At 56.6% G+C, this 48,630-nt stretch carries 46 protein-coding genes; 16 read left to right on the top strand and 30 right to left on the bottom strand.

Features of this window, described 5'->3' with window-relative positions; translation table 11 throughout:
* Nucleotides 1-57: 57 nt before the first annotated feature.
* From DSM3645_RS18450 to DSM3645_RS18440, 3 genes are all read right to left on the bottom strand, one after another.
* Complete coding sequence (locus DSM3645_RS18450) at nucleotides 58-399, bottom strand: hypothetical protein (protein ID WP_237564854.1); 342 nt, start codon at nucleotides 397-399, stop codon at nucleotides 58-60.
* Between the two features lie 116 nt (nucleotides 400-515).
* Nucleotides 516-1,622, bottom strand: a complete 1,107-nt coding sequence (locus DSM3645_RS18445) for a choloylglycine hydrolase family protein (RefSeq protein ID WP_202594960.1) — start codon at nucleotides 1,620-1,622, stop codon at nucleotides 516-518.
* Nucleotides 1,623-1,976: 354 nt separating this feature from the next.
* On the bottom strand, nucleotides 1,977-3,347 hold the full coding sequence (locus DSM3645_RS18440; protein ID WP_040351964.1) for a Gfo/Idh/MocA family protein: 1,371 nt from the start codon (nucleotides 3,345-3,347) through the stop codon (nucleotides 1,977-1,979).
* A 473-nt stretch (nucleotides 3,348-3,820) separates the two neighbouring features.
* Between DSM3645_RS18440 and DSM3645_RS18435 the strand changes: the two genes are divergently transcribed.
* Together DSM3645_RS18435 and DSM3645_RS18430 are read left to right on the top strand one after the other, a co-directional pair.
* Nucleotides 3,821-4,414, top strand: a complete 594-nt coding sequence (locus DSM3645_RS18435; RefSeq protein ID WP_002653793.1) for a DUF6940 family protein — start codon at nucleotides 3,821-3,823, stop codon at nucleotides 4,412-4,414.
* A 158-nt stretch (nucleotides 4,415-4,572) separates the two neighbouring features.
* Complete coding sequence (locus DSM3645_RS18430) at nucleotides 4,573-5,475, top strand: fructose bisphosphate aldolase (RefSeq protein ID WP_002653792.1); 903 nt, start codon at nucleotides 4,573-4,575, stop codon at nucleotides 5,473-5,475.
* 195 nt (nucleotides 5,476-5,670) lie between these two features.
* Here DSM3645_RS18430 and DSM3645_RS18425 read toward each other — a convergent pair whose 3' ends face one another.
* The 5 genes from DSM3645_RS18425 to DSM3645_RS18405 all read right to left on the bottom strand — a co-directional run bounded on the left by DSM3645_RS18425 (nucleotide 5,671) and on the right by DSM3645_RS18405 (nucleotide 9,980).
* Nucleotides 5,671-6,966 (bottom strand): NRAMP family divalent metal transporter, encoded by a 1,296-nt coding sequence (locus DSM3645_RS18425; protein WP_002653791.1) that lies wholly within the window; start codon nucleotides 6,964-6,966, stop codon nucleotides 5,671-5,673.
* Between the two features lie 106 nt (nucleotides 6,967-7,072).
* A complete protein-coding gene (locus tag DSM3645_RS18420) occupies nucleotides 7,073-7,477 on the bottom strand; it encodes a hypothetical protein (protein WP_237564853.1) in 405 nt (134 codons plus the stop codon).
* Nucleotides 7,478-7,575: 98 nt separating this feature from the next.
* Nucleotides 7,576-8,505, bottom strand: a complete 930-nt coding sequence (locus tag DSM3645_RS18415; RefSeq protein ID WP_002653789.1) for a DUF1559 domain-containing protein — start codon at nucleotides 8,503-8,505, stop codon at nucleotides 7,576-7,578.
* A gap of 54 nt (nucleotides 8,506-8,559) precedes the next feature.
* Nucleotides 8,560-8,970 (bottom strand): hypothetical protein, encoded by a 411-nt coding sequence (locus tag DSM3645_RS18410; RefSeq protein WP_040351963.1) that lies wholly within the window; start codon nucleotides 8,968-8,970, stop codon nucleotides 8,560-8,562.
* Between the two features lie 68 nt (nucleotides 8,971-9,038).
* Nucleotides 9,039-9,980, bottom strand: coding sequence for a DUF1559 domain-containing protein (locus DSM3645_RS18405; protein ID WP_002653787.1), 942 nt, complete (start codon nucleotides 9,978-9,980; stop codon nucleotides 9,039-9,041).
* A 49-nt stretch (nucleotides 9,981-10,029) separates the two neighbouring features.
* On the opposite strand from DSM3645_RS18405, the gene DSM3645_RS30275 reads away from it, so the two are divergent.
* From DSM3645_RS30275 to DSM3645_RS18385, 3 genes are all read left to right on the top strand, one after another.
* Complete coding sequence (locus DSM3645_RS30275) at nucleotides 10,030-10,491, top strand: hypothetical protein (protein WP_131282700.1); 462 nt, start codon at nucleotides 10,030-10,032, stop codon at nucleotides 10,489-10,491.
* A gap of 309 nt (nucleotides 10,492-10,800) precedes the next feature.
* Nucleotides 10,801-11,550: a glucosamine-6-phosphate deaminase gene (locus DSM3645_RS18390; RefSeq protein WP_002653784.1), complete on the top strand. Its 750-nt coding sequence runs from the start codon at nucleotides 10,801-10,803 to the stop codon at nucleotides 11,548-11,550.
* A gap of 17 nt (nucleotides 11,551-11,567) precedes the next feature.
* Nucleotides 11,568-12,560 (top strand): N-acetylglucosamine-6-phosphate deacetylase, encoded by a 993-nt coding sequence (locus tag DSM3645_RS18385; RefSeq protein WP_002653783.1) that lies wholly within the window; start codon nucleotides 11,568-11,570, stop codon nucleotides 12,558-12,560.
* 257 nt (nucleotides 12,561-12,817) lie between these two features.
* Here the strand turns inward: DSM3645_RS18385 and DSM3645_RS18380 are convergent, their stop codons facing one another.
* The 4 genes from DSM3645_RS18380 to DSM3645_RS18365 all read right to left on the bottom strand — a co-directional run bounded on the left by DSM3645_RS18380 (nucleotide 12,818) and on the right by DSM3645_RS18365 (nucleotide 17,724).
* Complete coding sequence (locus DSM3645_RS18380; RefSeq protein ID WP_002653782.1) at nucleotides 12,818-13,354, bottom strand: hypothetical protein; 537 nt, start codon at nucleotides 13,352-13,354, stop codon at nucleotides 12,818-12,820.
* Between the two features lie 684 nt (nucleotides 13,355-14,038).
* The gene (locus DSM3645_RS18375; protein ID WP_002653781.1) at nucleotides 14,039-15,076 is read right to left on the bottom strand and encodes a LacI family DNA-binding transcriptional regulator; all 1,038 of its coding nucleotides are present in this window, start codon (nucleotides 15,074-15,076) and stop codon (nucleotides 14,039-14,041) included.
* A 161-nt stretch (nucleotides 15,077-15,237) separates the two neighbouring features.
* On the bottom strand, nucleotides 15,238-16,686 hold the full coding sequence (locus DSM3645_RS18370; RefSeq protein WP_002653780.1) for a Gfo/Idh/MocA family protein: 1,449 nt from the start codon (nucleotides 16,684-16,686) through the stop codon (nucleotides 15,238-15,240).
* Nucleotides 16,687-16,740: 54 nt separating this feature from the next.
* A complete protein-coding gene (locus DSM3645_RS18365; protein WP_002653779.1) occupies nucleotides 16,741-17,724 on the bottom strand; it encodes a Gfo/Idh/MocA family protein in 984 nt (327 codons plus the stop codon).
* Between the two features lie 185 nt (nucleotides 17,725-17,909).
* On the opposite strand from DSM3645_RS18365, the gene DSM3645_RS18360 reads away from it, so the two are divergent.
* Complete coding sequence (locus DSM3645_RS18360) at nucleotides 17,910-19,028, top strand: alpha/beta hydrolase family protein (protein WP_002653778.1); 1,119 nt, start codon at nucleotides 17,910-17,912, stop codon at nucleotides 19,026-19,028.
* Here DSM3645_RS18360 and treZ read toward each other — a convergent pair.
* On the bottom strand, nucleotides 19,025-20,905 hold the full coding sequence (treZ, locus tag DSM3645_RS18355; RefSeq protein WP_002653777.1) for a malto-oligosyltrehalose trehalohydrolase: 1,881 nt from the start codon (nucleotides 20,903-20,905) through the stop codon (nucleotides 19,025-19,027). The genes DSM3645_RS18360 and treZ overlap by 4 nt on opposite strands.
* A gap of 326 nt (nucleotides 20,906-21,231) precedes the next feature.
* Here treZ and DSM3645_RS18350 point away from each other — a divergent pair, with 326 nt between their 5' ends.
* From DSM3645_RS18350 to DSM3645_RS18330, 5 genes are all read left to right on the top strand, one after another.
* Nucleotides 21,232-22,221 (top strand): DUF1559 family PulG-like putative transporter, encoded by a 990-nt coding sequence (locus DSM3645_RS18350; RefSeq protein WP_040351962.1) that lies wholly within the window; start codon nucleotides 21,232-21,234, stop codon nucleotides 22,219-22,221.
* Between the two features lie 44 nt (nucleotides 22,222-22,265).
* Complete coding sequence (locus DSM3645_RS18345; RefSeq protein ID WP_002653775.1) at nucleotides 22,266-23,780, top strand: outer membrane protein assembly factor BamB family protein; 1,515 nt, start codon at nucleotides 22,266-22,268, stop codon at nucleotides 23,778-23,780.
* The gene (locus DSM3645_RS18340; RefSeq protein ID WP_002653774.1) at nucleotides 23,777-24,178 is read left to right on the top strand and encodes a hypothetical protein; all 402 of its coding nucleotides are present in this window, start codon (nucleotides 23,777-23,779) and stop codon (nucleotides 24,176-24,178) included. The genes DSM3645_RS18345 and DSM3645_RS18340 overlap by 4 nt, the downstream gene beginning before the upstream one ends.
* A gap of 55 nt (nucleotides 24,179-24,233) precedes the next feature.
* Nucleotides 24,234-25,607 (top strand): YncE family protein, encoded by a 1,374-nt coding sequence (locus DSM3645_RS18335; protein WP_002653773.1) that lies wholly within the window; start codon nucleotides 24,234-24,236, stop codon nucleotides 25,605-25,607.
* Nucleotides 25,608-25,777: 170 nt separating this feature from the next.
* A complete protein-coding gene (locus DSM3645_RS18330; RefSeq protein WP_002653772.1) occupies nucleotides 25,778-26,209 on the top strand; it encodes an OsmC family protein in 432 nt (143 codons plus the stop codon).
* A gap of 35 nt (nucleotides 26,210-26,244) precedes the next feature.
* Here DSM3645_RS18330 and DSM3645_RS18325 read toward each other — a convergent pair whose 3' ends face one another.
* The 5 genes from DSM3645_RS18325 to DSM3645_RS18305 all read right to left on the bottom strand — a co-directional run bounded on the left by DSM3645_RS18325 (nucleotide 26,245) and on the right by DSM3645_RS18305 (nucleotide 30,905).
* Nucleotides 26,245-27,195 carry a hypothetical protein gene (locus DSM3645_RS18325; RefSeq protein WP_002653771.1) on the bottom strand — a complete coding sequence of 317 codons (951 nt, stop codon included), beginning with the start codon at nucleotides 27,193-27,195 and terminating at the stop codon, nucleotides 26,245-26,247.
* Between the two features lie 131 nt (nucleotides 27,196-27,326).
* Nucleotides 27,327-27,932 (bottom strand): LutC/YkgG family protein, encoded by a 606-nt coding sequence (locus DSM3645_RS18320; protein WP_002653770.1) that lies wholly within the window; start codon nucleotides 27,930-27,932, stop codon nucleotides 27,327-27,329.
* Nucleotides 27,925-29,313 (bottom strand): lactate utilization protein B, encoded by a 1,389-nt coding sequence (locus DSM3645_RS18315; protein ID WP_002653769.1) that lies wholly within the window; start codon nucleotides 29,311-29,313, stop codon nucleotides 27,925-27,927. Before DSM3645_RS18315 ends, DSM3645_RS18320 begins: the two co-directional genes overlap by 8 nt.
* Complete coding sequence (locus DSM3645_RS18310) at nucleotides 29,310-30,059, bottom strand: (Fe-S)-binding protein (protein ID WP_002653768.1); 750 nt, start codon at nucleotides 30,057-30,059, stop codon at nucleotides 29,310-29,312. The genes DSM3645_RS18315 and DSM3645_RS18310 overlap by 4 nt, the downstream gene beginning before the upstream one ends.
* 69 nt (nucleotides 30,060-30,128) lie before the next feature.
* Nucleotides 30,129-30,905: a sensor histidine kinase gene (locus tag DSM3645_RS18305; RefSeq protein ID WP_131282698.1), complete on the bottom strand. Its 777-nt coding sequence runs from the start codon at nucleotides 30,903-30,905 to the stop codon at nucleotides 30,129-30,131.
* A gap of 370 nt (nucleotides 30,906-31,275) precedes the next feature.
* Here DSM3645_RS18305 and DSM3645_RS18300 point away from each other — a divergent pair, with 370 nt between their 5' ends.
* Nucleotides 31,276-32,679 carry a hypothetical protein gene (locus DSM3645_RS18300; protein WP_002653766.1) on the top strand — a complete coding sequence of 468 codons (1,404 nt, stop codon included), beginning with the start codon at nucleotides 31,276-31,278 and terminating at the stop codon, nucleotides 32,677-32,679.
* An 81-nt stretch (nucleotides 32,680-32,760) separates the two neighbouring features.
* Here the strand turns inward: DSM3645_RS18300 and DSM3645_RS18295 are convergent, their stop codons facing one another.
* Both DSM3645_RS18295 and DSM3645_RS30515 read right to left on the bottom strand, forming a co-directional pair.
* Entirely contained in the window at nucleotides 32,761-33,729 is a 969-nt protein-coding gene (locus tag DSM3645_RS18295) for an HNH endonuclease (RefSeq protein ID WP_002653765.1), read from the bottom strand.
* Between the two features lie 58 nt (nucleotides 33,730-33,787).
* Nucleotides 33,788-33,925 (bottom strand): hypothetical protein, encoded by a 138-nt coding sequence (locus DSM3645_RS30515; RefSeq protein WP_002653764.1) that lies wholly within the window; start codon nucleotides 33,923-33,925, stop codon nucleotides 33,788-33,790.
* A 112-nt stretch (nucleotides 33,926-34,037) separates the two neighbouring features.
* Here DSM3645_RS30515 and DSM3645_RS18290 point away from each other — a divergent pair, with 112 nt between their 5' ends.
* The 4 genes from DSM3645_RS18290 to DSM3645_RS28605 all read left to right on the top strand — a co-directional run bounded on the left by DSM3645_RS18290 (nucleotide 34,038) and on the right by DSM3645_RS28605 (nucleotide 39,125).
* Nucleotides 34,038-35,453, top strand: a complete 1,416-nt coding sequence (locus DSM3645_RS18290; protein WP_002653763.1) for a YeiH family protein — start codon at nucleotides 34,038-34,040, stop codon at nucleotides 35,451-35,453.
* A complete protein-coding gene (locus DSM3645_RS28610) occupies nucleotides 35,440-35,682 on the top strand; it encodes a hypothetical protein (RefSeq protein ID WP_002653762.1) in 243 nt (80 codons plus the stop codon). The genes DSM3645_RS18290 and DSM3645_RS28610 overlap by 14 nt, the downstream gene beginning before the upstream one ends.
* A 754-nt stretch (nucleotides 35,683-36,436) precedes the next feature.
* The gene (locus DSM3645_RS18275; RefSeq protein ID WP_002653760.1) at nucleotides 36,437-37,708 is read left to right on the top strand and encodes a lactate racemase domain-containing protein; all 1,272 of its coding nucleotides are present in this window, start codon (nucleotides 36,437-36,439) and stop codon (nucleotides 37,706-37,708) included.
* A 289-nt stretch (nucleotides 37,709-37,997) separates the two neighbouring features.
* Nucleotides 37,998-39,125 carry a redoxin family protein gene (locus DSM3645_RS28605; protein ID WP_002653759.1) on the top strand — a complete coding sequence of 376 codons (1,128 nt, stop codon included), beginning with the start codon at nucleotides 37,998-38,000 and terminating at the stop codon, nucleotides 39,123-39,125.
* A gap of 79 nt (nucleotides 39,126-39,204) precedes the next feature.
* On the opposite strand, the gene DSM3645_RS18265 is transcribed toward DSM3645_RS28605, so the two are convergent.
* From DSM3645_RS18265 to DSM3645_RS18220, 10 genes are all read right to left on the bottom strand, one after another.
* On the bottom strand, nucleotides 39,205-40,182 hold the full coding sequence (locus DSM3645_RS18265; protein ID WP_002653758.1) for a bestrophin family protein: 978 nt from the start codon (nucleotides 40,180-40,182) through the stop codon (nucleotides 39,205-39,207).
* 58 nt (nucleotides 40,183-40,240) lie between these two features.
* Nucleotides 40,241-41,059, bottom strand: coding sequence for a universal stress protein (locus DSM3645_RS18260; RefSeq protein WP_002653757.1), 819 nt, complete (start codon nucleotides 41,057-41,059; stop codon nucleotides 40,241-40,243).
* Nucleotides 41,060-41,128: 69 nt separating this feature from the next.
* Nucleotides 41,129-42,769 (bottom strand): SulP family inorganic anion transporter, encoded by a 1,641-nt coding sequence (locus DSM3645_RS18255; RefSeq protein ID WP_002653756.1) that lies wholly within the window; start codon nucleotides 42,767-42,769, stop codon nucleotides 41,129-41,131.
* A gap of 57 nt (nucleotides 42,770-42,826) precedes the next feature.
* Nucleotides 42,827-43,483: a carbonic anhydrase gene (locus DSM3645_RS18250; RefSeq protein WP_040352774.1), complete on the bottom strand. Its 657-nt coding sequence runs from the start codon at nucleotides 43,481-43,483 to the stop codon at nucleotides 42,827-42,829.
* Between the two features lie 202 nt (nucleotides 43,484-43,685).
* Nucleotides 43,686-43,997 (bottom strand): hypothetical protein, encoded by a 312-nt coding sequence (locus tag DSM3645_RS18245; RefSeq protein ID WP_002653754.1) that lies wholly within the window; start codon nucleotides 43,995-43,997, stop codon nucleotides 43,686-43,688.
* A 296-nt stretch (nucleotides 43,998-44,293) separates the two neighbouring features.
* On the bottom strand, nucleotides 44,294-44,836 hold the full coding sequence (locus tag DSM3645_RS30980) for a hypothetical protein (protein WP_131282694.1): 543 nt from the start codon (nucleotides 44,834-44,836) through the stop codon (nucleotides 44,294-44,296).
* A 52-nt stretch (nucleotides 44,837-44,888) separates the two neighbouring features.
* On the bottom strand, nucleotides 44,889-46,469 hold the full coding sequence (locus DSM3645_RS18235) for an OprO/OprP family phosphate-selective porin (protein WP_161603384.1): 1,581 nt from the start codon (nucleotides 46,467-46,469) through the stop codon (nucleotides 44,889-44,891).
* 122 nt (nucleotides 46,470-46,591) lie between these two features.
* On the bottom strand, nucleotides 46,592-47,410 hold the full coding sequence (locus DSM3645_RS18230; protein ID WP_081444885.1) for an SDR family NAD(P)-dependent oxidoreductase: 819 nt from the start codon (nucleotides 47,408-47,410) through the stop codon (nucleotides 46,592-46,594).
* A gap of 15 nt (nucleotides 47,411-47,425) precedes the next feature.
* Nucleotides 47,426-47,830, bottom strand: a complete 405-nt coding sequence (locus tag DSM3645_RS18225) for a Dabb family protein (RefSeq protein WP_002653749.1) — start codon at nucleotides 47,828-47,830, stop codon at nucleotides 47,426-47,428.
* A gap of 100 nt (nucleotides 47,831-47,930) precedes the next feature.
* The coding region (locus DSM3645_RS18220; RefSeq protein ID WP_202594958.1) for an SLC13 family permease at nucleotides 47,931-48,630 on the bottom strand (700 nt) is incomplete at its 5' end.

Below are 48,630 nucleotides of genomic sequence, written 5' to 3'. Positions count from 1 at the left end.
TGAATTATCAGAAGTCGCAGGAGTATAGAACTCGTGGCGGTGTTTCGCCGCAGCGACCTAGTTTCGCTTATGGTACTGCACCGCCGTGAGCGACGCTCTCGGTTTTGAATCCATCGTCAATTCGTAGAACTCAACTTCTTCACTGACTTCGACAATCAACGGGGTTGTATTTTGCGACTGGTAAATCGCGGGGATGCTGGGTTTGCCTTTGCTTCGGCGGGTAGGTTCGGCAATCGCGACTGCGGCGGCGGGCCCTTCGCCGTCGACGACTTCTCCTTGGATGTTGGCTTCCGAGGAAGTATCGCCGATTGGTAACAGCGGCTCACCGACGATCACGCAATAGCGCCCAGGCTGGCAACCACGATAGTCCCTCAAAGCGCCAGGGACGACGGTATGCAAGTTGAACTTCCCTTCTCCATCGGTGCAACCGCCGGCGCCTTGACCGACCGTTCCGTCAATCGGCCAAAAGTAACGCCCCCTTGCATAGCTGCGAGCTGTGTTAAGAATCGTTCTGCTTAGTGGAAGTCGGTTGAGACGTCGGTGATCGGCTGCGGTCCAGTCATTTCGATGACTTGCAACTTCCCCTTCGCGGCGTCGAGCGCTGCACGCACGTCGATGCTGCGGATCGATTGGTCCTCGTAGGTGCGGAACATCCAGCGGATGTCCTTCAGATCCGAAACGGTCGTCCATAGCGTATAGTCTTCAGTCACTTTTTGCCCGTCATGATCGCGGACCGAACCGACCGGGATATCGAACACGTTCATCAGGTGAAAAACCTGCTTGACCGTTTCAGTGGTAGTCTTTAGCTGGTTGGCCGCTTGCGAATAGGCGACCGCGCGAACGAATCGTGACGGCGGAGTCGAATCGCCGGGAAGACCTCGCATGCCGGAGCCTTGGCCGAAGCCGGCAAGATCGATCTCGTCCAACTTGACGGTCGGCACATTCGACACGGTCAAGTTGATGTAGTTGCGTAGGTTGGTCAGGTGCCAGTCAAAGGTGGGCGAGTTGGTGATCACGCCCAGCGGATTGTCATAAATGCGAAGCCCGCCGTCGATCGGCTCGATGACAACGCTGGCGCCGGTGCTGTCATGCACGACAAAATGCCCCGCAAAGCTGTCTCCACCCAGTTGTTCAATCGGCCGCGGGACAAGCACGACGTGGTTGTAGAGTTGCTTGACTTCTGCGACCGACGCACAGTTGGCCAACAGCCACATGCCGTAATCCTCCGGCGCCAAGGCGCGAGCCTGATTATCGGGGCCCGGTTGGGCGTAACCGGCGTAGCCGGGGAAGTAGAACGAGCCGACATAAAGTCCCTTCTCATTGACTCCGTCGACGATCACTTGCATCCCCAGCACGTTGGCGCCGACAAAGCCGTACTTCGCCGTGTACGAAAGGCCCTGCGTCGGATCGACAAGCGTGTTGGACAAATGGTGACCGGCCGGAACGACGAGCGCTTGGGATTGGAGATTAAACCCAAACTCCATCGTTCGTCCTACCACGGCGCCTCCATCGGCCGAGATCAGTCTCAATCCGGTGCAAGCTAGCGTTGGCTGTGCGATAAGCGCCGTCAAGAGCGCCGCAACCAAACCGACGCGCGTCATTGAACCATGGGAAGTCTTCATGTCTGCCTGTACCTGACGCCTGTGCGCCGTGTTAGAAGGAAACGTGCAGCAAGCCGCGCTGCGAACTGGTCGTCTGCCCAATGTGGGAAAACGACGACCGACAATAATTGCCCAAAAGCTTAGGTCACGAACCGACTAACGCGAGAGAAGGAGGCGACGCCGTGAGATAACGCAATGCATCTTGCACGCGCTGGGCGAGATCTGCCGGTCATGCCGATAATGACGATACGACGCAAATGGTGCAGACCGGATCCCATAGCGGCAGTCTTGGCGGCGCTCGGTCCACGAAAAAAGCCGCTGGTGAAATCACCAGCGGCCTTTGGATGCGACAACGTCGTCCGAGCCAATTGCGGACTACATGTTGATCTCGAATCCCTTGCGATTTTCTCGCGCGAGGAACGTGTTGGCCTGGTCGTCGCCGACGATTTCTCGTTTGGCCGGGTCCCAGTTCAGTTCGCGTCCCAGACGCATCGCGATGTTCGAGAGATGGCAAATCTCGAGCATGCGATTGTGCGACCAGACGTCCGAGATCGGCTGCTTACGCGACTCCATCGCTTCGATCATGTTGGCGGTGTGATTCGAGCTCACTTTACCGCCGTACACTTCTTCGATCGCATCTTCCGGCAACGGATTATCTTTCAGCGCTTCGACCGGCGCTCCGGTGATTTTGCCGCGGTTGACGAAGAAGCGGCCATCGGTTCCTTCAAAGAGAATTCCATTGTCCCCTTCGCTGGTGATGATCAATTCGACGTTGTTCGGCATGTCGACCTGAATGCGGAACTTGGTCGCGACGTTGTAGCGATCGTGGACCAACGGATAGCCATCTTTGTACTCGACCGGCAAGCTGTACGAGACCGGCGAGACTTTGCTGGGCCCGTTGTTTTCTTCGCCCAACGCCCAACAAGCGATGTCGACGTGATGAGCGCCCCAGTCGGTCAGTTTCCCGCCGGCATATTCGTGCCATTCACGGAACGAATAATGGCAGTTGCTATACAACGGCACGCCGCCGCCGTAACCCTTGCGCATCTCGGGCAAGGCGCGATAGTCGACCTTGGGGGCCGGGCCCAGCCAAAAATCCCAATCCAACTCGGCCGGAACCGATGCGACCGGAATCTCGGGTGAGCCAGAAGTTCCGTTGATGCCGCAAGTGATCTTCTTGACCTTCCCAATGCGACCAGCGCGAATCAGCGCGATCGCTTGCAAGAATCTCTGACTGCTTTCGGTGCGCTGCATCGTGCCAACTTGGAAGACGCGCCCGGTCTTTTTGACCATCTTCTCGATCAGTTTGCCTTCGTCGATCGTCAGGGTCAGCGGCTTTTCGCAGTAGACGTCTTTGCCGGCGAGCATCGCTTCGACCGCGATCTTTGTGTGCCAGTGATCCGGGGTCGCGATCATGACGGCGTCAATGTCATCGCGATCGAGAATCTTGCGATAGTCCTTGTATGCGTCCGGCGCTTTCCCTTGTCGCTCTTTCACGCGCTCGACGTTCGTTCCCAACACGTTGGCATCAACGTCGGCCAGCGCCACAAAATCAGCCAGACCTAACGACTTGCTGGTGATTCCCCAACCTTGGTTGCGCAGCCCAATGGTCGCAAACACAGGACGTTCGTTGGGGGACTCGGCGCCGAACACTTGCGCGCCAGGCGACAGCAAAACGCCGGCGGCGCCAGCGGCGGCCATACCTTCGAGAAACTGTCGACGTGATGTTTGACCGGATCTAGACATGGAGTGAGGTTCCTTTGGCATGAAACGAAGGGACGTGATCGACGATGGAAGCGGTCACGAGAAAGCAGTGAGCCCGGGGCTACCAGATCACGGTATCTATCGTAATCGATTTCAGAAGTTTTACCGAATTCGCTCGCAACTTGCACGCGTCTGGACGGATAAAAGCCGGCAAGCGGAGGCGAGACCTCTGTCTTTGTGGCGAGAATTCGATCGGTCAGAGTCTCAGACTCGCATCTAGGTGAAAAACTCGCCCTTCTTGCGTTTCTTTTCCCTGCAGGTCAGCAATTTCTCCTGGAAGCGGGAATTGCCCGGGACGACCTCTCGAGACGAAGTTTCGAGCTTGAGGTAGGATTCGGCATTCTCTGAATTTTCGAGAAACTGCTGCGGGCCGGCTCTGTCAAACGATATCATGAAGGAGCGTCCTCGATCGCCGTTGGAAGTCGGTTTCTCCTTTGACGGAAGGAAACTTTCCCATGCGTTTGAATGCCGAAACGGAAGACCTGCCGGGTCTGCGTGGTCGACGATATTTCGTTCACCGCGACTCTCAGCCGCTCAGTTACGCCGCTGCGATCGAAGCTTGGCGCAGCGACGCCGAGTTTTCGGACTGGCTCAGCGACGAACTCGCGGAAGCCCCCTTCGCGGCGTTTCGTTGGGAAACTCCTCCGATCGATCATGCGACGACCGATCGCCCTTGGGAATTCGTCCTGCTCAACAGTCCCAATCTGGCGCGCCCCTCCGAACCGCATCTTTTTGCCGAGCATTTCGAAAAAGCCGCCGACCCCATCACCACTTTCGCCAATCTAGGGCGCAACGCGCTGCTAGTCGCACCTACGCCGCAGGCCCACGAATCGGCGTACGGGCACTTGGCCGCCTTCGTTCGGAAAGCGCCGCAGCAGCAACGCTTGGCCCTCTGGCAAGAAGTAGGCGAAGCGATGACCCGCCGTCTAGGAGATCGCCCTGTCTGGCTCAGCACCGCCGGCGCCGGCGTCTCTTGGCTGCATGTGCGGCTTGATGATCAGCCGAAGTACTACGGCTATCAGCCGTACCGCAAATGGGCGGCGGTTTGAGTTGCTGGGATTACTTCGCGCGTCTCAGTCACGAAGTACGGACTTCGCCAGCGTCGTCAGCGAGAACAAGACAAGGCCACGATCTACGCCTACACTAAAAGGGAATCTGGCTAGACCATGAATGTTCCCTTAACCATTTCCATTCCCAAGGTGGCGCGATGAACAAGTTTGTCGGTAACGAGCAACAGTTCCAAAAAATCAAAACGCAGCCAGGATTTATCGCAGCGCTCGATCAAAGCGGCGGCAGTACGCCGACCGCACTGCATGGCTACGGCGTGGAAAAGGACGCGTGGTCGAGCGACGAAGAAATGTTTGCGCTGGTCCACCAGATGCGATCGCGAGTCATCACCAGCCCCAGCTTTACCGGCGAGCGAATTTTGGGCGCTATTCTGTTTGAAAACACGATGGATCGCGAAATTGAAGGACAGCCGACCGCCGACTATCTTTGGAGCGTGAAAAACGTCGTCCCGTTTTTGAAGGTCGACAAAGGACTCGCCGAAGAACAGAGCGGCGTGCGCATGATGAAGCCGATGCCCCAGCTTGATTCATTGCTGCAACGCGCCGTCGCCAAAAACATCTTTGGCGCCAAGATGCGATCGGTCATTGCTCACGCCGACGCCGCCGGAATCCAAGCGATCGTCGACCAACAATTTGAAATCGCCAGCCAGATCATCGCCGCCGGGCTGGTCCCGATCGTCGAACCGGAAGTCGACATCCATTGCCCCGACAAAGCCGAGGCCGAAGCGCTGCTTAAAAAGGGTCTCGCCGCCCAGCTTGACCAGTTGCCGGAGGGGCAATTTGTGATGTTGAAACTGACGCTTCCCAATCAAGATGATTTTTACGCCGACTTCGTCCAGCATCCGCGCGTGCTGAAAGTCGTCGCGCTTTCGGGCGGCTACGCCCGCGACGAAGCCAACGCCATCTTGCAGCGCAACCACGGCGTCATCGCCAGTTTCTCTCGCGCGCTGCTCGAAGGCCTCTCGGCCCAGCAAACCGACGCCGAGTTCGACGCGATGTTGGGTGCGTCAATTCAATCAATCTTTGAAGCGTCAAAAACGTAAGCGCCGGCCGATGGTGAGACCCTCTTCATAGCCCATTGCACGAGCCTTGAGGAGATCTTAGGTCGAACCGATGGAATACTAGCCCGCCAGCGCCAGCGGGCTAGTTTGATGATTTCCACTCACTTCCGGCCGCGTCTTTCCGTGCTTTATCCGTGGCTTCGCCCCGTTCCAATCTTCTCTTCCCGCGATCCCGTCTTACGCCATCATCCGTTGGATCAGCGACATCAGCATGCGTCCGGACAAGAGAATCGCCAAGATCAGCGACGCCGTGGCGATACAGCAGGCCGCAACTTTCAGACGCGATGGTTGGAGTTGAATCGACAAAAAGAGCATCGCGAACGCCAACAGCGGCACGCCGATCACCGTCAACGCTTGGGCGGTGACAATCAGCTGGACATTCGACATTTCCAACCAGTTGATCGCAATCGCGACCAGCATGCCGATCATCAGTCCGGCGACGGTCAGCGCCTTGACCGGCGCGTCTTTGACGCTGGCCGACATTCCCAAACTGTCGCTCAGCGCCGTACCGCCGATCAATGCGTTGACCAGCAGCGAACTAAACGCGCCGGCTGACAGACCAATGCAAAACATCACCTTTGCTTGCGGTCCAATCAGCGGCTCCAATTGCTTCGCGACGTCGGTGATGTTGTTGAGCTGAACTCCTTGGAGCACCGCCGCCGACGTGACCATGATGATAAAGCTAATGCCGCCCAGCACGGCGATACCGGCGATCGAATCGACGATGCCGTTCGCCAGATCATCATGCTGCCAATTCTTTTCGCGGACCGCATAGATCTGATAGAAGGCGCCTGCAATAGAAAAGGTCGTGCCGAACATTCCTAGCAGCATCACGATGTTTTCGGGCGAAGTTCCTCCCGCCGGCAATTTCGGAACCATGCCGCCCAAGATGCCGGTGATCGACGGCTGCACGACAACCAAGTTGACGACGAAGCCCAACAGCATGATGCCGACCATCAGCATCATCATCTTTTCAATAAACCGGTACGGCGTGCTGCTGCCGTACAACGCCCAGATCAATCCCAAGTTGACCAATACGATCGCGATCAGCGAACCAAACCGTGACAAGAACGTTGGCCCCGACGCTTCGACCGCCATCGACTCGGTAGCAATATTCACCACGTCAATGATCGCCAGGTTATTGGTGAATTGAAAACAACTGGTGATCAGGAAAAAAACGAGCCCAATCACGATCGAAACGGGTCGCCCCAACCGGTTGGCGATCTCGGTGAACGGCGTGTGCTGGAAACTGATGCCCAAGACCGCCGCCAAAAAGACGGTCAGCGCCATAAAAACGGAGGCGATCCCCAAGACCCAGATCATGTCGTACCCGTATGCCGAGCCGACTTTCGAGTTCGACAAAATACTGCCGGGCCCCAAGACGACCGAAGCGACAATGATCGCCGGTCCAATCGCTTTCACGATCCGGAGAAAAGAAAATCCGCTTTGCTTCTCAATCGTCGCTTCCGACATTCCGTGCTCGCTTTAAACGAAGTGATCGACCGAGGCCGGTTGGGCCTCGATCGACAAGGAGGAGTGATGGTAAGTGGGGGAGTCGCGTTTCTGTTTTATCGTCGCGTTACTTCAGCGTAAAGTCGATCTTATTTTCTCCGCTGGCGACTTCGGCCGTCAAACCTGACTGCCGATCGCTGCTGTATTTGGGGGGCAAAAGCGCGACCGAAGCCGCTTCGGGACCATTTTCCTGAACCGCCATGATCATCACGCGATGCTTGCCGACCGGAACGCCTTTGCCAAATGCTTCGGTGAAACCTTCATAGGCGCCATCCGCTTGAATCTCGGCATAGGCCAACGGCAGTCCTTCTTCCTCCGGAATAAACGTAATCGTCCCGGTATGGAGCGGTTTGCCCTGGAAGGTGACCGTTCCGGTGACGTCTCCCATTTCGGGACCATGCGCGCCGCAACCTAGGTGAGTCACCAGGCTCGCCACGATCAAGCCAAGGATTAATTTTGAATTCTTTATCATCAACATTCTCAGAAAAGATAGACGCAGGACGAGAGGAAAAGTACCGAGTGACGGCGTCGCCTGGGCGACGCCGTATCGAGTCCACTATCTGAAGTTGACTAAAGCCCAGAGTTCACTTCCCCATTCTTGCGAGTCGCCAGCGATTTAAACGTATCAAGGCTGATCGTCTCCGGCAGAAAAACCACGCTGCCATCGCAATTGGCGAACATCGCTCCACCGGGATGATAGCTCGTGAACGGAGTGTTGTTATTCGTGAACGAACCAGAGTAGTTGATCGGAAATTGCACCATCTTGTGGTCGATCATCAACCAATCGGTCGCGTTATAGCGATAAAATCCCCAGACCCAGGGCTTGATGCCGCCAAAGCTTTGCGCGCGTGATGTCGTCCATCCCTTCGTGCTCGACGACTCGCCCAACAAGATCGTATTGGTTGTCCCATCGATAATGTCGCCAAACCGAACCTTGCTCTCTGGATAAACGACGCCGGAAGAGACATAGCCATCGCGTGACGAATCGCCAGGCGCATGGAAATCAACGTCGAACGAACCAGCGTTAGCGCGATAGTGCAAAGCGCCTTGAATTTGTGTATCGGGGAAATAGGCGGTAATCGGATGATCGGAAGCCGTATCGCCCAGCGGTGACGAAGGACACGAGAGTGAAGGCACCGGTCCAAAGATCGGATTCGTCTGATCATGGCTCCGGTACGGGCTGCGATTCATCATATAGCTGGAGTAAAGCGCATCCATCGCATCGTAGCGAGCTCCTTGCTCAAAGAAGGGAAACAACCGGGGAACCCAACCCAAGGGATACGTGACGTTGGCATGTAAACCGCCCGGCATGAATTTGCCGTAGGTGTCATGATAGTTGTGAAACGACAAGCTAAGTTGCTTCAAATTATTACTGCACTGCATCCGGCGAGCCGCTTCCCGCGCTTGCTGCACGGCTGGCAATAGCAGAGCGATCAAAACGCCGATGATCGCGATGACGACCAACAGTTCAACGAGTGTAAATCCAAGTTGTCGCTTCATTAGAGACCCCAGTATGAAAAAGAAATTAAAGAAAAGTCGCTCGATAAGTCCGTTCTATTTTTCAAGCAGGAAATCGATCTTGTTTTCGCCCTCTTGAACTTCGGCCGTCAGTCCCGACATGCGGTCTCCGCCGTATCGAGTTGGAATCAACTGAATCAGGTTTCCCCCTTCGCCGGATCCGCCATCCGTCATCGCCGTAATCATCACGCGATGACTGCCGACCGGAACTCCCCTGCCCAAGCTTTTGGTCGACGCTTCGTAGGTTCCGTCGGCTTGAATCTGGGCGTAAGCCATCGGCAGGCCCTCTTTTTCCGGCACGAAAGAAACCGTGCCGGTCGGCAACGGTTTCCCTTCATAAGTAACCGTTCCAAAGACATGCCCCATTTCCGGACCACTTGGTCCGCAGCCGATGCAAGCGAAAACCGCCGCGGCGAAAAGACTCGCTATCATCTTTGAATGACTCATGATCGCTTCCAAATATAGAAAAGAAGTAAGGAAGACTTCCCGTATTCAATGTTGAAATCGCTCGACGTTTATTGACCGCTGATGACCTCGCCATTCTTGCGGGTCGCATAATATTTCAACGTATCCAAGCTCATCGTTTCGGCGAAAAACGAAACGCTGCCGTCGCATTTGGCGAACATCGCGCCGCCGGGGTGATAGCTGGCGTACGGCGTCAAGTTGTAACCAAACTGCCCTTGGTAGTTGATCGGAAACTGAATCGTCTTATGGTCGATTGTCAGCCACGACGTGGAACTGTATCGATAGAACCCAAGCACCCACGGTTTTAAACCGGTCAAGCCGGAAACAATCGTGGGACTCGAGACAGACCAACCTTCGGCGCTCGACGTTTCACCCAACAAGATCGTATTGCTGGTCCCGTCAATGATATCGCCGATTCGCGTTTGGCTTTTGGGATACATCACACCGGAGGCGCTGTACTCTCTTCCTGAGGAGGAGCCAGCTTGGTAGTCGACATCGATCGAACCCGAGCAGCCGCGATAGTGCAGCGAACCTTGGATGTCCTGGTACGGCAGCGATGAGGTCGGCGTTTGGTCCGACGCAACGTCGCCGATTGCGGACGAAGGACACCACAAGCCCGGTGCCGCGCCAAAGATCGGATTATCTTGGTCATGATATCGGAACGGACTGCGGGTGATCACGTAGTTATTGTTCAGCGATTCCATTGCGTCCCAGCGCGCGCCTTGCTCCATAAACGGAAACAGACGCGGTACCCAACCCATCGAATAGCCGGCGATTCCATCGATATCCCAACCGCCTGACATGAATCGGCCGTAGGTGTCGTGATAGTTGTGCAGCGCCAGCCCCAACTGCTTCATGTTGTTGCTGCACTGCATCCGCCGCGCCGCTTCACGCGCTTGCTGCACTGCCGGTAACAATAGCGCGATCAAAACGCCGATGATCGCAATCACGACTAACAGCTCGACTAGCGTAAAACCACGAGATCGTTTCATGAATCGACTCCTCGGAAAACCTGAATGTTGAGAATCAATTACTACTCGCATGCCGACAGCGTTCGTATTTCAGCCAAATGCAGCAACCTTGATATCAGCTGATATCTTAACGGCTCAAAAAAAATCGCACTTTTCGGCGATCCCTACGCCACCTGTTGGAAGCGTTTTTTCGGCACGCGGCGATTCGTTGGCCGGCATCGCTTCCGAAACGAAACTCAACGCCATCGTGATACGATTGAATAAACGCAAACGATGCGCCGTATCCGTCGGCTCCGCTGAAATCGTATCGGTGATCGTGGCCAAGTTTCGGGTTTCCCCGGTTACAACTTTGGAAACATCGCTCGGCGATCTCTTCCTCGGAAGGAGGACTGCTTACGTCTTCCTCTTCAGGGAGTGGATTTCGCTCGAAAAATGGGCAGTGCATGATGGCGGCAGATGGGAGGAGACTTCCGCACTCGGACAAGGCGCCAAAGCTCGACAGAACATTTGGCGTCCATGCTGTCGATTTTGACTCTCGTATGATATCAGGTGATATCATGGTCGCAAGCATTTTCTGGGGTTTTGCTCTGAATTTTTCCAAAATCGCGTCGCGGCGCATTAAGCCAGACGATGCCCCCCCCAAACCCCGCAGGCCACCCAGCTCCGCATGGCTCTCCAAAACAAGTGACTGCGACGCGAATACTCGTGCGGCGACGTCCCCCAAAGAAATCGGTTGACTTCGGCGTCATTTATGACAAAATGATATCGCGTGACATCACCGTCACGCGAAATTCCAACCCAAAATCACCGTCTGTTCCCACTCAAAAAGCCTACCGACTGAATGAATATCCACATCTTTGACGACGCTTCGCACCTCGGCGTCGCCGCGGCTCGCCAGGGAGCTAGCGCGATCCGCAGCGCTATTTCGGAAAAAGGTTGCGCCAATATCATCGTCGCCACAGGCGCCTCTCAATTCGAGACCCTAGCGGCGCTCGTCGCCGAGCCTGATATCGACTGGAGCTGCGTCACCGGCTTTCATCTTGACGAATATCTCGGCCTGAGCGATCAGCACCCAGCGTCCTTTCGCCGCTATCTACGCGAACGATTTGTCGATCAAGTCGCGCTCAAAGAGTTTCACTATGTGGACGGCTCGAACCCCGATCCGCACGAAGTCTGCGCTCGCCTAGGGCGGCTCATCAACCAACATCCGATCGATGTCGCTTTTGTCGGGATCGGCGAAAATGGCCATCTCGCTTTCAATGACCCGCCGGCCGACTTTGAAACCGATACGCCGTACCTGGTGGTCGAGTTGGACGAAGCCTGCCGAAACCAACAGGCCGGCGAAGGTTGGTTCGCGACGCTCGACGATGTTCCCACACGCGCGATCAGCATGTCTTGTCAGCAGATCCTGCGAACCAAAACGATCATTTGCAGCGTGCCCGACGAGCGCAAAGCGATCGCGGTTCGCAATACGGTCGAAGGCCCCGTGACTCCTGAAGTTCCCGCCTCGATTTTGCAAACGCATGCGGAGATCGCCTTGTTTCTTGACAAAGCTTCCGCGTCTGAATTGACCGCCTCTTCGACCCTCTAGAACGCCTGGAACACCGCATGCCTGACTCCAAGTTCTTCGACCTGCAAATCAACGGCTACTACGGCGTCGACTTCAACCAAGACGACATCTCAGCAGCAGATCTCCTCAGCGCCTGCGCGGCGCTGGAGCGTGACGCCGTCGGTGGAGTGCTCGTCACGATCATCACTGACGATATTGCTCGCATGGCGGCCCGCTTGACGCGTTTCGTTGAGTTACGTGCGACCGATCCGCTGATCCAACGGATGATCGCCGGCTTTCATATCGAAGGCCCGTTCATCAGCACGCAGGTCGGCTATGTCGGCGCTCATCCAGTGGAACATGCCAAAGAAGCGTCGTGGGAAGAAATGGCGCTGCTGCTGGACGCGGCGGACGGACTGACGCGGATCGTCACGCTGGCTCCCGAACAAGACCCCGATCAAGACGTCACGCGTCGCCTAGTCAAGCAAGGCGTTATCGTCGCCGCCGGTCACACCAACGCGTCGATCAATCAATTGGACGCTTGTCTTGACGCGGGCCTTTCCCTCTTTACCCATCTGGGGAACGGCTGTCCGCGTTTGATGGATCGGCACGACAACATCATTCAACGCGCTCTCAGCCGCGCTGATCGCTTGAACTTTGGCTTGATCGCCGATGGGGCCCATGTTCCGTTCTTCGCGCTGAAAAACTACCTGCAGATCGCCGGCATCGATCGCACGTTCATCGTCTCTGACGCGATCTCCGCCGCCGGCTGCGGCCCCGGATTGTATCCGCTGGGAGATCAAGAAGTGCTGGTCGGCGAAGATGGGGTACCGCGCGCCGAAGATGACAGCCACTTGATCGGCTCGGCGACGACCATGCAACGGATGGCCGAGAACCTGCGTCAACACGTCGGCTTGACCTCGGTCGAAATCGACCGATTGACTCGCGTCAATCCGCGGCGTCTGATGGGCCTGGCCGTTCCTCCCCCGACTCGCTTGGCCGTTAAAACCAACGGCGTCAAAAACGGCGCCCACCCAGCGACCGCTCCGTAGTCGGCTTGTTTTTCTTCATAGCGCAAACCGCACACGAAGAAATGGAACACGCCCCGGCCACCGATTAAGAGCGGAGCAACAGGGCAAGACCCTGCTTTTCGGCCCTCTATCAACCGCGGCGTCCATGCGTCTGACATCTTAGGCCTGGACGCGAAAAAGTGAAGCTCGAATCAGCACACCGTCGCAAACCGCAGCAGCGCGGCTTTGTCACCGCGGTCGCCGTTGAGAGCAGCGGGCACTAGTAATGCCTCAACTTTTTATTCTCGACTTTTCACGAAAATAATCAACGAATCTGGATTCTCCAATCCCTCGCTCCAGTCCGGACAGAAGGCAGATTCCTCGACCGCAAAAGCAATTTCATCTCTTGCACATGCATCAAGGCGAAATCCTTCTTCGCCTAGCCGCAAGGCGCCAACCCAATTTCCCCCGCACAGGGCGATTCCTTTGGTTGGAAATGTCTCAAGATCAAACTCAGGGTCACTCGTCCTAATACTCACCTTGCCTGCATACGCCCATTTCATTTGCAAGTCTGTTGTCAAAAGGCAAGGCAAATCACCATTATAGTTTCCCGTGAGCACCAAAGTATTGCCGAAACGATTGCGGTGAACTACTGACAGTTTGTCAGCGAGGGCTCGCGATCCGCTTGAACTCACTAAGTATTTCGCAGCGGAAACGCGCTGCGACACCTCGTTATCAAGTCCACCGTGAAAATCGATGCCGTTGAAAACGCAATGAGCCGAGTCGCGGTTTTCGGCGTCCAAAATAAAATAGTAGACGTCGTGATCAATATCCAACAGTCATTCCTCCCACACGAGGCCGACCAATCTCAGCCTGAAGCAGCTGCTGTGCCGGCCCATCGATATAAACAGGGCGTAGCAACCGAGTCTTCACAAATATTTCCTCGGCGGCCTTAGCTCTTGAAGTTCCTTGGGTGCTCTAAAACTTCTTGTTAATCCCTTTGACTTAACGGCGATTTCCGACCTTTCAAGTCATTAGGATACACTTTCATAAATTGCTTCGTCGAGCGCATAAAAGCGGGCGGTTGGTCGACTTGGACATCGCAGGAAACGCGCCAAAATTGTCTCTCGACAAAGCGCACAACTTGGGGCTCGAATACGGGGTGACGAGCCTCCGGCGGTCAAGGATGGCCAGCGCGAGCAGGGATGGCTGGCGATCCTTCCCCCCAAGACAGGACCTGCATTGAGACCTGTCCTAAAAAATGACCAACGGTCCGGTCCAACTAGTGAACCCGTAGGGCAGGCCGTGCCAGCCGCAGCGCAAAAGCCCCCAAACCAACGCCCAGGCAGACTAGGCAATTTGATGGCAAAAAAAAAACAGCGGTCCAGTCCAACCTTGTCCAGTCCTTTGGAATGGATGGCGTATTCCCTCGGCTTGCGCACTCGGGCTAGTGTTTTATTGGTTCAATCCGCCGAACAGAAAAATGCAGCGGTCCGGTCCAACCTTGTCCGGTCCAGTCGTTAGGTCGATTCGCGCACGATTAGCTCCGGGCGAATCACGCGGACTCGCTTGGCCGCGGGGATTTCTCCCTGCAGCGACTCTTCGACCAGGTCGAGCGCCGCTTTGGCGTAGGCCGCGTGGCATTGATCGATCGTGGTCAGACCGGGTTCGATCACGTCGGCGATATCCAGATTGTCATAGCCGGTAATGGCCAAGTCTTCTGGAACCGAATACCCATGGCGGTGTAACCCTTGCATGATCCGCACCGCCCATTCGTCGTTCGACGCAATGATCGCATCGGCTTTGTTTTTGACGACCAACTTCTGAATGCAATCATCGATCGCATCGCGAGACGGCTTTTGCGTCGCTTCGGGATTGGTCCAAATCAGCGATTCGCTGGTCCCCAGCTTGCGCCGTTTCACGTTCGCTTTCCAAGCTTCACAGCGAATCGACATCAATTGATCCGACGGCGACCACAACTGAATCGCGACCCGTTTGCGGCCGCGATCGGCCAGGTGGTCGACCAATTGCTCAATCGCCGACGACGTTTCGACCCGCACGCAAGGCTGTGCTTTCAAAATCGGCGACGAGTGCAAGATGATGTGATTGCGATCACGGAAGACTTTTTTCAGCTTTGGCCGAATATCTTGCATCACGTCAAACATGCACAAGATCGCGTCCATGCCGTGATCGGCGAAATCGTCGAGATAGGTTTTGATTTCGGCCGGATCATGATGCGCCTGGCCGATCATCAAACGATACCCGCGGGTATGAGCCTCGGCCTCAATCGCCGACAGACGCGCCGAGAAGACCGCCAAGTTCACGGTGTCCAGGACGACGCCGATGATCTTGGTCGGCATTCCGCGCAAGCGCTGAGCGGCGCGATTCGGCCGATAATCGAGCTCTTCGGCGATCTTCAACACTTTTTGTCGCGTCGCCTCCGAAACGCGGACGCTATCGACGCCGGAGTTGTTCAGAATATGACCGACCGCTGCGCGGGAAACGCCTGCCTGGTTCGCGATATCTACGAGTCGAACTTTTCGATCTTCTTCGGCCATGCACTTCAAACTTGCCAAGGCTGGCCAGCCAACTCCGACGACATCGCCGAGCGTTTACGGGCCGCGAGTGATTTCGCAAGCCCTCCAGAATACGTAACAAGCAGCACTTCCAGCAAGCCCGGCGAGGAAGTTTGCCGAGCTGTTCCCCAGAATCACTAGGCTTAAACTTGCTCTGGAACGACGTAAGGCGCTCGATACTCGCGGCGCAACAATCGGTTGGCGGCCTCATCGTTCGGAAATTTCTCCGTTTTCGGATCAATCGCCAAGGTCCGCCCCATTTGCACCGCCGCCGAATCGAGATCAACGCCGTTGGCGGCCAAATGCTCGGTCATCCGCGTCGCGGCGTCGGTCATCAGCGGCTGATCCTGAACGCGTTCTTCCAGCGAAGCGAGCGGGAGCGACTCGCCGGTCAAATGCGAGATATTTCCCAAATGGCAAAGGGCCGTCGACAGGTGCCCTGCTCGAACTGGGCAGTTCAAATCGCTTGTTTTCCGGGAGCGCACCGCCTTCACGAAGTTTTCACGATGCAGCTGACGTCCACCGTCAGAGCCGGTGTCGCCTTTGATTTCACGAATCGTTTTGCCATCCGGATCGACCACTTTGCCGGTGTCAAACCCAAGATAGGTCGCTTCTTCTCCTTCGATAACAATCCCGTAGCTGAGCCCCTTGTACTTGCAGGTGTCTCGCTTGCCGGTCGCGGTCGGCAGATCGCGAATCTCGAAGGTAATGGGAGCTTTTGCGTATTCGTAACGGAGCAAGTGCGTGTTCGGCGTTTGTCCGTTGTCATCCCATGCATACCGTCCGCCGACGCTGGAAACGCTGGTCGGAAATTCTTCGGCGCCCACGGCCCAGCGGCAGAGATCCAGGATATGAGGACCATTGTTTCCCAGCTCGGCGTTGCCGTAATCCCAGAACCAGTGCCAATCGTAGTGATACTTGGCCCGCTGGAGCTTGGTCGAACCAGGCCCGCACCACAAATCATGATTGACGGTCGACGGCGGCTGGGGAGCAGTGGTCGGTCGCCCAATCGACTCGCGGCGGGTCAGGTAGATCCCCTTCACGCTTTTCAATTTGCCCAGCGCCCCTTGATGCACCTCTTGGAAAAAGTCTTGCAAGTGCTTGAAGCTGCGACGTTGGATCCCGATCTGCACGATCCGGTCATATTTGGCCGCCGCTTTCTCCATTTGGCCCGCTTCCCAAATGTTGTGCGAACAGGGCTTCTCGGTATAGACGTCTTTGCCGGCCTGACAGCCCCAGACCGTTCCCAGGCCGTGCCAATGATTCGGCACGCCGAGCACGACGGCGTCGACGTCGGGGTCGTCATAGACGCGGCGCAAGTCGTCGTACTTTTTCAGTCCATAGCCAAACTTTTTATCAAACTCTTCCGTTCGCTTTCCCAGTACCGCACTGTCGACATCGCACGCGCCGACAACTTTAACGCCGGGGATTTTTGGAAAGCCGTTCAAATGCGTATTGCCGATGCTATTGACGCCGATCACGACAACTCGCAATTCGTCATTGGCCTCGGCGGAACGAGCGTTCGACGTCATCGAAGTGACGGCGGCCGCAGAAGCGGCGGCCAAAAACTGGCGACGATTGACAGATACCATGCGATATTCCTTGCGGCGGAAGACAGTGATTTATTCGTAGGACTGAACTCGACGTTACTTGCTGCTCTGCATCACGCTTTCGAGCGTAACGCTCTTCCCATCCGCGTCGCGGCTGACGTCGGCAGCCGTCATGAAAGCGATGATTTCCAGCGTTTCTTCCGGAGCGACCGGCGGCTTCTTGGTGCGGAAAAACTGGACGATTTCAGCCACCAACTGGTCGTACCCGGCGCGAATCGTGACCAACTCAATCTTCTTTTTACCAAACACCAACACGCCGTAACCGGCCGAACCATCGCGAATGCCGCGGAACGTACCGACGCGGCCATCCTTCCAAACGCCGGTCGCGATCTCAACGCCGTCTGCTTGCGTCCGCTCAACGCTGACGCAGCCAGGTCCCATGACGGTAAACAACGTTTCGACCCCGTGAACTCCATACCAGAAAAGATCAGGATGCGTCGGATCAAGTTTACAAGGACTGTAAGCGACGCAACCGACGATATTGCCGGCGGCGTTTTGCTTGCTCAGCTCTTGTACTTCGGCACAGTAACGGAGCGTCGAGCAAGAGAAGACCGGCGTCCCTGTCTTTTTCGAAATCGCGAACAATTCTTTCGCGTCGGCCAGCGAAGCGGCTACCGGCTTGTCGACAAACAGCGGCAACCCAGCTTCCAAAACCGGCTTGGCTTGCGACAAGTGAATGCGTCCATCGACGCTATTCATAATCACAGCATCCACCTTCTTCAACAGCACGTCGATCGAGGGAACGATCTCGATGCCCATCCCGGAAACCTGTTTGGTAAAGCCTTCGATCCGATCGGCGCTGGTCGGCAGATCAGGACTTCCGCCGGGATAGGCGGCGACGATCGTCGCGTCGGCAAACTCGGGACGCGGGCTCGCCGCGTTGATCAGCTTCGAGAACGCGACGGCATGCGAGCTGTCGAGCCCGATCAAACCAATCTTCAGCGGCTCGGCGGCGTTGGCTCCGGTCGCGATCATTATGACCAGGACGAAGCAAACGACGGCGTTCAATAAGGTCTTCATGCGTAACGTTCCATTCGGTGGGAAGCTGGGAGGGGACGTCTCTAGGAAACGGAGGTTGCGACGGCAATTTCAGGAAATCGGTTGCATTCAAGATACCACGAGATATCTTGAGCGTAAAGAGTTTTCTTTCTGGCGCTGATTTCGACCCTGGCGCCCCCCTGCTCTTCTCACGTAAACTGGTGGTCATGAATCACTTAACGCTGCAATCACTGACGCGTCGTAACTCTCACCGCGGGGCGGTGGCGCTGATTTTCGCCGCGGCCCAGCTTGCGGTCGCCGCCGATCCATCTTGGCTCGCTCAGGTTGTGACGCCGCCCCCCATGGTGAAAACGTCAAGCAGCGAGACGTTGCAGACTGCCGACGGCATGCCGATCGTCACGTTGCGTCAGTGGCAGGATAAGCGTGCGATTGTCGACGCTGACTGGCGCGATTTCCTCGGCGTCTATTCGGCGGCGCCGCAGTTGCCGCTGCAGGTCGAGACGCTGCGGTCAGACCGCTTAGAACATTGCACGCGCACGTTGATTCGCTATCAAGCCGAACCCGATCGCTCGGTTCGCGCCTATCTCTTGACGCCGCACCAACCGAGCGAGAAGAAGCTGCCGGCGATCGTCGCGTTTCACGGCACCAACGCCAAGACGTTTCAAAAACTGGTCGGACTCGACGGCGAGCCTGAGCGACATATGGGGCTTCGCCTGGCTGAACAAGGGTTCGTTGTCCTTTGCCCTGAGAATTTTCTCTGGGAGCAAAAGTCGTATCTCGCGTCGACGGCCGCCGTGCTCGCGCCGCATCCCCACAGCAAAGCGATGGCCGTCATGCTGGCTGATGGACTGCGGGCCGTCGACGTACTGCTGGCGCAAGCGAATGTCGATCCACAACGGATCGGCGCGTATGGTCATTCGCTGGGCGCCAAAGAATCGCTTTATCTCACGGCATTCGACGATCGGATTTGTGCCGCCGTCGCCAGCGAAGGCGGAATCGGCATGCATTCGACCAACTGGGAAGCGCCCTGGTATCTGGGCAAAGTGGTCAAGTCGCCCGACTTCACGCGCGATCACGCTGACCTGATCGCGCTGATCGCGCCGCGTCCGTTTTTGGTGCTCGGCGGCGAGACTGGTCGCGGTTGCTCGGATGGCGAGCGCAGTTGGCCGCCGCTGCTGGTCGGGCAACGCGTCACCAAGTTGTATGACGCACCGGTCCGCATCGGCCTTTGGAACCATCACGAGGGTCACCAGCTATCGTGGGAGAGCGGCGAGCGCGTGATCCAGTGGTTGTCAGCATATGTCGCCGATCACCACCAAAATTAACGGGGATTCGGCCGCATCAACACCGCCGTATGACCTGGGATGAGCCACTGCTGGGTATCGAGCAGCGCCGTGCCAGATCCGCCGTAACGCGGCTCTTCGCTCGACCAGAGCAGCGACCAATTGGTATTTTGCGGCGGAGCGACCAGCGGCTCGGCGACCGGGCGCCAACTCAGGTCACGGCCGAGATTGACGAACATCAAACGATCGTCGCCGCTCGGCGTTATCCAGCGCAACAAGAAGGCCTCGTCGCCGATCACCGCTCCTTCCAGCATGACGTCATCTTGCTGCGAGATCGTCACGTCGGTCTTCCGTAGATGCAGCAAATCGCGATGCAGCGCCACAACCGGCGCATTGGTCTCGACTTCGTCCCAGTTCAATTTCGAGCGCTCGAACGCTTCGCGGCCGATCGGGTCGTTCGGCATGAACGTCTGAAAGTAACCGGCGGCTCGGGGAAAACAGCGCATGAACTCCAAGCGGCCGTCCTGCGCTAATTGGTCGATCCCAACTTCGTGATCGGCGAAGAAGTAAAACGGGCTCGAAGCGGCGAACTCTTGCCCCATAAACAGCATCGGCGTCTGCGGGCCCAACAGCATCAGCGCAGTCAACGCGCGAAACCGCCCCGGCGAAGTCAGTGCATGCGTCCGCAGCGCGCTGGCCGAATTCGAAACCTGATCGTGGTTCTGCAAGAAGTGAATAAAGTGCTTCTGCGGAGTTTTGAGCGAAGCCGATCCCCGCTTGCGGCCTTGCCGTTGGTTCCACTGTCCTTGGTAGAGGTAACCCCAACGCATCGCCGAGACCATCTCCTGCGGCGTGCCGGCGAAATCCGCATAGTAGAACTCGCTGTGTCCCGTCGCGGCGACGCGACACGCATGATGGAAGTCATCGTTCCAGACTCCGTCCATACCGTATCCGCCCGACTCCGGCGACTGGACGTGACAAATCTCTTGTGCGTCATTCTCGGCGACGACGATTATTGGACGATCGCCGGCCGCCGCACGCGCGGCGCTGGTCGTCTCGGTCAGCACATGCGGCGTCGAGTCATCAAAGATCGTTTGCGTCGCGTCCAGACGCAGGCCGTCGAGATGGAACTCACGAATCCAGTAGGCGGCGTTTTCAATCACAAAACGACGGATCGGTTTCGAGCCCTTACCGTCATAGTTGATCGCGTCGCCCCAGTCGGTCCCATGTTTCGAGGAAGGAAAGTAAGGAGTGTAGGCGTTCCAATAATTGCCGGTCGGGCCAAAGTGGTTGTAGACCACGTCCAACATCACGCCGATCCCGATCTGGTGCGCGGCGTCGACAAAGTCGCGAAAGTCATCCGGCGTTCCGTAGATGCGCGACGGAGCATACCAATAGACGCCGTCGTAACCCCAACCAAAGTCCCCCTGGAAATCGGCCAGCGGCATGATCTCGACCGCGGTGACGCCGATCTCCTTCAGATACGGAAGTTTCGACTTGGCGCCGGCCCAATTTCCCTCGTTGGTGAACGTCCCCAGATGCAACTCATACAAGACCTGCCCTTCCAGCGGCAGACCGGCCCACTCGTCGTCTTGCCAGGCATAGACCGACGAGTCAATCACTTGCGAAGGACCGTGCACGCCTGACGGTTGAAAACGAGAAGCCGGGTCAGGAAACAATTGCCCCTGACCATCCATGCGATACATATACAGATCGCCGGCCCCCGCATCCGCCGCGTGCACAAAAAAGAACCCGCTCTCCTGTCGCTGCATCGCAAGCAGGCGTTTCGCGTTTCCTTGCTCATCGACCAGCGCCAATTCGACCCGCGTCCGCTGCGGCGCCCAAACGGTGAAATCAACGCCTGAGGAGCGCACGATCGCTCCAAACGAATAAGTCGCCTCTGCTGGATTCGCATTCATCGCCAAGGTTGCTCGCTGCTTTGGGCAAATCGCCGGCTTTGTCGGATTTCTACACTAAACGCCATGTTAGGCATTTTACCGGCGCTGCAAAGCCATGCAGCGGCGAGTTTTCTCTTTGCTGACGAAACCTTCTTGATCCGCTCTCGCTCCTCGCAGTCCACCGCGCGAGTTTGTTTGGAAGTCGCGCTCTACGAAAGTGAGCCTGAAACGTCCTCCGAGTCTCCCCACCACCGTTTCAACCCTTTCTTGCACTTGCATATTGACTGCAGGTGCATTCATTATAGACTGAGAGAGACTTGCTCAAAAAAACCTCTGGAGAAGCGTCGATGAAGACCGATATTTTTGCTCCCGTATCACGCCGCGCCGCGTTTACTTTGGTCGAACTCTTGGTGGTGATCGCGATCATCGGCATCCTGATCGGGCTGCTGCTGCCGGCGGTTCAACAAGCGCGTGAAGCTTCTCGGCGGATGCAGTGCAGCAACAACCTGAAGCAGCTAGCGCTGGCGGCGCACAACTACGAGTCGACCTACAAGACCTTTCCGTATCCGGCCGAAGACTCGAGCTACGGCTATTCGGCCCAGTCGAAGATGTTGCCGTTTCTCGAACAAGGGAATCTCCAGGATCAGCTCGATTTTTCGCAGCCGTTGATGATCGGCGTTAGCTACCTGAAGACGCTCAACCCGATCTATGACAACCTGGTCGGCATGAAGATCAACGTCCTGATCTGTCCCAGCGACCCCGGCGATCCGTTGTATGTAGATGACGATATTACCTGGGCCGGCGGCAACTATATGGTCAACGCCGGGCCGGGAGTCGGCGTCCAATATTGCAGCACCAGCGATACCGGCGGAATCTTTTGGCGCGGATCGGCGACGCGATTTCAAGATATTACCGATGGCGCCACGCATACGATCTTGCTGGCTGAGACTTTGTTCGGCGCACGGCTCAACTCGACTGAGCTTTTGGACGCACAAACGCAAATGCGCTCGACCAGCGGCGGCGGCAGTCCTTGCTCGACAGCGGCGGACGATCTCGACGCCAGATCGGTCACCAGCTACGACGGACGTCGCGCCGGTCAATGGCTCCGCAATCTGACCTATCAATCGTTCATCAACGGGTATTTCCCCCCCAATTCACCCTCGCCAGACATCTTGTATCACGGCGATGCCGTGATGGGCGCTCGCAGCGCTCACCCCGGCGGCGTGATGGTCAGCTTTGCGGACGGCAGCGTTCGCGTGGTGAGCGAAACCGTCGATCTCTCGACCTGGCGAAATCTGCACGCTCGCAATGACGGCGCGGTGCTCGGTGAGTTTTAAAGTAACGACTTTCCCCTTCGTATTGACACTTTCAGGACCTCGCAATGAAATCCATTTCGCCCCTCATTGCACTGCTGACGCTCGTCTCGTTCGCAGCCGCGCAAGATAGTTGGCCCCAGTTTCGCGCCGGCGGAAGTTCCCATGCCGGCGGCCCCTTGCCGCTCAACTGGTCTCCGCAGGCAGGAATTGCCTGGCAACGTGAGTTGGAAGGCTATGGGCAGTCGACGCCCATCATTCACGGCCAGCGGATCTACGTGACCTCCACCGCAGGGCCGAACAAAGAAACCTGCGTCGTTTCCTGCATCGACATTAATACCGGCGATCAGCTTTGGCGGTATCGCTTTCCCGCCGCTGCGACGGCGCCTTCCAGTTACATGATGGCCCGCGCCGCTCCGACGCCGGTCGTCGACGATCTGGGAGTCTATCTCTTTTTTGAAAGCGGCGATGTCGCCGCAATCGATCCTACGGGCGCTCTCCGTTGGCGTCGTGATCTTGTCACCGACTTTGGTCCCTTCGAAAACAATCACGGCGTGGGAGCGTCTCCCGCCCAGACCGAGCAGTGCGTCATCTTAAATATCGAGCATCGCGGACCCTCGTACTTGATCGCGATCGACAAGCAAACCGGGGAGACGCGTTGGAAGAGGGATCGCCCTTCGTCGAACTCTTGGTCGTCGCCGATTGCAATCCACGGCCAGATCATCCTCAGTTCCAATGGCGCGGTCTCCGCCTATGACGCAGACTCCGGCGATTCGTTGTGGACCGTCGGCGAACTGGACGGCAATACCGTAGCGTCACCTACGCCTGACGGCGATCGGCTCTATGTGGGCGCTCGCGTCTCCGAGTTTTCTGGCGGCGGCGACGCGCAGCGTTCCAATCTTTGCATCCAATGCAACAACGATTCTCCGCAGATCGTCTGGCGAGCCGAGAAAGCTGTCAGCGACTATGCATCACCGGTCGTCTGCGGCGAGTGCGTTTACTATCTCAACAATGTGGGCGTCGTCTATTGCCTGGACAAAATGACCGGGCGGCAGCATTACGCCAAACGAATTGGGACCGACTGTTGGGCCACGCCGATCGTATCGCAAGATCGAATCTATTTTTTGGGGAAGAACGGACAGACCATCGTCCTGAAAGCTGGCCCGCAATTTGAGCAGCTTGCAGCCAACTTGCTTTGGGATCTCCAGTCGCCCCCACCGCCAGAGACCTATGTCGAAAACGTCTCGTCCGCCAAGTCATCGCGCGGGTTCGAGAGTCTCTTAGAAACCGGCGACGCCGATGGCGACGGCTTTTTGACGATCGACGAAGTCTCTGGTCGTTTCCGCTCAATGTTCCCCAGCAGCGACTCGAACCAAGACGGTCGCCTGGACGCCGGCGAACTTCAAGCCGCCGCCAAGTTGATGGCCGCACGTCGCTCGGATTCGCAAAATAACGCGCGAGATCCCATCGTCTATGGCGCCGCTGCAATCCCCGGGCGAATCGTGATTCGCACCGGAACGCGACTCTATTGCATCTCGCCGCAATCGTCCCCCGCGCTCGTAGAGGAGCCTGTCCGAAAATGACGTATCGCGTTGCTCACGACTACTATCGAATCCGCTCTCTTACCGTGCTTCTCTCCCTCGCATGCTTGGGATGTCGCTCTCCTGCGACCGAGCCGGTCGTCAACGTCGATTCGGTCGCCGTCGATCACTTTACCGATCAAGGAGTCCTATGGAGCAAACAAGGAGCGCCGGCGAAAGAGGATCACGCGATCCTCAACCACTTCTTTCAAAGCCAACCTGACTGGAGCGACAGCACCGAAGTGGAAGGGACGCCGGTCGTGTATGCGGCCGGCGATCAGCGCCGCTTCTATTGGATCCGCGCCGCCCAAGGCGGCGCGATTTGGACCTGCATTCACTGGAAAAAGAAACGCTTTTACACAAGCAGCGGCTCCGGCGCTGTTGCTTCTACGACCAATTAGAACTCTGGAATCCATTATTCCCCCCCCACCTCAAACACGAACGAGCAACCCTAACATGTTGAAGAACCTATCGACTTTCTCGGCATTAGCGCTGCTACTGCCTTTGTCCGCTGGCTGGCTCTGCGCCGAAGAAGCGTCAAGCGCCAAGCATCGCGAACCACGCGTGATCGCACGTCTTTTCTGGCAAAACGAAGCTGCTGCGACCGTTCAATGCGCCGACCTCATTCAGGGCGACAAGTGGACGCTAGCGCCGCAACCGGTCACCGACTTTCCGACGATCGATATCGACTCTCAATCGTTGGTGCAGATGGAAGCGATCGGCAATGTGCTGCTGGTCGGCGTGCGTGACGCCGAAGATGGGGAGCTCGAAAGCGGCTGGATCGCGATCGACGCCGGCGCCGTCGAAGAAGAACATGGCGACCATACCCATTGGCGCTTCCCCCATGCGCCCAAGGTGCTCGCCCAACGCTTGGATGATCAGCAAGGAAACCCGGCCCATCTTTACCAATACGACGGCGCTTTTTACCTGGCGAATGATCAAAACGATGGCTTTACGCGGATTCGGCCCAAGCAACTAGCAGGCGACAACGCCGAACAAGCGGCGACCTTTTTCTCTGGCGGCGGTGATCACATCACGTTGGCCGCGGTCGACGATCAGGTCGCTTACTCAACTTGGATTGACCGGGACGGCGACAACCAGGGTCGCATTGATGTCGTCAATCTGCGCGATGATCAAGCAGGAAAGGGAAACTACACGATCCAGACGCCTACCGGCGGTTTGCATGGTGCGACCGCCAATTCGGGGCGCGTCTTCTTCGCGCCGGCGGATGGGATTTGCTGGGTCGACGCCGATCGCAACTTGTCGCAGAACGAAAAAACCGCCGAAGTTCACCACCTCTCGCTCGGCGAGGATCCTGAGACTGAGCGACCGCTACGGACCGGCGCCTTCGCCAATGCGGGACATTGGGTAACGTTCACGTCACGCTCTTCCGACGAATCATTCCTCGGTTTGATCGACGCTACGGCGACCGAACCGACTATCCAAAAATTACCGCTCGAAACGGCCGAGGGACTCCGCCTGACGACGCCGCGGATTTTGGAAACTCCCAGCGGGCTGAAAATGGCGTTTCTTTTTCAAGATCGTCACGACGGCGACGCCGAGGAACAGCTAAGTGTCGTCAATCTAGATCCCGATCGCGACGGCGACTTCTCTGACGCCAAGTTGGTGAAGAGCATGCCGGTCGGCCGCAGCAAGGTCGTCGGACATAGCGGGCATCACGATATTTGCGTGTTGCCTGGCGGGAGATATGCCTGTGTCACCAACCCTGGGGACGGCACGATCTGGGTGCTGTCGCTGACCAAGCTGGAAGTGCTGGAAAAGATCTCGGTCGACGCAGCGCCGGGACGCATCGTGACCGTGGGTAAATAGTCAGCCGCAAGCGTTCGTTTTTTTGTGACGCTTGCAGGACGCTCGCGAAGGCGCTATCGTCACAGGTATGGCGATGCGCCTTTGAAAAGGCAACCATGATGCGTGCAGGTCGCATCCTGAATGACTTCGCGAAGTCTCTACCAAACTCACGCAAACAAGGAATGTCGACAATGAAACTAAAAACATACGGATCCGCTGTCTGGGAAGGTGGTCTGAAAGAAGGCAAAGGCGCCATCTCGACCAAAAGCGGCGCACTCGAATCGTATCCCTATGGTTTTTCCGCTCGGTTTGAAGGTAAGCAGGGGACCAATCCCGAAGAATTGATCGGCGCCGCGCATGCCGGCTGCTTCACGATGGCCCTGTCGCTGATGCTAGGCGAAGCCGGCTTCACCGCCGAAAAGATGCAATCCCGAGCAGACGTCACCCTCGAAAAACAGGACGAAGGATTCGCGATCACCGCAGTCCACCTGACGCTGTCGGCAACGATCCCCAGCATCGATCAAGCGAAGTTCGACGAACTAACCGCCGCCGCGAAAGCCGGCTGCCCTGTGTCGAAAGTGCTAAGCTGCGAGATCACGCTCGACGCAACGCTGACGTCGTAGCTCTTCTCCAATATCGTCCAGCCAGGCCGAGCGGCTTAGCCGCTCGGTTTGAGGATGATTTCGTAACGTTCTAAATCGTGGCGCTCGAAGAATTCACGATCGGTCAGATCGTCGTCGCAGATTTTCCCCCGCTCGATCACAAAGATGCTGGCGTCGTATTTGCCGTTGGCGATCTCGAACGCGTAAATCTCATCCGCCGACCAAATCTCGATGCGACCGATCGCTACTTCCAGCTTCGAGCGAAAGACGAGCTCGCGCGGCTGCGAAACGTCGGGCTCGCGATTGATCCAAAGATCGCACCGGATCGAGAGCGGTTCGTCGAGCACATAGAACTCGATCAATTGTCGATCGAGCGCGCGGCCCCCGCGATCGACGTCGTCGTCATCCGGCGACATATCGGCTTGATCTTCCAGTTCTTCAAACAAATCAAAGTTGCCGATCATCACCGGCGCCGGCTCCAGCGAAATCAGAAACTTGCCGTCTGGATCGGTCGGCTTGCGTTGCTGGAGAAACTCTTGCCAAGCCGGCAGAACTTGATGCTGCAGCGCCGGCTCGGCGGCCAGATTGGCCGAGCCCAGCACGCGATCAATCTCGGCCGAATCAAACTCATCGTGCGGCGCTCGCGCCACGACCATGACAAAGACCCACTCGTCGCCGCATTGCACCAAGTAATCGCCGTGGGCGGCGCGGCCATGTGATCCGAGGCCGCGCAAATAGCGATGGACCTGCACGTTGGGATGGACGCCGGCCAAAATGCCGGGATCGACGGCGGTTCGGTTTTGGACCATTTGCTGCATGACGCGCGTCAGGTTTTTCGCTCCATCGGGATCCAAGGGAGTCGCGATGAGTCGCCACTGGCGCGCAGCGATCGAGAGCTCGTCATCCTGAAATGATTCGACCTCAAATTTCGCCGACGCTTCATCCAACGACAATCGCAACAAATTGAGTCGCGGCGTCTTGGTTTGCTGCTGTTCTTCTTCGCTCATCCATCCAATCCTAAGGGGACGACGCGCGTCCCAATATTTCACAACGGTTCGCTACCGCTCGTGCCGGCCTATTCGTTATTCTAGAGTTCGTCGCCGCGATATGCATCCATCGGCGCCGATCTACGCCCGATTTATTGTCGCAAAAAAAAGACGTTCAGCGACCGGGCTCCATGCGCGCCAATGACCAGCGATTGTTCGATATCGGCCGTTTTGGAGGGTCCCGAAACGAACGCTCCAAATTGCGGTTCGCCCAGCGAAATTCGCTCGTAAGCTAGGTGCATGTTGTCGACAATCGCGTCGGCCGCATCGGCTGGCGACCTGACAATAAACGATAAATGCTGGGGAATGAAGTAAATCACGCGGTGTTTGACGACGGCGTCGTCGACCCAAACAGCGCCATTTTCGGCGACGGCAAACTGGGCCGGCAACACGGCGAAGTCGACATCTTCCAACGCATGCGGATCGTCAATTGCGACGAAATCGACATTGCCCGAAATCTGCTCGCAAAGGCTAACAATTTTGGAAGCTTGCGCAAAAGCCGGAACCTTGCTCAATACGGCCACGATTTCTTCCGCCGTGTCGACCACATGCGCCGCGCCGCCGACAGCGGCTAAAACGGTCGCAAAATGAGCGACACGATCGTCGTAGCGGATCCAATCGCCGGCAAGTCCCGGGTGATCAACGCTGGCGACAACCTGATTACGGATGCTTTTTAAGATCTGGTCGCGGCTACTCATCGCTGGCTTTTTTCGACTCATGAATTTGGTACAGCTCTCGGAAGCTTTCTTTCGGGGACTCCGGCATCTCGCGTTGTTTCCCCCAGGGGTTCAGCCCATGGTAAATCGCCCACCGCGGCAAATGCCGCAAGCAGAATTTCCCGATCGCTCCGACCCAGCGAAACAGCCAAGGAGATCGCATCATCCAGCTGGTCAGTTTCATCGGTACGGTTTTCGACATCGGCAGTTGACCGCGTTGCCGAATTTCGCCGCGCCACTCGAGTAACTCGTGATGCAGATCAATTTTCACCGGGCAAACGTCGGTGCAGGAACCGCACAACGTACAAGCGAACGGCAGGCTCTTATGCGCCTTCGAATCGCGTGACGGCGCCAGGATCGAACCGATCGGACCCGGCACGGTCGTTCCGTAGCTATGTCCGCCGCTGCGTCGATAGACGGGACACGTATTCATGCAAGCGCCGCAGCGGATGCATTTCAACGAGTTTCGAAACTGCTCGCTTCCCATCAGGTTGCTGCGACCGTTGTCGACCAAAATGATATGCAGTTCGCCGCCGGGGAGCGGTCCATGAAAGTGAGACGAATAGGTCGTGATCGGCTGTCCCGTTGCGCTGCGCGCCAACAGACGCAAAAAGACGCTGAGGTCCGACGCGTGGGGAATCAGTTTTTCGATCCCCATGCAAGCGATGTGCATCTTGGGTAGCGAGACTCCCAAGTCGGCGTTGCCTTCGTTGGTGCAAACGACCAGTCCGCCGGTTTCGGCGATCGCGAAGTTTACCCCGGTGATGCCGACATCGGCGGCCAGGAACTTCTCGCGCAGATGATTGCGAGCCGCTTCGGTCAGATAGTTCGGATCGTTGTTGCCGGCCTCGGTCTGCAGATGCTCGTGAAAGGTTTCGCTCACCTCTTCTTTTTTGATATGAATCGCCGGCAGAACAATATGCGACGGCGTTTCTTTGCGCATTTGCACGATCCGCTCGCCCAGATCGGTGTCGACGACCTCGATCCCCTGCTCTTCTAAGAACGGGTTCAAGTGACACTCTTCGGTCAGCATCGACTTGCTTTTGACCACGCGTTTGGCGCCTGTTTTTTGCAGCAGCGACAACACGATCTGGTTATGTTCTTCGCTGTCGCGCGCCCAATGGACCACCGCGCCCAGCTTGGTAGCGTTTTGTTCAAACTGCTCAAGATAGTCGGCCAAGCGACTGACGGTATGCAGTTTGATTTGCGATGCGGCGCTGCGCAGTTGTTCCCATTCGGGCAAGCTGACCGCCATGCGGTCTCGTTTCTCGCGCACAAACCACAGCGCTTGATCGTGCCAATGGGCGCGCTCGTCGTTGGCGACAAACTTGGCCGCTTGCTCGGGATGCTCGGCGGTTTTCATGATTTCGCTTCGCTCTCGTTCAAAATCTCGGCGATGTGTTTGATTTGCAGCGGCATCTTTTTCCGCCCTGACAATCCTTGCAGATGCATCAGGCAAGACATATCGGCGGCGGTCAGAACTTCGGCCCCGGCCGACAGATGATCTTGCAGGCGATCTGTTCCCATCATGCAGGAAACCGCTTCTTCGTTGACGGCGAACGTCCCGCCAAATCCGCAACACTCGTCCGGTCGCTGCGGCTTGACCAGTTCGATTTGGTCCAACATCGCTAGCAGCTGTCCCGGTTTACTGAAATCCACCCCGACCAGCTCGCTCGGTTTGCCCATTCCCAACTCACGCAGTCCATGGCAGCTGGAATGGAGACCGACCTTATGCGGATAGACGCCGTCCCAGGATTCGACCTTCAAAACGTCGACCAGAAACTCGCACAGTTCGAACGTCTTGGCTTTCAGCTCCTCGAAACCAGGCCGCCCCGCCAGGAACTCGTCGTAATGATGGCGCACCATCGCTACGCAACTGCCGCTCGGAGCGACCACGTACTGATACGGCGCGAATATCTCAAGAAACCGTTCGGCCAATGGGCGTGCGTCTGAGTTACACCCGGTATTGGACATCGGCTGACCGCAGCACGTTTGCGCCGCTGGGAAGACGACGTCGCACCCGCGACGCTCCAGGATTTCTAACGTCGCCATGCCGACGCGGGGATAGAGCTGGTCGATATAGCAGGGAATGAAAAGCGCGACTTGCATCAATGTCGAACGGGGGGCGAAAGGCAAGGACGCCGACTCGCATCCTGCCAGTCGGGAGATAGCCCTGCATTATACTCGTTTGGCGGCCCCCAGGTTACCCGATATCGAAGCCCATTTGTCGAAATCCTGATTGGCGCGAATCAGCGGAAAATCGATCGTCACGCGAGTTCCGGCGCCGGGGCGAGAGTCGATTTTCGCCTCGACGTCAAACAACTTGGCGCGTTCGGCGATTCCCTTCAGCCCGAACCCCGATGCGGCGGCCCCCACCGCGTCAAACCCGATTCCGTCGTCAACGACCGACAAAACCAACCGCTCGCCAGCTTCTTGTAAACTAATTTTGGCGTGTCTGGCCTGACTATGACGCATGATGTTGGCGACTGATTCTTGCACCACCCGATAAATCGTACACTCCAACAGCGGCAGCAAGCGATCGAACTGGACGTCATGTTCAAATTCGATTTCGCAACTTTCCGGCATCTGCTCTTCCAGCATCCCTTCGATCGCCGCAATCACGCCGATATCCTCGAGCAGCGGCGGGCTGAGCCCTTTCATGACGCGGCGCGCTTCGGCGACGCTGCCGCGCAATATCCGCAGCGCCGTATCGATTCGAACTTGATCGATTTGGCCCGGCGCCGTCTCCAAATGCATCATCGCCGCGGTGAGTCCTTGCACGACGCCGTCGTGAATTTCGTAGGCGATCAGTTGCCGATCCCGCTCGTGCCCCGAAAGCAAGTACTGCAAATACACTTTGTCTTGCAACAACTGCTGCTCAACGAGCGAGCGCTCGCGAATTTCCGCTTCTAACTTGGCGTTCAAGTTTTGCAATTCGCGCGTACGTTCTTCCATCGCTTGCTCCAACTCCACGGGTCAGCGAAACTCGCTGTACGTATATTCGACTATCTAATGTTTCGCGGCCATGCACGAAAAGGGACCCGACGAAAGATACTCGTCTCTTTCACACCACGAGGCGGCGAACCTGAGGAAAAAAATTCGCGGCAAAAAACAAACGCCCCGTTTGTGCAAGCGAACTCCTCTCGTCCCACTCTAGAGAAGCCGAAAACGAAGCAAAATGGGATCCCTCTAATTGCCTAATCCCTAGAGAACATATCGTTATATTTTATCCAATTTAACCCAAGCTTGATTCAAAACCTCAAACGGCATCGCTACAATCAGCAGGGTCAGGGGCAACTTTAATAAAATTTGGGGAGAAACCTAAATGATTCGCAGCTTGCTATTACTTGCTTCGGCGGTCACCGTGTTCAGCACGGTCGACGTGGCCGAAGCGTGCCGTCGCTGCCGACCGGGCTGTGCGCCAGTCTGCTCAACCGCTTGTGACGCTCCTTGCGCGCCTGCTGTGCAGTATGTTGAAAAGACCATCATGGTCCCCGAACACACGTACGAAACTCGTACGATCACCTGCACCGAAATGCGGCCGGAAGTGCGCCAAAAGACTGTCACCGTTTATCGCTGCATCCCGGAAACGAATTCCGTGACGCGGACGTATACGGTGATGGTCCCGGAAACCTTGACGAAGACCGTCGAGTACATCGTTCGCAAACCCGTTTACGGCACCCAGACCGTCACCAAGACCGTGATGGTTCCCTCCTACGAGACTCGCGAAGGAGTTCGCGACGTCTGCAAAATGGTGCCCGAAACTTCCACCAAAACGGTCACCTACAACGTTTGCAAGCCGGTTCACGGCACAAAAACCGTCACCAAAACCGTGATGGTTCCGTCGTACGAAACCCGCGAAGGGACCAACACCGTCTGCAAAATGGTGCCCGAAACTTCCACCAAAACGGTCACGTACAACGTTTGCAAGCCGGTTCACGGCACCAAAACCGTCACCAAAACCGTGATGGTCCCGTCGTACGAACCGCGTGAGGGAACTCGCACCGTCTGCCGGATGATGCCGGAAACGATCACCAAGACCGTTTGCAAGGACGAAGGAAGCTGGGAAGAGAAAGTCGTGACCGATTGCTGCGGCTGCTCGAAAGTCTGTAAGACTTGGGCGCCGAACATCGTGCAAACGGAAGTTCCCTGCACCGTGATGCGTCCCGTGACAGAAGAAGTCCCGTACAGCTACCAAGTTTGCGTGATGAAGCCGGTCGAAAAAACCTACGAAGTTGCGACCTGCACCTACGAGACCCAAGAAGTCTCGAAGGACGTGACCTGCACCGTGATGCGAAAAGTGACGGAAGAAGTTCCGTACAGCTACAAGGTTTGCGTCATGAAACCGGTCGAAAAAACGTATCAAGTTGCGACCTGCACCTACGAAACCGAAGTTGTCTCGAAGGACGTTACCTGCACCGTGATGAAGCCGGTCACCGAGCAAGTTCCTTACAGCTACAAGGTTTGCGTGATGAATCCGGTTGAAAAAACCTACACGGTTCCGACCTGCACGTACGAAAACCAAGTGCTGACGAAAGAAGTCCCGTACACGGTTTGCCGCGCCGAAACGCGTGAAAAGACCTACGACGTGACCACCTACAAGAACGTCCCGGAAGAAAAGGTCGTTTCGTACACCTGCATGGTTCCGGTCGAAGTGACCAAAGAAGTCAAGGTTCCCGTCTGCAAGATGGTTCCCAAGACGATCACCGTGCCGACTTGCGGCTGCTAGTCGCTGCGGTGCTGGCCAGAATTGAACGGCACAAACCGACGGTCTTCGGGCCGTCGGTTTGTGCGATTCTTGAGCGTCCGTTTAAGCGTGCGTTTGTCCCAAGCAGCGGCGGCAAAGCAGTTGAATGTTGCTTTCATCGTCTCCGCCCCCCATCGACTTCGGGATGATTCGCACCATCTCCAAATAATCGCCGGCGCTGCACGCGGCGCAGCGGCCGTTGTATTTACGCCAGATTCGAGTCCGCAACTGAGGAGGGATCGTCACCACTTCTAACGCCTGCGTCGACTGCACTCGCGACTGCACGCGAGCCATCTCGCTGACAGCGTACTGACAAAAGTCGGACGGCATTTCTAATTGCTGAAGCAGCCAAACCATCGTCTCTTCTTCATGTGCCGAAATCTCTCCATCCGCTTTCGCGTCGACAATCACATGCTCGACAAATTCACGCGTCTGATGCCGAATCGCCTGCAAAAACTCGTGATGCGAGATCCCCAACTTGTTGGCGGTGCTCAATAGCGCACCCCATTCTTCGGTCAGCAAATGATTGTCGGCGACCGCTTCCAGAAACATGCTGCGGAGAAACTTCTCTCCTTCCGCGTGAAAAAAGACGCCGGCGAACGTCGCCATCGGCATGCCGATCGTATCGCTGATCTTCTGCAAGCGCCGTTCATCGTCGGCGTCGAGCGAGCCGTCCGACATCGCGCGTCCCAGCGCGGCGGCGAATTGCTTTTTGGCAAGATCCAATTCAATGGCGGCGAACTCCCCTTCCGGCAGCTCTAACCGCTCGGCGATCCAACGCGCGGTCTGCTGCTCGTCGCGGGTAAACTGTCCATCTTCCCACGCGCGTTCGATCACCTTTCGATAAACTGCCTGCTTCGCTTGGTCCAGCAGTTGCGGCTCATACGACTGAACTGGAAGCGCCGTCGATATCGAAAACGTCTCCGGATTTTGCGTCAGCGAGTTTTCCAGCAGTTCGATAAGCGAACGTACGCGCGACTCGACGTCATTTTTCGTCGGCTGAGAGGCAAGAGTTGAATCGGCTGAGGACACAGCATTCCCTTTCGGTGAGTTCCATCGTATTTGCGGCGCAAACCGCTCTATCAGAAAACTACGCCGCGCCGTTGCGGCAAGTCGCGTTCTCTCGGCCTAGCTCGGCAATTTCCGACTGTCGGCCCAGCGTGCAGATCGTCAAATCGCGCCAATCGGCATATTCTTCCCGTACCGCTACGCTGGAATCTGGCGCCATTTCAGGACATTTCGGCGGGTCAAAGTCAATAAGAAGGGTTGACCCGCATCATTTTCTGCCGTGATAATCGAACGCTTCCCCCTTCGATCCCACCCCAATTTGACCACACCTGATGAGCGACACTCCTGCGCCCGCCGAACGTCGTCCACTGCTGTACGAGATGCGCACCGCCGAAGATTGGTGGGCGATCTGGCTAGGCGCGTTGATTTTGGCGGTCATCTTTTTCTCGGTGCAGATAACTTCAACTCCCGGCGAAGCCGGCGGCGAAGCGACTGTCACGGCCGCTAGTTCGCTAAAGTCGTGGATCGTCAAACCGGGGTCATGGACCAATAATCCGCTCACGGCGTTTCGCAAAGGGGACCAATCGCTGCTGCCGGGGATGATCGCGATAGGCGGCGTCTTGCTGGCGATTTTCGCTGCAGCACAAGGGATCATGGGAAAATCCGTCGCCGGGTTCGCCGCGGCGTTTCCGGTAATCTTTCTGTTGGCTCTGCTCGCCTATCTGCTTTCCACGCAAACGGTCATCAAGCATTACAACTTGGAGTACGCGCTCTGGGCGCTGCTGGTCGGTTTAATCATCAGCAATACGATCGGCACGCCAGAGTCCTGGAAGCCGGCGGTCAAAACCGAGTTCTACATCAAGACGGGTCTGGTGCTACTGGGCGCTGAAGTCTTGCTGGCCAAACTATTCGCGTTGTCGGTACCCGGCATCGCGGTCGCGTGGATCGTGACGCCGATCGTGTTGATCACCACTTTTATCTTTGGGCAAAAGATTTTGCGAATCGCTTCTCCCTCGCTCAACATGGTGATCTCGGCCGATATGTCGGTCTGCGGGGTTTCGGCGGCGATCGCCACCGGGGCAGCTTGCCGCGCCAAGAAAGAAGAACTCTCGCTCGCGATTGGAATGTCCCTCACGTTTACGGTGATCATGATGGTCGTCCAACCGATCTTGATCAAATTGTTTGCGATTGACGATCTGGTCGGCGGAGCTTGGATCGGCGGCACGATTGACGCGACCGGCGCGGTGGTCGCCGCCGGCAACGCGTTGGGCGAACGCGCCGAAAAAGTGGCCGTCACCGTCAAGATGATTCAAAACGTGTTGATCGGCGTCGTCGCTTTCGGCGTCGCTCTCTACTGGGTCGCGTTTGTCGAAAAGACCAAAGATGGAGCGCGTCCCAGTGCGATGGAAATCTGGTACCGCTTCCCCAAATTTGTGCTCGGCTTCGTGCTGGCGTCGATCGTCTTTTCATCGATCGCCTACTTCGTCACCGCCGGCGATCAGCAAGTCAAAGCGACGACCGACCTGACCAAAGCGCTGCGCGGCTGGCTCTTTTGCCTGGCGTTTGTCAGCATCGGTCTAGAGACCAACTTCCGCGAGCTTTCCGCCTACTTAAAAGGGGGTAAGCCGTTGATCTTGTATCTCTGCGGCCAAACGCTCAATCTGCTGCTGACCTTTATCATGGCCTATGTCATGTTCGGCTGGCTATTCCGCGACTACATCGAGAAGATGCTCAGTGGCCCCAGCTAATCCCCAGGACGAAGCACCCGGCGGACCAGCAGATCGGCGCCGCCGCTGGACCCGACTGCTGATCGCAGTCGGCGCGGTCGCCGTCATTTGGCTGGTCCTCTTGCCACAGGTCGCCGAAACGCCGCCGGTCAAACGACACATTGAAACGATGCAAGCCGCCGGAATCGATCCCAGCGCGATGTTCTATAGCGAACTCGAGCCGCATCTGTTTTTGCAGCCGCAAAAGTAGATTGACCCGATCGACGGCTCTCCTAGGATCACCAATTTTTGTCGCTTGACATAGCGTACGGACTTGGGGTCGATTACAAGCGGAGAATTAGCCATCAATTCCCGTTTGCGCGTAGGCCAAATCGGTTAACGAGCCAGGGGGTTTTATGCGCTGCTTTCATTCCGAATCCAAAGATCATGATTGGGCGGCCCACACGAGACCTCGGAGAGAGGGATTGGGGGAGCAGACATTCGTCGCCGATTCGACTTCCCGTCCGCAGGCCCACCCAGAAAAACCAAAGCGGTCCGGTCCAGTCCAACCTTTCGAACGAGAAAATACGGCGGTTCGGTCCAGTCCAACCTTTCGAACGAGAAAACACGGCGGTCCGGTCCAGTCCAACCTTTCGAACGAGAAAACGCGGCGGTCCAGTCCAGTCCAACCTTTCGAACGAGAAAACGCGGCGGTCCAGTCCAGTCCAACCTTTCGCACGAGAAAACACGGCGGTCCGGTCCAGTCCAACCTTTCGAACGGGAAAACGCGGCGGTCCGGTCCAACCGACCATGAATGACTAATTTCTAAGTACGAATGTCTAAAGAAGAACCGGAGATCGATGCTGCTCGGATCTTTCATTCGTCCTTCGACATGAGACATTTCTCAAGTCCGTTTCCGCTCCGAGCACGACCTTAGACGCTGCAGCCCGACGTCAATCGACGATTCGCACATTGGCCGGTAGAATACTGTTTTGCCCACCCACGTTGATCCTGCGCACAGATCTATGCAATTCCCCAAACTCTTCCGTCTGCGTCAAACCTTCCCGCGCCCTCTGGTGACCGATGTCATCGGCGAAGTCGATCGCCAACTCACCAAGCTGGAGTTGAGCGCGAAGGTAAAGCCAGGCGAAACGGTCGCGATCACCGCCGGCAGCCGCGGCATCGCCAACATCAAAGAGATCATCAAAGCGATCGTCGACCATCTAAAAGAGATCGGCGCCAAGCCGTTTATTGTGCCGGCGATGGGAAGCCACGGCGGGGGAACCGCCGACGGTCAGGTCGGCGTGCTCGCTTCGTATGGAATCACGCCGGAGTACTGCGGATGCGAAATTCGCGCCAGCATGGAGACGATCGTCGTCTGCCAAGCGAAGGAAGGTTTTCCGGTTCACTTTGACAAGCATGCTTCGCAGGCCGATCACGTCATCGTTTGCGGCCGCGTCAAAGCGCATACCGATTTCACCGGCGAAATCCAAAGCGGATTGATGAAGATGATGCTGATCGGACTAGGCAAGCACAACGGCGCCAAGGTCTATCACAAAGCGATCATGGACAACAGCTTTACGCAGATTGTGCAAAGCGTCGCCCGCGAAGTGCTGAGCCAGTGCAATATTCTGTGCGGTCTGGCCATCATCGAAAATGGCTATGACGAAACAGGACACATCATCGGCGTGCCGGCTGACGAAATCGAACAGCGCGAGCCAGAACTGCTGCGACTGGCCAATAGCTTACTGCCGAAGCTGCCGTTTGAAGAAGCCGACGTGCTGATCGTCGATGAGATCGGCAAAAACATCAGCGGCGCCGGCATGGACACCAACATCGTCGGCCGCAAGTTTAATGACCATGCCGCAACCGGCGACGAAACGCCCCGCGTCAAACGGATCGTTTTGCGCGGTCTGACCGAAGAAACGCACGGCAACGCCTCGGGGATCGGCATGTGCGAGTTCTGTCTGACGCGCATGGTCGACCAAATGGATCGCAACATCACCAACATCAATAGCATCACGTCAGGGCACGTGACGGCGGCGATGATTCCGATCCACTACGACACCGACCGCGAAATCTTGGAAAACGCGCTGCAAACTATCGGTCTACGCCCCCCGCACGAAGCCCGCATCATGTGGATCCCCCACACGCTTGCGATCGATGAAGTCGTCTGCAGCGAGGCGTATCTGGACGAAGTGACGTCGCGCAGCGAACTGGAAGTGCTGTTTCAGCCGCGGGAAATGCCGCTAGATAGCGCCGGGATGCTTCCTGCGGTCACTAAGTGGCTACCTTAACCGCCGGTTTCCCCGACAAACTGCGGCGTGCGACTTTCCCCCAAAACGCTGCAGCGACCAATTACGGTTGTACAAATCCCACACGTTGATCGATTTTTATGCAAAGCGATGAACTTCGCGTTGTTAATCTGGCACGTAGGGGATATCAATGACTATCAGGCGTCGAATGTTCAAGACTTAACCAACTTGAGCCCAAACGCGGCGTTACAATAGCGCCGCCCCCCCAAGCGATCCGCCGACAGGGCACGCTGCCAGGTCGCTTCAAACACATACCGCTAAAGGAAATTGCATGAAATTATCGCACCTGACTTTGGCCGCATTGCTGCTGGCCGCTTTACCGTGCGTCTCGCTGCTCTATGCGGCCGAAGACGCGACGGCGGATGAAACCCAAGCAGCAACCGATCCGCTGGATCAACTGAAGGCCGATCCCAATAACGTCGAGGCGCTGAACGCCTATTTGCAGAAGAATCTCGGCGCCATCATGCGGAAGGCCGGCGAAGACGCCGACGGCGCTATCAAGCAATTGGGCGAGATGAAGAAAACGCTTTCGCAACTGAAACCAACCGACGAAAAAGCGGTCAATTTCTTTGCTCAAGTTGATAACATCCTGGACACGTTCACCGATCGTATCGAACTGCAGGCGATGTCGCTGGCCGATCTTCGCGAAAAAATCGCCGCCGCGCCGGAAGACGCGGAGCTTGTCGGCAAGTACGGCATGAAAGTGATGATGGAGCTCGCCGGCACGCTCGGCGATGACTGGAAAACAGCCGACAAACGCTTGACGGAAGAAACCGCCTATCTCGATTCGCTCGCCGAAAAGACCGAAGTCCCCGCCGTCAAAACGGCCGTCACCAGCGCCAAACTCACCTTGTCACGATTGACGGCTGCGATCGAACGTCAGAAACGTCTGGAAGAACTCGTCGGCAAGCCGGCGATGCCGCTTTCGGCCGAAGCCTGGGTGAACGGCGCTCCGCTAACCGACGCCGAACTGAAGGGCAAAGTCGTGATGCTCGACTTCTTCGCGATTTGGTGCGGCCCCTGCATTGCGACCTTCCCGCACCTGCGTGAGCTCGAAAAAGAATACGGCGACAAAGGTCTCGAGATCATCGGCGTGACCGGCTATTACAACTACGGCTGGAACGAGGAACGGATGGCTCCGGCGCCGTCGCAAGACGCGGAAGTTTCGCACGAAGATGAGCAGGTCATGCTGCAAAAATTCGCCGCTTCGCACGAACTAAAGCATGTCTTTGCGATCGATCCCGAAGGCAAAATGTCGAAGTATTACGGCGTGAGCGGAATTCCGCACATCGTCTTGATCGACAAAGAAGGAAAAATTGCGTTGGTCAAAGTTGGTTCCGGCGAAGCCAACGCTAAAGCGATCGAAGCGAAGGTGAAAGAGTTGCTCGGCGAGAGCTAAGCCAACCTTCACTCTGCAATCAAACGCCAAAGCGGCGCTGGAATCATTTCCAGCGCCGCTCTTTTTTGACATCGCCAGTTTAGCTGCTGACCGTTGAATTGACCGCGAAGCTTCGAATGGTGTTCGGCTTGCGAACTTCTTCGATTTCGATTTCCATATCCTTCTCTTCAAAAGGGACCATTTCTGGCAGGTCCTCCAACGAAGCGAATAAGTTGTTACGGATCATGGTCGAAATATCACCCAGTGGAAGGTGATTTAAACGGCGATGAGAAAATGGATCCTGCAACTCGACCCCAATTTGATCGAGTGACAGCAGCGGGTAAGCGACCAGCAGCGTCATCAGCGGGGTGAAGACGCCGACATAGTCGACCAAGGCCAGCGGCAGAAACGACAAATAGAGAAACAGGAACCGCCGGATCTTGATCGAGAACGCCAGCGCCAAAGGGGTCGCTAAAATACGCTCACACATGCCGATATGGTCGATCAGGCGAGCACGCTCCTCTTCTGCTTTGAGAAAGTAGAATCGATCCAGCTGACTCTCGTCCACCGCTTGCTTCAGCATTTCAGCAATCCGCCGCACGACGTACATCGGCATATGATTGCACTGGGCCAAGCGTTCCGTTTCCACTCTCCCGACGATTTTCACGAGATCTTTGATCTCATCAAAGCTGGTTTGCTTGCGCAAACTATGTCGACAAACGGCGGAAAACGCGGCGACCCAGCGCAAATACGATTCGCGCCACTGACGATCCTGCGGACCATAAATAACGCCGATTTGTCCGAGATTGCGAGATTGATTGACAATCCCTCCCCATACTTTGCGCGCTTCGTACCACCGATCGTATCCGGCGTTGGTTCGCAAAACTAACAGCAGCGCCAAAACGGCCCCGATGTATTCGTAATGCGAATTGGCCAAAATGTGCGTCGCTTCCAAGTAGGTCATGATCGCCGTGACCACTGCGGCGAACAACGTAAAACCCAATAGGCGTCCCAAAATCAGGGGCGTCGCTGATCCTCGCAATCGAAAAACTTCGCGCCAAAATTCAAAGCGTGGCATAGAGAAATACTACTCCTGAAACAATGCGTTTTATATTTGCGGCGATCGACATCTCGGCTTAGGCGTAGGCGTAAATGGCCAATTCCGTATGCTGCAATATGTCGCTGCCTAGCTGGCCAAATGGCGAACCCCACCAACTGCTCGTCCTGGCGACTCCCAGCACCAGTAAATCGGCCTCCCATTTCTGGGCGTATTTCGCGGCGGTTTTCACCGGCGAGCCAGGCAAACACCCTACTTCTAGCGTCTCCATCCGCGATCGGCAGTATTGCAGCATCGCGCGATACGCGCCGCTTTGCGGGCTGGCCGCTTCGCCGACGCATAACAAGCGATACTGGTTGCCGAGATAGGCGGCATGTTGCGACAAGAACGAACGAATGGACCGGCTTGAAGCGTTGGATCCGTCGTAAATCAACAAGACGCGGTCGAGCTCCACCGGCTTCCGCCGCAGCACAAGCAGCGGGTGCGCGCCGCGCTGCGCCAACTCCATCAATTCGTGCGCAGAGAGTCCCACATCATGGCGATGCGGGGTTCTTCCGTAAGAAACGATCGTCAAATCGTTATACTTCGCCTCGTCAGCGAGCAACTCGATCGGATCGCCGCGAACGTCCACTACATCGCAGTGAACTCGGCTGCTTCGACATACGCTGAGAAACTCCTCGCGCGATTGCATCTGGCGACGATGCGTCAGAGTCATTCGTGTCGCTTCAACCCCAGCATAGGCCGCCGACTCGATCCCTGCCTTTTCGAAAAAAGTACGCGTATCCAAAATCGATACGCCGCGAATCCTCGCCTGGGCGACGCTCGCCAATTTTACGGCCGTTTCAACCACCGACTTTGTACGACTGGAATTGCAGAGATGAACTAACAGATTCTTCATCACAGAAACGCCTTTAATTTTGAATCAAGAATGAACATGCAGAGAAACCGTCGAAACTCGAATTCACGCCTACTTCGACCGTAGGGTTTCGTCGATCGAGCGTTCATCTGCACCACTTGCTTCGCGGGCGGACTCTCCTCGATTTTTTTCGGCGTAGCGCTCATGAAAACGAGCCGCTAGTCCATCCCAGTCGATCACTAAGCTTCCGCCTGACGCTTCATGCTGCTTCTCCCAAGACATCAGCAAATCGAGACAAGCATGATCGATGTAGTTCAGCTGCTCGAAATTGACATGCAGTTCGACGTTGCCTGGAACGTGCTCCAGTTCCGAAGCCAACGCCGGCAGTCGCATAAACGTCGCGGTTCCGATCAACCGCAACGTCAACTTGCCCGCAGCGGGATCTCCCTCGCGGCGTATTTCCAAGCGCGAGAAGACATACAACAACTTGCATGCGGCCAACACGATGCCGGTGACGACGCCGATTAACAAATCGGTCGCGACAATCGTGATCATGGTGGCGAAATAGATAAAGACCTCACTCCGTCCATACTTGGCCAATTCGCGTATCGAAGCGGGGTTCACCAGCTTATAGCCGGTATAGACCAACACGGCCGCCAAACTGGCGACAGGAATTTGCTTCAAGAGGAAGGGCAGGAACGCCACAAAGAGGAGCAGCCAGCCCCCGTGCATGATCGCGGACCAGCGCGACTTTCCGCCAGCCGAGACGTTGGCGGCGCTGCGCACGATCACTCCGGTCAGCGGCAATCCGCCGATCAACCCGCAGACCGAATTGCCCAATCCCTGAGCTATCAACTCGCGATCGTAGTTAGTTCGCTCCCCTTCGTGCATTTGATCGACCGCGGTGGCGCACAAGAGCGTCTCAGCGCTGGCGATCAACGCGACGCCGGCGGCCGCCATCAGGATCTCGATCACCGGCGCCGACATCCAGATGCCGAGATCGGGAAAGACGAGACTGCTGAAGAAGTTCGCGGGAATGCTCGCCTCCAGCCGCTTGATCGGGACGTCAAAGAGCTCGGAGAACAACGTCGCCAACACGACGCCTAACAGCGGCCCGGGAATCAGCTGAAATTTCTTCGGGGCCATTTTCCAGAACACGATCACCGCAATCGTGAACAAACCAAGTCCCGCCGCAAGATGGTGCGACTTCGATTCGTCAAACGCAAACACGCGACCAATCGCCTGGGGAATCGTCAGCAGATTCGCCAGGCCGGCTTCCAAATGAACGCCGCCGATCACCAACTCTTTCCGCGGCTGATCGTCGATCATGATGTGAAACTGACTGCAAAAAATCAGGACCCCGATTCCGGCCAGCATCCCCTTCACCACCGCCGGCGAAACCGCGCGAAACCACTGCCCAAACTTCAGGAAGCCGGCGACAATTTGCATCACACCGGCGACCACGATCACTAGCATGACAAGCTTGATGTCAAACTTCTCAAACAAGCCATAGACCAGCACCGTCAAACCGGCTGCAGGTCCGCTGACTTGCAGCGGAGCTCCCGCAAAAAAACCAACCACCAATCCGCCCACGATGCCAGAGATGAGCCCAGCCGCAGGGGGCGCTCCCGACGCAATCGCGATGCCCAGACAAAGGGGCAGCGCGACTAAAAATACGACAATCGATGGAAAGACGTCATTCTTGATCGTCGCCCAGCTAAAAAATGGAGGACCATTGGAACTGTCGGACATGGAAAACGCCTTATCGCGAAGTTGTTTTGAAACGAGGGAAAGCGTCAGAGTCAATCATTAGGCGTAACCCGATGTCGAACCGTCGATCTCGCCAAACGTCGCTTCGCTTAGCGGCACAAACGCGTCTTGCTCTCGGTCAAGCATTTCCACATTGCCAGATCCAATGTCATACGCCCAACCATGCAACTGGACCTGGTCGCTCGACAATGCGTCAGCGACGCAGCGCATCGCTTCCAGGTTTTCCAACTGCATTCGGACATTCTCTTGGATGACCAGTTCCAACATCCGCTCAGGCGACTGCTCCCCGTTGCGTTGCAATGTTCGCTGCGTCAAGCCATCCGTGTTTTGCAGCCACGCGGCGACAGCGGGAAGTTCGTCACACGACCCGGCTTGAAGAACGGCGTTCATTGCGCCGCATCCAGAGTGTCCGCAGACGACGATGTCCTGAACCTTGAGGGCCTTGATCGCATATTCGATCGTCGCCGCTTCCCCGCTCGCTTGACCTTTCCGCGGAATCAGATTTCCCGCGTTTCGTAACACGAAGATATCGCCGGGATCGCTTCTCGTGATCAGGTTCGGGTCGATACGCGAGTCCGAACAAGTGATAAACAGCGTGTGCGGCGACTGCCCATGGGCAAGCTCCGCAAACAAAGACTGCTTGTGCTGATAGTCCGATTTCTGAAATTGACTGAGTCCGCTGATTAGTTTCTGCATGGTTCGAATATTCACTCGGCGCATCGACACGCGCCCAACTAGCGTTACGTAGATCTGGAAGATTCCAGCAGCGACGCGCAACCATCTCCGCGATAACGTCAGAGAAATGGTGAGTGCGCAGCAGATGCCGGAGTCACGATGTAGGAGCGTTCAACTCAACGCATGAACGCAGGGCCAAGAAGAGGCCAAGAAATACGCAGGTTTAAATGCGCAGCGCCGCGCCAATCCCGTTCCAAGCGCTTCGTTCGCCTCGGATGCCGCTAAATGCAGCCCGAGAGATACGTCCAGGGAGCGGAGCCGACAGAAAATCGGCAGATCGATCGTCCGCGGTGATCTTGGGTCGAAATTCGACCGACACGATTTGGCCCAGCAGTACGACTTCAACTTCTCGCGAAGTCTCCGTCTCTTGCTCGGCCAGCGATCGCGGAGGCGAGATCGTCCCGACAATCATCGCAAACATCATGAATAGAAAAGGAGCGATTGGCAAAGGCGATCGGCGATTGATTCGTCTCATTGCACTCCCTTCTTGTTCATGTTTGAAATCGGACAAGATGGCGAATCCGCGAGAGAGTCCGCCAAGATGATGTATTTCAACTTTACGTTCGGCAGCCTAGCAAAGTCAAGCCGGTTTTCTTCGCGAGAGAGCGGCGAAGATAGAACGCAACCTGAATCACACCAAGAGATTTCGGCGAAAGTTCACCGCGTATGAATTCTTGCAACCTCTTTTTTTCTCGCCATAAAAGAGGCTCGCCTGCAGGCGAAGCGTCGCGCCGCAGGCAAGCCGATCTCAAACGGAACGCAACGCGAGAGCTATTGGGCCGGAAGCAGCACCGGGACCACATATCCACTCGGCAAAATATCGTACTGCGGAACTACTTGGGCGCTGACCGGCGGAACCATCGGCGGAGTCGGCGGCAGCGGCGGGTCGCCGGCAGACTGCTGGACTTCTACCGGAGCGCTGCTGCAGGGAACGCACGATTGAAGGCACGTGCGAATCCATTCAAATTTCGGTACCGAAACTTTGTATTCGTTCTGCCACAGTTGATTGACGGTGCGAACCTTGCCGCATTTCACCAGCGGCGGCTCACATCCGCAGCAATCTGATTTTTCCCATGGAAATCGAACCGGCGGGATTTCGATTTGCTTGCAGCGCGTTGTCCAGCAATGCTCTTTTTCTTCTTCGCATGATTTCTTCAACAGATAGGGGGCGCACTCCCAACAGGGATGCTCACAGCAGCAATTGCCATGCACCGTGGGTCTGCCGCAGCCGCCAACCATCGCTTCGCCGCTATTGGCGGTGTTCACACACAGCGCCAGTCCAGCCAACAAAAAGTAAATTGCAATCCGTCGCATAGTATCCATCCTTCTATCTTTCGCCGAGGCGATTGTTTTTGATTCGTCCGGTTTAGAAATCAACCATAAAGCGACAACCCATGACCCAGAAGTTGCCTCCGGTGTAGCCGCCTACCGGCCTGTGCTCGCTGATGTCGCCGTAGATCGCGTTGAACTGCATCTTCGAGTGCGAAGTCCATAGCCAGTTCAAACCTAGCGTCGCGTTGGTCTCGACGCCTCCTTGGATATTGTCGTCGGACAGATCCAAGTAAGAGATACGTGCAGCAATTTGCCAGGCGCCCCAACCGGTTCCAAAGTTGCCGTTGCAATCAGGAACCAGGAAGAAATTCTCGAACGGCTTCGTGCGCGAGAGCGTGCTGCTCTTGCGGTCATACGCCATGTGCTCGCCGGTCAAGAAGTAAGCGGCCTGCAAATAGCCGCCATGGAAGTTGACGTCGCTCATGCCGTTGTCACGCTGCAGCCAAGTCGTTTGATATTCGCCGCAGAAGTTCCAAGCGCCGACATTCAGCATCGACTCCAAAGCAAATACTTCGTACCAGTCGGCGCCCGCAATGGCCCCGGTATCAATCCAGCGACTGGACGAGCGGGCCTCAGGCCGCGTACGAAAACGTCCTTGATTGGAATGCGGCGTGGTCGCCAACACATCTCCATCAGGATTGGCCACCATCCCGGCGATCGCCCAGTGGTAATAACCACGTCCGCCGGACGAATCGTCATACCAAGGGCTGCTCGCCAAGCGAGCGTTGCCGCTTCCTTGAAACGCATCGCCCAGATAGGCCCCGGTGCCGGACACGTTCTCCATATTGAAAATGCCGTAGCGCCAATTGTAGACCAGGTCGTCTGAGTAGCTGTAGCCGCACAGCCCAAGACGACGTGCATCTTCGTTGAACGCTTCCACTACTAGCGGTCGCTCCATAAAGATGTTGAACCGCGAACTATTCAACGCGTCCAAACCAAGCGGACGTTTTTGATTACCCAGCAGCACCGTCGTATTGCCTGGCAGTTCGTCCCAGCCGATATAAACATCCTTGATCGCGGGATCGTTGGGATCGGCGAAGTCGACCTGGATGCGCCACAACATCGTCTCAAAGGCATCCCCGCTCGTTTCTAGGCGGACGCGTCGAAACGCCCAGCGATTCTCGGGATCATTGCCGGTCGCGGGATTTTCGAAAAAGCCAATCCCCGGCGTATTGCTAGGAAAGTCCCATGTGTCAAAGTGGACGCGACCGCCGATCTTGAACGTCGGTTTCGTCGGCGGGACGTAGTCTTCCGCGACTTTCGCGATCTGAGCACTTTGAACGGTCTGGGCCGCTTCCAGGCGTTCGATGCGTTCCATCAAGTGCCCAACGTTCGTCGTCGGCACGTTTTGGATGTTTTGCATGTTCGGCATCGCGCCGGCCGGAACCTGCGGAGCCGTCATCGCGGGTTGCGGCGGTGCGTCTAACTGATCAATTCGCCGCTCCAACTCCATAAGACGCCGGCTGAATTCATCTGGTGGCGACACATACTGCTCAGCGGCATAGCTGCTAAAGTACGTCTCCTGAGCCAAAGCTGGCACAGCGAAATGCGTCACACCGTACAGCAAAAGCCCCGCTGCAACCGTGCTAGCAATCCTTTTTGGTAACATCGTCATTTCAGCCATCCGTGACATACGAAGTAGAACAAACAATTTCGTTATGTCGCGATCATCGGGAAGAGCCCGCATAACCGAATATTAAGATTGCACGAATGATAGTCGCGCGGCCTGTGACGATTTCAGTGATCGTTTTGGCCAGGGATGGTCGTAACAGAAAAAGGGTCCGCAAAAGCGGCAAATGCGCCTAATCCACCATCGACTTCGAGATCTGTAGCGGTCACGAACGATGCGCCGTCACTAGCTAACCACATCACGGCCGCCGCAATTTCGGGCGGTTCAGCAATCCGCCCCAGAGGATGTCGATTCGCTAAAGGAGCTTCTCCTCCTTGCTGTGCGAGAGACGCCCGCAAAAGTGGAGTTCCCACCGCCCCCGGCGAAACCGATACGACCCGCACTCCTTCACGCGCCAGCTCGACGCCCCATTGCTTCGCCTGCATTAGATTGGCCGCTTTGATCGGTCCATAGGCCGGCACCTCGCGAGCTGTCCGGTGCCCTTGGGCGCTCGCCATATTAACGATCACGCCGCTTTGTTGCTTGCGCATCACCGCCGCAACTGCCATCGCCATGTAAGTGTAGCCAGAGAGATTGATCGCGACCATCTTGTCCCATACCGCAGGCGACAACTGGTCAATCGCTCGGTACGAGTCAGGCGGTTGGATCGCGGCGTTGTTAACCAACACGTCTAGTGCGCCCGCTTCTTCGACAACTTGGGCGACAACGCGCTGGCAATCTTCGCGCTGCGAAACGTCGCCCAGGATCAGCTTGGCCGGCAGTTCCACCCCCGGTTCGGGCTGAGACACGTCGACGGCGTAGGTCGTCGCGCCCGAAGCGGCGAACGCCTGGCAGATCGCCAAGCCAATTCCTCCAGCGCCTCCGGTCACCAACACGACGCGACCCGAGTTATCAAATTGAACGTTTCCGCGCGGTCGCATAGTCATTTGCTTTATTGTCAGTTACTTGGAAGCCCAGTAATCGATGACGAACGCTTCTTCCAAATGGGGAAGCAACAGTTCGACAAATTCTTTGTGCGCGGCGTGCGGCAAATAGGCTTCGCGATCCGCTTCGCTTTTGAAGGTCACCAAAAAGCAGTGCGTAAAACCTTTGTCGAGCATCTCGGGGCTGTTGTTCGTGCCCCATTCAAAATCAGCGATCTGCGAGATCTTGCTGGGCAACGCAGCGAACGCTTCCTCGACCATCTTCTGATCCGAAGGCTTTACCCCCTCTTTGAACTTGAAAATCACGACATGCCGCAACAACTTCTCCGGCTTAGCCGCGTCATCGGCGAACGAACGCGTATTCATGGCGACCACCGTAACCGCCAGCAAGGCGAAAATCGAATAACAGAAGACGCGATTCATGATGAACTCTCTCAGCAAGGGTAGGTATGTCCAATAAAATGGGCCCTCTCTAGGATAGCAACGCGCCGACCCCGCGACAAATTGCCCCCCGGATTGGCGGCTACATTTTCAACGAATGGAACACCAGCGGCCCGATCGTCGAAATCACCAGTACAATCAGCGCCAGCGAAACCAGGTTTAACACGAACCCGGCCTTGATCATCTGCCGCATGGTCACGCGACCCGAACTGTAAACGATTGCATTGGGGGGAGTCGCCACCGGCATCATGAAGGCGCAGCTCGCCGCCAGCGTCGAGGGGATCAACAACAACAGCGGGCTCACCTGCAACTCGTCGGCCGTACTGGCCAAGATCGGATTCAGCATCTGCACGCTCGCCAGATTCGAAGTCAGTTCGGTCAAGCAGATCATCCCGCTGGCGGTCAGCGCCGCCATGACGATCGGCGACAAGCCGGTCATCATGCTGGCCAGTCGTTCCCCCAAAAATCGATCGAGCCCGGTTTCATGCAATCCGCCAGCAAGCGCCACACCGCCGCCAAATAGCAGCAGAACGCCCCAGGGAATTCGGACTGTTGACTGCCAATGCAGCAAGCGACTGCCATCTTCTTTTCCGCTGGGCAAATAGAAACAAAGCAGCGCCATCAGGATCGCGGCGGTGCCGTCGTCGGCATACTTGCTCTGCAGTAAGGGTCCCCAGCCCCAGCCTGAGGTCGGCTCGCGCAAGATCCAGAGCAGCGCCGTAACGAGAAAGATGCCTCCGACGCGCCATTCCGCCGCTGACATCGACCCCAACTTCTCCAGC

Origin of the sequence: Blastopirellula marina DSM 3645 (genome assembly GCF_000153105.1) — a bacterium.
Classification (GTDB): domain Bacteria; phylum Planctomycetota; class Planctomycetia; order Pirellulales; family Pirellulaceae; genus Blastopirellula; species Blastopirellula marina.
The sequence above is the reverse complement of the archived record's forward strand: the minus strand, read 5'-3'. Positions and strand labels throughout refer to the sequence as shown.

Coding starts and splice junctions, on each gene's coding strand:
- DSM3645_RS18390 (WP_002653784.1), top strand. CDS start 10,801: ATGAATATCCACATCTTTGACGACGCTTCGCACCTCGGCGTCGCCGCG.
- DSM3645_RS18275 (WP_002653760.1), top strand. CDS start 36,437: ATGCAATTCCCCAAACTCTTCCGTCTGCGTCAAACCTTCCCGCGCCCT.
- DSM3645_RS18320 (WP_002653770.1), bottom strand. CDS start 27,932: ATGAGTAGCCGCGACCAGATCTTAAAAAGCATCCGTAATCAGGTTGTC.
- DSM3645_RS18325 (WP_002653771.1), bottom strand. CDS start 27,195: ATGAGCGAAGAAGAACAGCAGCAAACCAAGACGCCGCGACTCAATTTG.
- DSM3645_RS18350 (WP_040351962.1), top strand. CDS start 21,232: ATGAAGACCGATATTTTTGCTCCCGTATCACGCCGCGCCGCGTTTACT.
- DSM3645_RS18345 (WP_002653775.1), top strand. CDS start 22,266: ATGAAATCCATTTCGCCCCTCATTGCACTGCTGACGCTCGTCTCGTTC.
- DSM3645_RS18430 (WP_002653792.1), top strand. CDS start 4,573: ATGAACAAGTTTGTCGGTAACGAGCAACAGTTCCAAAAAATCAAAACG.
- DSM3645_RS18310 (WP_002653768.1), bottom strand. CDS start 30,059: ATGCAAGTCGCGCTTTTCATTCCCTGCTATATCGACCAGCTCTATCCC.
- DSM3645_RS18360 (WP_002653778.1), top strand. CDS start 17,910: ATGAATCACTTAACGCTGCAATCACTGACGCGTCGTAACTCTCACCGC.
- DSM3645_RS30275 (WP_131282700.1), top strand. CDS start 10,030: ATGCCGACAGCGTTCGTATTTCAGCCAAATGCAGCAACCTTGATATCA.
- DSM3645_RS18440 (WP_040351964.1), bottom strand. CDS start 3,347: ATGTCTAGATCCGGTCAAACATCACGTCGACAGTTTCTCGAAGGTATG.
- DSM3645_RS18375 (WP_002653781.1), bottom strand. CDS start 15,076: ATGGCCGAAGAAGATCGAAAAGTTCGACTCGTAGATATCGCGAACCAG.
- DSM3645_RS18290 (WP_002653763.1), top strand. CDS start 34,038: ATGAGCGACACTCCTGCGCCCGCCGAACGTCGTCCACTGCTGTACGAG.
- DSM3645_RS18410 (WP_040351963.1), bottom strand. CDS start 8,970: ATGAGTCATTCAAAGATGATAGCGAGTCTTTTCGCCGCGGCGGTTTTC.
- DSM3645_RS18255 (WP_002653756.1), bottom strand. CDS start 42,769: ATGTCCGACAGTTCCAATGGTCCTCCATTTTTTAGCTGGGCGACGATC.
- DSM3645_RS18335 (WP_002653773.1), top strand. CDS start 24,234: ATGTTGAAGAACCTATCGACTTTCTCGGCATTAGCGCTGCTACTGCCT.
- DSM3645_RS18405 (WP_002653787.1), bottom strand. CDS start 9,980: ATGAAACGATCTCGTGGTTTTACGCTAGTCGAGCTGTTAGTCGTGATT.
- DSM3645_RS18435 (WP_002653793.1), top strand. CDS start 3,821: ATGCGTTTGAATGCCGAAACGGAAGACCTGCCGGGTCTGCGTGGTCGA.
- DSM3645_RS18235 (WP_161603384.1), bottom strand. CDS start 46,469: ATGACGATGTTACCAAAAAGGATTGCTAGCACGGTTGCAGCGGGGCTT.
- DSM3645_RS18445 (WP_202594960.1), bottom strand. CDS start 1,622: ATGAAGACTTCCCATGGTTCAATGACGCGCGTCGGTTTGGTTGCGGCG.
- DSM3645_RS18415 (WP_002653789.1), bottom strand. CDS start 8,505: ATGAAGCGACAACTTGGATTTACACTCGTTGAACTGTTGGTCGTCATC.
- DSM3645_RS30515 (WP_002653764.1), bottom strand. CDS start 33,925: ATGGCGCCAGATTCCAGCGTAGCGGTACGGGAAGAATATGCCGATTGG.
- DSM3645_RS28605 (WP_002653759.1), top strand. CDS start 37,998: ATGAAATTATCGCACCTGACTTTGGCCGCATTGCTGCTGGCCGCTTTA.
- DSM3645_RS18265 (WP_002653758.1), bottom strand. CDS start 40,182: ATGCCACGCTTTGAATTTTGGCGCGAAGTTTTTCGATTGCGAGGATCA.
- DSM3645_RS18420 (WP_237564853.1), bottom strand. CDS start 7,477: ATGATAAAGAATTCAAAATTAATCCTTGGCTTGATCGTGGCGAGCCTG.
- treZ (WP_002653777.1), bottom strand. CDS start 20,905: ATGAATGCGAATCCAGCAGAGGCGACTTATTCGTTTGGAGCGATCGTG.
- DSM3645_RS18245 (WP_002653754.1), bottom strand. CDS start 43,997: ATGAGACGAATCAATCGCCGATCGCCTTTGCCAATCGCTCCTTTTCTA.
- DSM3645_RS18365 (WP_002653779.1), bottom strand. CDS start 17,724: ATGAAGACCTTATTGAACGCCGTCGTTTGCTTCGTCCTGGTCATAATG.
- DSM3645_RS18250 (WP_040352774.1), bottom strand. CDS start 43,483: ATGCAGAAACTAATCAGCGGACTCAGTCAATTTCAGAAATCGGACTAT.
- DSM3645_RS18340 (WP_002653774.1), top strand. CDS start 23,777: ATGACGTATCGCGTTGCTCACGACTACTATCGAATCCGCTCTCTTACC.
- DSM3645_RS18300 (WP_002653766.1), top strand. CDS start 31,276: ATGATTCGCAGCTTGCTATTACTTGCTTCGGCGGTCACCGTGTTCAGC.
- DSM3645_RS18385 (WP_002653783.1), top strand. CDS start 11,568: ATGCCTGACTCCAAGTTCTTCGACCTGCAAATCAACGGCTACTACGGC.
- DSM3645_RS18315 (WP_002653769.1), bottom strand. CDS start 29,313: ATGAAAACCGCCGAGCATCCCGAGCAAGCGGCCAAGTTTGTCGCCAAC.
- DSM3645_RS18425 (WP_002653791.1), bottom strand. CDS start 6,966: ATGTCGGAAGCGACGATTGAGAAGCAAAGCGGATTTTCTTTTCTCCGG.
- DSM3645_RS18370 (WP_002653780.1), bottom strand. CDS start 16,686: ATGGTATCTGTCAATCGTCGCCAGTTTTTGGCCGCCGCTTCTGCGGCC.
- DSM3645_RS18260 (WP_002653757.1), bottom strand. CDS start 41,059: ATGAAGAATCTGTTAGTTCATCTCTGCAATTCCAGTCGTACAAAGTCG.
- DSM3645_RS18230 (WP_081444885.1), bottom strand. CDS start 47,410: ATGACTATGCGACCGCGCGGAAACGTTCAATTTGATAACTCGGGTCGC.
- DSM3645_RS18330 (WP_002653772.1), top strand. CDS start 25,778: ATGAAACTAAAAACATACGGATCCGCTGTCTGGGAAGGTGGTCTGAAA.
- DSM3645_RS30980 (WP_131282694.1), bottom strand. CDS start 44,836: ATGCGACGGATTGCAATTTACTTTTTGTTGGCTGGACTGGCGCTGTGT.
- DSM3645_RS18225 (WP_002653749.1), bottom strand. CDS start 47,830: ATGAATCGCGTCTTCTGTTATTCGATTTTCGCCTTGCTGGCGGTTACG.
- DSM3645_RS18305 (WP_131282698.1), bottom strand. CDS start 30,905: ATGGAAGAACGTACGCGCGAATTGCAAAACTTGAACGCCAAGTTAGAA.